This is a genomic window from Fibrella arboris, assembly GCF_041321095.1.
Classification (GTDB): domain Bacteria; phylum Bacteroidota; class Bacteroidia; order Cytophagales; family Spirosomataceae; genus Fibrella; species Fibrella arboris.
Genome location: NZ_JBGGWE010000010.1, coordinates 57,150 through 114,820 on the forward strand (window position 1 = coordinate 57,150; position 57,671 = coordinate 114,820).

A 57,671-nucleotide genomic window follows, 5' to 3' on the forward strand; every position below is an offset into this window, starting at 1 on the left:
CTTGATAGGCGTTCACCACTGCTACCGGACTTAATGCCGGTGCTGTAAAAACGGTATAGCTACGGAGCGACGTAGTCTAACCTGTGCCACTATGGCTGTGCGGACGAGTACAGTCCGATTTTTAAAAACCTGATTCACGGGCTGGCCCCCTTTTTGCAATTCCCTATGTTGGGCGCCAGACTCACGAATCAGGTTTTTTGTTTGTAATAGGCGTTGATTTGTGGATATTGAGCGTTGGAATCAGTAGCACCGAAGCTCCAGCTTCGGTAGTTTGTGCGTACTTATATTACCGAAGCTGGAGCTTCGGTGCTACAGGCTTTGGCAAATTCACTCAACTTATCGCAGGTACGTTCGTTCGGGAACGTCGAATTCCTCGCTCGCCAACTGGTTGAGGGGTTTATTACCGGGTTGCATAAATCGCCTTTCCACGGGTTTTCCGTTGAATTTGCCGAGCATCGCCTCTATAATCCCGGCGAGAGCACCCGCTATATCGACTGGAAGGTGTACGGCAAAACCGACAAACTCTTCGTGAAGCGCTATGAAGAGGAGACGAACCTTCGTTGCCACCTGCTGATCGATACATCGTCGTCAATGTATTACCCGGAGAAGGATTTCGGCAAGGTAACCTTCAGCGCCATGGGCGCCGCCAGCCTGGCGTACATGCTGCAACGACAACGCGATGCGGTGAGCCTGTGTACATTCTCGGGTGAGATAGAGATACAGACGCCTGTGAAGTCAACACCAGGGCACGTGCACAAGATTTTTACGCTGCTCGATCAGGTATTACAATCGCCAAAACCTAATCGGAAGACAAGTACCGCCGAAGTCATTCACGAGATTGCCGAGAAGATCAACAAGCGGTCGCTGGTGGTGCTGTTCAGTGATATGTTCGATACGGCGGGCGCTGACCCCGGCCGGCAGGACGCGCTGTTTTCGGCCCTGCAACATTTACGGCATAACCTGCACGAGGTACTCATCTTCCACGTGACCGACCGGAAAACCGAGCAGGCATTTGCCTTTGAGGACCGCCCCTATGAGTTTATCGATCTGGAGACAGACGCCCGGGTGAAACTGCAACCCAACCAGGTACGTGACGCCTATAAACAGGCAGTTGGTGATTACCTGCAAGGCCTGAAAATGCGCTGCGCTCAATACCGCATCGACTTTATCGAGGCCGACATTGCCGAAGGGTTCGAGCCTATTTTAAGTGCCTATCTGGTAAAGCGTACCAAGATGAAATAGATAATGACAACGTCGGGGTGACGCCTTACCAAGCGAAGTTGGGGGCGTGTAAAAATTGCTGACGCCTGGCCCTTCGACTAGGCGTCAGCAATTTCGCCCCCTTGCCCTAATTAGTATACATTACTTCCCAGCGTCTGCCTTCTGGTCGTCGCGCAGGGTGGGGTATTTAATGCCGAGCTGTTCCAGGTACGTCCTGTACTTCGACGGATCGTAATAGAACGCCTGGAGCTTCGGTTTAAAATCAGTCATGATCTTCTGGTTCAGGTACACCGCCGGGTTTTCTTTGGCCGTGATCAGCGGCGTGTACTTGATATCTTTCGTTTGCTCCTTAACGTAGTAGTCTTTTGCCTGCTGAATCAGTTCGGGTTTTAAAAGCAGGTCTAACAGCGTCATAGCCTCGGCTTTGGCACCCGCTACAATGCCTTTGTGGGCAATGGGCGTGGCCATCGAAATGGCATTGCTCCAGTGGTGGCCGGGCAGATCGGGAATGTTGCTGGGGTAACGCAGCACGATCGTGGGCACTGACCAGGCAATGTCGGCAATATCATCGGAGCCACCGGTTAGGGGCACAAACGACTGGCCACCCATCATCATGGTTGGAGCCGTATTGGCAGGTAAGCCCATGCTGTCGAGCTTCACGGCCAGCCCCTCCACCTTACGGGCAGTCATCTCTTTCTGCGTTGCCTTAGCCAACATCTGATCCTCGGCCGACCAGGTGGGCAGCCCTACTTTCCTGATATTCTCCGACATGGCCTGCGCAATCGGTTTGTTGAAGTGTCCGGGCCAGGCCGATCCCAGAATTTCGTAGGTGTATTTGGTATCGGTCATCTTAGCGGCCCCTTCAGCCATCGCTATGCCTGTTTCAAACAGCTTGCGAATCTTCGGAAAGCTGCGTTCGCGGAAGTAGTACCAGACCGATGCTTTCGACGGCACGACGTTGGGCTGGTCGCCTCCGTCGGAAATAACGTAGTGGGAACGTTGGGTCAGTTCGAGGTGTTCGCGGCGGTAGTTCCAGCCAATGTTCATCAGCTCCACCGCATCGAGTGCTGACCGGCCCCGCCAGGGGGCTCCGGCTGCGTGGGCGGCTGAACCTTCAAACGTGAAGCGTACCGAAATCAGGCCGTTGTTGCCCGCATCGCCGTAGGAGGTCACCAGGTTGTCGCCGACGTGGGTGAAAATACAGGCGTCGACATCCTTGAAATAGCCGTCCCGGATATAGAAAGCTTTAGCGCCAACGAGTTCTTCGGCAACACCCGGCCAGAGCATCAATGTACCTGGAATCTTATCGCGCTCCATCAGCTTTTTCACCGACAGCGCCGCTACGATGTTTAGCGCCTGCCCCGAATTGTGCCCTTCGCCGTGACCAGGAGCGCCGTCAACGATGGGATCGCGGTAGGCCACGCCGGGCTTCTGGCTGGCTTTGGGAATGCAGTCGACATCGGAGCCGATGGCGATAACGGGTTTGCCGCTGCCCCAGGTGGCGATCCAGGCGGTGGGCATTCCCGAAATGTTCTTCTGGATGGTGAACCCCTCTTTTTCGAGAAGGGTAGTCAGGTACGTGAAGGTTTCGGTTTCCTGAAAGCCAAGTTCCGAAAAGCTGAAGAGCATGTCGTTGATCTGCTGCGCCTGATCCTTGCGGGCGTCGACGGCCGACACGGCTTCGGCCTTCAGCTTATCGAGTGGGGTAAGGGCGGGCTGCTTCTTGGGCTTTTGGGCCATCAGACAGGCAGGGAGAAAAAACAGGAGAAGCAGGTAGGCTTGTTTCATGGAATATAATTTAGGTTGTGATTGTAAGCTAACACCGGATTGCATCCGGTGCAAGGGATGCGCTGCCGGGGCTGAGGCTTTGTAGGGGGCTTGGGTTATGGCAAGTTGATATCGGATTTTAAAATCCTTTAACTTTCATGCCAACCACCAACTGCGAATAGTCAATGAGTTATATCAAGGTATGGATTCATCTTGTCTGGAGTACCAAACACCGGGAACCCTATTTTCGGACGCCAGCCTTACGCAACATTGTGTTTTCGCATATACACTCCTTCGGCCGTGAGAATGACATTTATGTCGATTTTGCCAATGGTTATACCGATCATGTGCACGTACTTATAGCGCTCAAACCAACACAATGCATTGCTGATGTAGCAAAGCTGCTAACAAGTGGATCGTCTCGTTGGCTAAAGGAACAACGGTTTGTTCCACCTGATTTTGCTTGGCAAACAGACTATTATGCAGCGTCTGTTAGTCCATCGTTAGTGAGCAGGACTCGTCAGTATATAAAAAATCAGGAGGTACACCATCAGCGCCGTTCTTTTGCCGACGAACACGAGGAGCTCCTGACAAAATGGGGTGTTGTTAAACATGAGAACTCTTGACTTGATAAAGACGTCCCTGCAACAAGCCTGCCCCCCTACAAAGCCTCAGCCCCAGCAGCGCATCCCTTGCACCGGATGCAATCCGGTGTGACCTTTTTGCCTACCTTTGCGCCCGATTTGTATCGATTATTCTCGCATCTAACCGCAGTACAATGGAAAAAATTAAAGTGGCTAATCCGGTAGTTGAACTGGATGGCGACGAAATGACCCGCATTATCTGGAAGTTTATTAAAGACAAGCTGATTCTTCCTTACGTTGATGTCGATATCAAATACTTTGACCTCGGGATCGAGTACCGTGATGAAACTAACGATCAGGTAACCATCGATGCCGCCAACGCCATTAAAGAATACGGTGTGGGTATCAAATGCGCCACCATCACCCCCGATGAGCAGCGTGTAAAGGAATTCAACCTGAAGCAGATGTGGAAGTCGCCGAATGGCACCATCCGCAACATCCTGGATGGTACCGTATTCCGCGAGCCTATTGTGATGAGCAACGTACCCCGCCTGGTGACTAACTGGACGGCCCCCATCATCATTGGTCGCCATGCGTTCGGCGATCAGTACCGCGCTACCGATTTCGTGGTGCCTGGCCCTGGTAAACTGACGATGAAGTTTGAAGGTGAAGACGGAACTGTACAGGAGTACGACGTATTCAATTTCAAAGCCGCTGGCGTGGCTATGGGTATGTACAACCTCGATGAGTCGATTCGTGGTTTTGCCCGCGCCTGTATGAACGTGGCCTTGCAAAAAGGCTGGCCCCTGTACCTGTCGACGAAGAATACGATCCTGAAAAAATACGACGGTCGCTTCAAAGATATCTTCCAGGAGATTTACGATGCCGAGTTTGCCGGTAAAATCGAATACGAACACCGCCTGATCGACGATATGGTGGCTTCTGCTCTAAAATGGAACGGTAATTTCGTGTGGGCCTGTAAAAACTATGACGGCGACGTTCAGTCTGATACCGTAGCGCAGGGTTTTGGCTCATTGGGCCTGATGACCTCGGTGCTGCTCACGCCCGATGGCGAAACGATGGAGGCTGAAGCGGCACACGGTACCGTGACGCGCCACTACCGCGAATACCAGAAAGGAAACAAAACCAGTACTAACCCGATCGCCTCGATCTACGCCTGGACGCGTGGGCTGGCTTTCCGCGGAAAACTGGATGGCAACCAACCCCTGATCGACTTCGCCAATGCGCTGGAAGCGGTATGTGTGGAGGTGGTTGAAAGCGGTAAAATGACCAAAGACCTGGCCTTGTCGGCGTATCCGGCGGGTACAAAACTGGTTGCCAACGAGCATTACCTGAATACTGAAGACTTCCTCGACGCGCTGGATCAGGCGTTACAGGCGAAGTTATCGTAGTGGTAAAAAACGGATAACGAATGCTTTCCAGACCTATAAGGCGTAGCCCTTATGGGTCTTTTTTTTACCAAACCTGACAATGACTAAATCAATCTCAACTCTCTGTGCCGCGCTACTGGTCTCAGTAGCTTCGTTTGCCACGGCTACGAACGAATCAACGGTTAAGCCACCCAAAAAACAAACGGCGACACGCGTCGCTGCCAAAGCTATGGTTCAACACATCGTCCTGTTTAAATTCAAGCCGGAGGCAACACCGGAAAAAGTCGCCGAGATCGTAGCGGCATTTGAAGCGCTTCCATCAAAGATCAAGGAGATCAAAGGCTTTCAGTGGGGCACCAACAACAGCCCCGAGAAGCTCGACAAAGGCCTGACTCACGCGTTTATTCTGACGTTCGACAACGAGAAAGATCGCGACACGTACCTGCCACATCCGGCCCACAAAGCCTTCGGTGGCGTAGTTGGTCCCTGGCTAGCCGACGTGACAGTGGTCGACTTTACGAACAAGGGGAAATAGGGGAAGGAGCAAAGGGAGGAACGGGAGAAAAGGAGGAACGGAGGAAGGGGAGAACGGAGGAAAGGGATTGCTGACGCAAAAGCAAAATACACTGGCGTCAGCAATCCCTTTCCTCCGTTCTCCCCTTCCTCCGTTCCTCCTTTTTCTCCCTTATTTTTCGTGGTATTGCTGAATGATCTTATACAAGGCCTTCTGCTTTTCCAGCTCAGGGAAGAATTCAAAGAGTTGCACGTGCGTGTCGTAGTCGAGCGTAAGGGCCGTTTCCAGGCTTAATAAGGCCTCGCGGTAGTTGCCGGCATAAATCTGGTATACCACCGCCCGGTAATACAGATCAGCTTCCTGCGGTAGTTCTGATAAGCCGATCTGGATGATGCCAAACGCTTTGTCGTAGTCGCCCTGGTCAAACGGAATCAGTGACCACATCAGGTACACATCGGCATTGGCCGGGTCTACTTCTGATGCCTTCTCGAACGCTTCGATGCTGGACACAACATTACCAATCTTGTACTCGGTTTCAGCCAGAATAACATAATAATCGGCGTTGTTATCGTTCAGTTTGATCGCTTTCTGCAAAAATGGAATGGCTTCGTACCATTTACCGAGTTCGCTCAGGCATACACCAATGCCATACCAGGCTTCGTCCCAGAGGGCATCTAACTTGGTGGCTTCGCGATACTCCTTAATGGCTTCGGGCAACCGGTCCTGACGTTCAAGGCTGGCTCCCAGATGCGTATACGTATCGGCGGTTGGTTCTTCGTATTTGAGCGTTAGCCGGTAAGCGGCTTCCGCCCGGTCGAACTGCCCCAGGTTCATGTACGTATTGCCCAGGTTGAAATGCGCCGAGGCAAAATCTTCCTTGATAACGATCGCGTAATCGTAAGCTTCGGCTGCTTCGGCAAATCGGCTTAGTTTGCTGTAGGCGATGCCCAGATTATACCACGCATTATACGAATAAGGGTCTTTGTCGATCAACCCTTCGTAATACGGCAAATTGGCTTCCAGCTCACCATTGATATCGAGGCAAAAAGAGAGCTCGTACAGGGCGCTCTCATTGTTCGGATTCAGGTCGATCGCCTTCTTATAATGCGCCACAGCCTCCTCGAATTTCCCCCAGTTCTGATAGCTCTGGGCCATCTGGAAGAACACGTCATCCTGATCGTCGGTACGGTCGAGCATATCGGTCAGCACTTCGATCGATTCTTCGAACCGACCGGCCATGTTCAGCACGGTGCCGCGCATATACTGCACGTCGAGGTCGCCGGGGTTAAACAAACCAGCCCGATCGAGCTGGTCAATGCTTTCGTCAAAACGTTGAAAATTAGCCAGGATCTGAGCCCGGTCGAGCATTAATTCCAGGGCATATGGAAAATTATCGAGTCCGGCTTCGGCGGCTTTAAAAGCCCGTTCAAGATCGGCCTCGTTGAGGTAATGTTCAACCAGACGCTCATAGACGTCGAGATCGAAATAAAAATTTTCTTCGCTGGCGAGCATCTGCTCAAAGCGCTGAATGCTCTCTTTGATGTCGCCAGCCCGTTCGTCAAACTCTTGCTCCATGTAGCTGTGTCGATTCACGAACCACCACCTACGATTTGCCGAAAAGCGGAATGCGTAAGCCGAAAGTCGTACCGCACGGGATAGGGGACGCACCACGGGTGCGATTTATCCGATGTTGTTATGAAATATATAGAGAAAAACACAAACTTCAATAGCCCGGTTCAAATACTTTCCCTACGCTTTACTTGACTGGCAATTCGATGCAAGGTCACGTCTAGCGGCCGGTACTGGAAATCAATTGAGTGGGTGACTGGACTGCCCGGATAGTAGTATTTATGACTAGCACCCGTAGCTGTCTCGCGGGTGATCAGGGGTGACCTACCTGTAAGCATGGAACGAACGGCTTCGATCGACGCCAGGATTTGGGACAGCCCCGGCGGAACCCGTATACTGGGTGGCCGCTTGCCCATTGCCTGCGCCAGTCTGGTCAGAAAGTCGTGGTAAGGAATAGCGCCGGCATTGAGGATGAAGCGTTGCTCGGTAAGGGGGCTATGCAGCAGTTTAACGATAGCTTCGGCCACATCGAGCACGTCGACGTAATTGATATCACCATCGGTATAAAAGCGATTCTCCTCGTAAACGTACTTGATCAGTTTCGTGCTGCTACGGGTCCAGTCGCCTTCACCCAGCACAATGGTTGGGTTGACCATCACCACCGGTAGTCCTTCGGCGCTGCCTCGCCAGACCTCCAGTTCGGCGCGGTATTTTGTTTTGGCGTAGGCTGAGTTCAGGGGCGATTCTTCCCACTTCTGCTCTTCGGTGATGACGGTAGGTTGTTGAGAAGCGCCAGGTACGTTCCGTTTCTGTTCAGGGCGCCCTAAAGCTGCTACAGAACTCAGGTAGGCCAGTTTCCGCACGCCCGCCAGCAGGCATACGTTCACGATGTTGGCCGTACCTTCCACGTTGACCTGCTCCATCCGGGCGCGGTCTTTAGCGATGAAAGAGACAATGGCCGCACAATGAACAACGTCGCAGCCGGGCGTGATGGCATCTTCAAGCGACGGAATATCGAGCACATCGCCTTCTAGCCAGGTGATCTGATCGGCTATGTCAGTCAACAAGCCGTACCCATTTCCAGCGCGGTACAACGCTGACACCGGCCGCCCCAGCGAGAGCAAGTAGCGTACCACATGTGAGCCAATCAGGCCGGTGGCCCCGGTAACGAGTGTATTAGTAGGTAACGATGAGGTCATTCAGAAATTGGTGTAGTGTCACAAAACCCGGTGCCTGTCGGGCGTGTAAATCAGCTAGAAGGCGAAGGTAATCGGAGTCGGTTTCGATCGACGGACTTTTGAATTGATCGCCCAGCCTTTTCGGATCAGTAGCGAATCCATACTCAAGCAAATCGATACCAACTTGACTGGCATTCCACAGTATAAACGATTCAATCGCTTTGTCGATGATAATGATTGATTAGTGGCTTTGTTTCTTTTCAGAATGAGTTTGTCTTTCTCCTGAGTTACCTCGAAAAAGCTAAAAAAGCCTTTGCAGTGAATAGGTGATTTTTTGTCGTTATCAACGATGTCAATCAACTTGTAGTTGCTAGCCCTGGGTGATAACATAGGTTTAGCTACTTCGGGGCAACCGGTCTCATGAATGGATAATTTCGGGTCTGGGAAGAAATGCCGGATTAAGGCCGTATCAGCATGACATTCTGATAAAAATAAAACAGGGCGCTTAGGCATTGGGCTCGTAACGACTAAGGTTATAAAAGAGGTCGATACTTAAATCCTGTGCCTCCTGCAATTCGTCCGGGGTCAATAAGCGCACATGGGTTTGGTAATCCTTGTAATAGGTGATATACACCCCCAAATCGGCCTCGTCCACTTCGCTAATCAGCGTTTGCAGCAAATAAGGACTATGCGTGGAGATAAAATACTGATTCTCATCATGCGAGGCAATCCGGTGTGCAAGTGCCTTCGTATAAGGCGGAAACGAATGTACCTCAGGCTCTTCTAGAACAAGAACTGAATTCTTGTTTGATTCGACCGCTGCGATGTAAAACATGAATCGACGGAAAGTATCTGCAATCGTGTAATAATCATACTTGTAGATATAATAACCGTCTTTCCTTTGAATGTTGAATGATTGAGTCTCTCTGTCTAAAACAAAATCTAAACCTTGTTCTGAAAAGAGTTTGCCAAATTCATTTTTCAAATCACTACTTCTATCGATTATTTCAAATAAGTTTTTTCCGTCTGGAAGAAGAAATGTTTTATTTGAGTAAGAGAAAGTTGTGATATTTGAGAAATCGTATTTTATAACAGGTATTGGCCCTTGGTATTCTACTTGGTTTAGCTCCAAACTTTTCCGTGAAATGTCTCCATTGTTAGATAGTATACAGTAGTGATGCTCTTTAGTTTTAGTTGTAAGATCTTCCTCTTTATAATTAATTTCAAAATTATTGCCTTTTATAATCCTATCTAAAGAATATGAGTATTCTTCTCCCGAATCTGCCTCTATGCTTATTACAACTAGAAATTTATTAGTGGTTAAAGATAGCCAGCTATCAGGGAGGTTTTGATAAAAAAGATTTCTGATATTCCTATAGCGTATGGCACCGTTCATAAACCTACCTTCAAATAAGTCCTCTCCAGCTAAACCCAACGCTTCCAGAATATTCGATTTGCCGACGTTGGGTTTACCGATGAAAATGTTGACCCGCTTGCAGTCGAGGCGGAGGTCTTTGATGGATTTAAAATTTTTGATCTCAACCCAGTCCAGGAAATTGCTGGTATCGGGAGCGGCATTGTCTTCCATGACGGTCGGGGAGTAGCTACAGGTACGTTGCTACGGCTGGTAATTGCGTAAACATAACAACTCTTGCTCTTGAATGGCTAATTTTGCAGGAGAACACAGTGTGTCAAGTTTCAGGTTTCAGGTGTCAAGTGCTCCGCTTATCAACCATAAGGTGGCCAAGCGGAGCACTTGACACCTGACACCTGAAACTTGACACTTCCTTCAAATGCTCGAAAATCCACAACGCTATACGGTTACGGCGGCGCTTATCTATGCCAACGGTCCTATTCATATTGGTCACCTGGCCGGTTGCTACCTGCCCGCTGATATTTATGTACGTCTCCTGCGTGCCACAGGCCGCGATGTAGCCTTTATTTCCGGTACCGACGAGCACGGTGTACCCATTACCATTAAAGCAAAGAAAGAAGGGATCACGCCGCAACAAGTCGTTGATAAGTATTACACCCAGATCAAAGATTCGTTTGAGCAGTTCGGTATCTCATTCGATATTTATTCGCGTACCTCTAATCAGGTGCATCACGAAACGTCGCAACAGTTTTTTACGACGCTCTACGACAAAGGGTATTTCGATGAAGAAGTGACTGAGCAATACTTCGACGAGGTGGCCAATCAGTTTCTGGCCGATCGCTACATTGTGGGTACGTGCCCGGTTTGCGGCAACCCGAACGCCTACGGCGATCAGTGCGAACGGTGCGGTACGGCCCTTAGCCCCAACGAGTTGATCGAGCCGCATTCGACGCTGTCGGGATCAAAGCCAGTGAAACGCCAGACAAAGAACTGGAACCTGCCGCTCGACCGGATGCAACCCGAAATTGAGCAGTACGTAAACAGCCATACCGAGTGGAAAACCAACGTGTTTGGCCAATGCCAGTCATGGCTGAAAGAAGGGCTGCGTCCACGGGCCATGACCCGCGACCTGGAATGGGGTATCAAAGTGCCGCTGGCCGATGCGGAGGGCAAGGTGCTGTACGTTTGGTTCGATGCCCCGATCGGTTATATCTCGATGACCAAAGAATGGGCCGAGCAGCAGGGACGTGACTGGAAATTGTACTGGAAAGACGACAAGACCAAACTGGTGCATTTCATCGGGAAGGACAATATCGTGTTCCATTGCATCATTTTCCCCGCCATGCTGATGGCCGAAGGGAGTCTGATTCTGGCCGACAACGTACCGGCCAACGAGTTTATGAACCTGGAAGGCGACAAGATCAGTACGTCGCGCAACTGGGCGGTGTGGCTGCACGAATACCTCGACGAACTGCCCGGCAAACAGGATGTGCTCAGGTACGTATTAGCCGCCAACGCACCCGAAACCAAAGATTCGGAGTTCACCTGGAAAGATTTCCAGACCCGGAACAACTCCGAACTGGTAGGCATTTTCGGGAACTTCGTCAACCGGGCCGTAGTGCTGACGCATAAGTTCAACGAAGGGCACGTACCTGCCTTTTCGGTACCGGCCGATGAAAGCCAGCTGGCTATCGATCAGGCACTGATGGACGAACTGGCGCAGTATCCCGACCGGATCAGTCAGGCGATTGAGCAGTATCGGTTCCGCGAGGCACTGGGCTTACTAATGGATGTAGCCCGCCTCGGCAATAAATATTTTGCCGAAACCGAGCCCTGGAAAGTTGTCAAGACCGATCCGCAACGCGCGAATACTATTCTGAATCTGGCGCTTCAAGTGGCGGCTAATCTGGCTATTCTGTGCGAGCCATTCCTGCCTTTCACCGCTGAAAAATTACATGCGCAACTTGGGCTGGCCGAAAAGCTCGATTGGACCAATGCCGGCCGTGTTGACCTGCTGGTTGAAGGGGCACAACTGGCTCCGGCTGAGTTACTGTTCGCCAAGCTGGAAGACGATTTTATTCAAGTACAGATCGACAAACTGAACAAGACAAAAGAAATGAACGCAGCAGAAACAGCAGGTGCCCCGGTAACCGGTAACGTACCTACCGACGGCACACCAGAAGCGATTGAAGAGGCCGCGCTGAAGAACGTACCTGAGCTGAAAGCCGAAATCACCTACGATGATTTTGCCAAACTGGATATTCGTATCGGGACAATTACCGAAGCGGAACGCGTTCCCAAAAGTGATAAGCTGCTGAAACTTCAGGTGGAAGATGGCATGGGCGGTCGGCAGATTCTGAGCGGCATTGCCAAGCACTTCACGCCCGAAGAGCTGATCGGCAAACAGGTGACATTCCTGGCCAATCTGGCCCCGCGCAAGATGATGGGGCACGTGTCGCAGGGAATGATCCTGATGGCCGAAGACGCCGACGGGGCCCTGGCCATGTTGCCGCCCCATAAGGCCGTCTGGAATGGAGGAACGGTTTCTTAAAAACAGTTTACTGTTTACCGTTTACTGTCTTCTGTTGCGCTGCTAATCTGCGAAGCAACAGAAGACAGAAAACTGTTTTATGCCATCATCAACAACGTTAATTCCACAAATTCGGCGACGCTGAGCTGTTCGGCGCGTTTGTCCATGAAGGGGCTGGCAGCGGCAGCTTCGGTAATGCCCAACGGTTTTAAGGCGTTTCGCAGCGTTTTACGGCGTTGGTTGAAGCCGTGTTTTACTACCTGCGTGAATTTACGTTCGTCGCAACCCAGATCACTTTTCCCGTTTCGACGGCAGCGGATCACTCCTGAATGCACTTTCGGTGGCGGGTTAAACACTTCCGGGCCAACCTTGAATTCGTAGGTGACATCGTACCAGGCCTGTAGAAAAACGCTCAGGATGCCGTAGTCTTTATTGCCGGGACCAGAAGCCAGCCGCATGGCTACCTCGTGCTGAAGCATTCCAACTATTTCGGGCACCCGATCGCGCATTTCGAGCACTTTGAAAAAAATCTGACTGGAGATGTTATACGGAAAATTGCCGATAACGGCGAAGGGCTCCAGGGTAGTCCCATAAAAATCAGTGGGCTTCATCTGTAAGAAATCGCCCTCGATGATATGCCCTTTCAGTTCAGGTACGTTCCGCTTCAGGTACGTTACCGACTCGGTATCAATCTCCACCACGTCGAGCTCGAATCGGCTGTCTTTTAGCAGAAACTGCGTCAGCACGCCGGTTCCGGGGCCAATTTCCATTACTTTCCTGTACGGTACCCCATCCAGACCGGCGTGGCCACTGAGTAGTTCGGCGATCCGCATGGATACGCTCATGTCAGTCAGGAAATGCTGGCCGAGGTGTTTCTTTGGCTTTACATAATTGGCATCGCCAGCGCGGTGTACTTTCATTCGACAAAGGTACAAAGAACCCCCGCAACGGCAGGGTCAGCCAACGAGTGTTTACCGCCGCCAACTGAGCGCGTTGATGTTTTGCCCAATCTTTTTGCCTTCAGCCAGTCCGGTCTCATTGTCTTGTTTTGTATGAATGCCGCCATAAAAACGAGAGAGAGCAGCTTCTTCAGCTGTTGCCCAAAAGGAACTGAATGAACGGGGAACATAATCGATTTTTCGTAACTGATCACGCGCGCGGCCTTCGTGGGTGTTGTCGATAAACCGGAATCGGGTACCATACAACTCAGTCAACACCGTAGCTGTAGCTGCCGACTGAACAGAATGACCGGAATAAAAAGCGGGGAAAGGCGGTTCGGGCCAGAACTGTGTCCAGTTGGGGTCGATGTTAGCGCGAACGTAGGTAGACGGGCGTTCGCAGTGGTAGGTGTATTTCGCTTTCCAGCAGTTAACAAAGCCGTCGGCTACGGCCATGCCCACCCGTGCGTAGGTTTCCGCTGCTTTAACCAGATCGGGAGCAGCCGTTTTGATGACAATATTGGCCAGGTTGTAGGAGTGGCCCGGCGGCGAAAACGTTTCGGAGGGGTCGTCGCCCCACCAGGCCGCAATCGCTTTTTCTTCGGCTGTCAGCGACTTATTCTTTTGGTAGACTGCGGCATATTGTTGATAATAGGCGCTCTTCGGGTTTGTTGAATAAGGCGTCATGTCTGGCACTGGTAGGGTGCTGTTGACGGGCGCGAAGGTGCGATTACTGCCCCATCCCGGATGCAGCGGAAATAGTGAAACGATCTGCCCATTTACCGGCGCGATCCAATACCCCGCCCCTTTGGGAAAGATGTAGGCAGGGTCGAAATTTCGTTTATATCCTTCGAACCCCCCATCTAGTTTCGACCACGCAAAAATGGCGGTAGCTACGGCTTTTCCATAAGCGACCGATCGATTGGCCACATCGGGCTGGGTGCCGGCCATGAGCTCGTCGTTCACTGCCGCTTCGAGCGAGTCGACCCGGCGCAGGCGATCGCTGGCAGCAAAAGCAAACAGGCTTTTCAGCATGGTAGCTTGCCCTGCGTTCAGCACCAGCGCATAATTATAGACTTGTCCCGGTTCGGGTGTTGGTAAGGTGGCGAGTCCGCTCAACTGCCCTGCCAGTGACCGGTGTGTGTTCCGGCTGTTCACCACACATTCATACATGGTCAATCCAGCATAGCCCAGTGACCGCGACCCGTAGGTGGGCGTATTCAGGGGCAACTGCTTCATGACGGTCAGCGTCATTTGACCCCAGCGTAAGGCCACGCGTGTAGCTGGCTCCAGCACTGGTTCGGGCTCGGGCTGTTGTTGCTGGCAGGCTGCCAGGCCGAGCAAGAGGAAGAGCGTAAAGACTTTTTTCATCGTGCACAAACGCAGGGCTGGTGGTCGGCAAGAAAGTATCCTTTTGGCTGTGTAAAATACTTGAACCAGATTACGTCTACTGACTGGGTACAGCCGAAAAAAGTGGAGTAAGCTAAGCCAAAGGCTCAGTTGCCAACCCTGTTTTATAAATTTCGGATATACTTCTGGCCGCCCAGGGCGCGCATCTGGCGGGCAATCTGGCGGGTACGGCGCTGAATGTAGCTCGATGGTTTTCTGATTGAAAACTGGTTCGGATTGGGCAACACGGCGGCAATCCGGGCCGATTCATCGCGGCTGAGGCTATTGGCCGAGTGGCCATAGAAGCGTTCGGCGGCGGCTTCTACCCCAAAGGTCATGGGTCCGGTTTCGGCCACGTTCAGGTACACTTCCAGGATGCGCTTCTTGCCCCAGATCAATTCGATCATAACGGTGAAATACACTTCCAGCCCCTTACGGATGTAGCTGCGGCCGTTCCATAGAAATACATTTTTGGCCACCTGCTGCGAAATCGTGCTGGCACCACGCGCCCGTTTGCGGTACTGGTTTTCTTTGATGGCATCCTGAATTTCATCAAAATCGAAGCCCCAGTGATAGGGAAACTGCTGATCTTCCGAGGCGATCACCGCCAGCGCTGCCTCGCGGTTGATTTCTTCGTAGGGTCGCCAGGTCTTAAAAATCTTACTTGATTTGTTGGTGCCAATGGTGTCTAGCTTCCGGCTGATCGTCAGCGGCGTGAACCAGACCGGTACGTATTTCAGCATAACAACCCAGGCAACGGAAAGCAGAAAAAGGATTACTATCCCTCTGGAGATCAATGTGTACGCTACACTCAGCCAGGGGTGCTGCCGTATGTAGCCACGCGCCTGCCGAAAGCCTTTCCGAAGGGCATAGCCAGCACCCTCCCGCGACGTCTGCTTTTTTTGAACAGGGCGGGGCGGCCCGGATGCAGGCCGGTTCGACGTTGGCCGGTTTGGTGGAGGCATCGGCGGAGGTTGCCGGTTGTCCGGCGGAATAGTTGGCGTTCGTAGGCGATTAACGCGCTTTTCGGGCTGCATAGTGTTGCAAATTACTCTACAAACAAATCGCTCGCCACGCGATCGGCGAAGAGTTTGCCCGATTCGGTGAGTGTCAGCCTAGTGTCGCCTGTCTGAAGCCAGCCCTTTTTTACCAGCTTTGCCAACTCAATTGCCTGTTCAACCAGGAATGATCGGCCCAGTAGTGCGTCTAACTCACTAATCTGGCACCCCCAGATCGTTCGCAGGCCCGTTAGCAGATATTCATTGACCTGATCGGCCCTGGTCAACTCCTCCCGTTCGGCCGGAATCTGTCCGTCGGTGATCGCTTTAACGTAGCGTGCGTTGTTGGGTACGTTATGCTGGCGACTAGGCCCGTTGTATGAATGAGCCGAAGGGCCAATGCCCAGATACGGTTTTCGTTGCCAGTAGGCTGTGTTATGGCGGGCGAGGTGCCCCGGTTTGGCAAAATTTGAAATCTCGTAATGAACGTACCCGGCCGTGTTAAGGGCAGCGTCTAACTCGGTGAACTGATGAGCTGATAAGGTTTCGTCAACGGGCGTTAACTGCCCTTTAGCCGCCCACCGGCCAAAGGGCGTATTGGGTTCAATCGTTAGGCTATAGGCCGACAGATGAGGTACATCAAGGGCAATGGCTTTGCCCAGGTCGGTGGCCCAGGTACGTTCCGAGATGCCGTAGATCAGGTCGATACTGAGGTTGTCGAAACCGGCTTCTCGAGCGCGATGGACGCAGTTTTCGGCTTCAGTAGCTGTATGGGCGCGATTCATCCAGCGAAGCGTTTCTTCGTCGAACGTCTGAATACCAATACTCAATCGGTTAACATACCTGCGAAACATGGCCAACCGGGCCGGATCGGTCAGATCGTCGGGGTTGGCTTCGAGCGTGATCTCGGCAGCAGGCAGTACCGTAAAATGCCGATGAATGGCGTCGAACAGGTAGTCTAGTTCGGCTTCTGTCAACAGCGAAGGCGTTCCGCCACCAAAATAGATTGTTTCCAGCGGAGCAGCGGGCAGGTACGTATGCCGCAGGTGAACCTCATGCGCCATCGCCTCAACCAGCTGCCGTTTGCCACGCAGGTTCGTACTGAAATGAAAATCGCAGTAGTGGCAGGCCTGTTTGCAGAAGGGAACGTGGAGGTAGAGATGCATACTACCTGAATGACGCATGTTCCGTGGATGAAGTTCCTGACCTGGCAACCCGGCCATATTCCGTTGCCCGGGCCACAAAGGCAAATTCCCGTCACCAAGATTGGCAACGGGAATCTAATAAAACCTGATGAGTGACTACCAGGATAGCTTGAGTGACTAGGAGGCTGTAGTTGATGCTATAAGGCGGAATAATCCATATCAGCGGTGTTTGCCAGAACCACGACGGGTGTCTTTACCTGCTGATCAGTAAGTGAGGTGTGTTGTACAGAAGCCGGAAAGTGAGGTTTTGACTGGAAATTTGGGCGTTTGCGCCCAGGGGTTGGAAATAATTGTGGTAAACTTGGTAGTTGCGGCGCGTGTGGTTCTGCCAAATCCGTGCAATGAAGCACAGGTAATGACTGCCTTTCGTGCTCGTTTTAGCCGCCCTGTCTTGCTAGTTGACCACGCCAAAACAAGCCTGTTATCGGGATAAGGCAAACTTATTTCGACCAACGCGCTCATCCCTCCGACCAATGAAAGCGCTTTATAGACCAATCATTAATTGTTTACTCAATGAGTGAGCCCATCCGCTGTTATTTGCTGGACGACGACCAACCTGCCCATGTCGTTTTGTCGAAATTCATCAGTCGCCTTCCCTATCTGCAACTGATCGGCCAAAATGTAGACCCTTTCGAGGGGCTCGAAGAGGTGCAGACTCTTGCACCCGATGTTTTGTTCCTGGATGTGGATATGCCCGATCTGGGCGGTATAGCCTTTTTGAAATCATTACCACAGCCCCATCCGGTTGTAGTCATGGTAACAGCGTTGCCGCAGTATGCGGCTGAAACGTACAATTTTGAGTCCGTAGCGCATTACTTGCTGAAGCCGGTGGGGTATGACAAATTCCTGGAGGCGATCAGCCGCGTGACAAAACGACTTGGGTATATGCCCGACGGAAGCAAGTCAACCGCTGTGGCCCCGCGAGAAGAAAAGCCTTATTTTCTGGTCAAAGAAGACAAAAGACTGATCCGGGTGACGCCCGAGGATATCGTTTTCGTGGAGGGAATGAAAGACTATTTAAAACTGCACCTCAGAAGCCGGACATTGATTGCCCACATGACCATGAACAAGCTGGAAAGTAGGCTGCCTGCGTCGCAGTTTCTGCGTGTAAATCGGTCGTATATCGTTCGGCGGCAGGCTATTGACGAAATCGATGGCAATCAGATCACAACCATCGGTGGGGGTAAAATTCCTATTGGTGTTACGTACCGTGAGGCTGTAATGAATGAGTTAAAGAAAAACATGATCTGAGGTAACCATGCCCTATTCACAGGTTTTGCTCCGCCTCCGATCGGCCTTCACCAGACTAAACACGCCATCGACCCGTGGCTGGATACGGCGGGTCTGGCTATGGGGTATCATCGGGTGTGCGATCCGATACGTTTATTTCGGCACCTTTTATAAGGCCAGCCCTTTTGCTCAGTCGGCAACAGCCCTATTGCTCTTTGTGCAGACCATTGTCCTGTATTATGTGTTTGCCTATACGGTTTTTCCGCGCACAATCTACAAGCGTAAGATCGGGCTGTTCCTCCTGTGGCTCTTCGTCGTGTATCTTATTGTTTACCAGACCAACTACTGGATTTTTTACTGGTTGCATGCCATTGGCGAAACAGGGCGCGTAGACCGTGAATCGAAGCTATTGGCAGATTGGGGCATCTGGGGGTTCATGACCAATGGAGCCGCATTTTTCTGGACCGTTTTCTGGAGCTTCCCGTTTGTGGTGTTTCCGCTCACCTGGCGGGTGGTACAGGATGTGATCAGTCTGCGTATCCGCACCATCCAGCTCGAAAAAGATAAGCTTGTTCTGGAGCTGGATTACCTGAAATCGCAGGTAAACCCCCATTTCCTCTTCAACACGCTCAACAGTGTCTATGCCCGGGTATTCGCTATCGATGAGCAGGCGGGGGAGCTGATCCTGCAACTGTCGGAATTGATGCGGTATAATTTGTATGAAACCAATCAGCCCCGTGTGGATCTTGCTAAAGAACTGGGCTCTATTCAGAGCTACCTTGACCTGGAACGGAACAGACTGGAAGGGAAAGAGGTAGTTATCGACTATGAACAGGTGGGCGAAGTGGCAACCCACCAAATTGCTCCGCTGCTACTGATGGCGTTCGTTGAAAATGCTTTCAAGCATGGCGTAAAGGGTGGGCGCAAAAGTGCCTTCGTCCGCATTAAAGCCGAAGTCGTGGCGCAAACGCTACTGTTTACCGTTGAAAACAGCGTAGCGCCTCAACGGCAGCTTCCGGCTAATCTGATCAAAAAATCGGGTGGGGTGGGACTTCAGAACGTGCGCAGACGGCTGGGTACGTTATACCCGAATCAGCATGCGTTGCACATTAGCCCCGGAGATACATCTTACGCAGTCAGCGTCACTATTCACCTATAGGTGCATGTACCGGTCAGTAAGTGCTGTTGTTTGCCAACAGATCAGCCGCCGGTTATTTATAAGAGACGGGGCTAATCTCACTTTTTCGGGCAGCTTTTGCAGCGTTTGCCCTTCTTGTATTTTTTGCAGCAACTTTTCAGCAGGCAGTCGGGCGCCGAGCGCAGGGTACTGTCGAAGAGAGGAAGCGGACGGAACGCAGCCTGAGCCTGATCAACCTCACTATCTGAAAACGGATTCATATCTGTTGTTTATAAAACTGAAACGAAGATACTTGTTGTTTAGATTCTTTCCAAACAAGTGCCGGGCGTTCGTATTAGAATCTTATGAAAAGGCTTTCATGCCTGCAACGTACAATGCCGATTAACGGTAATTAGCGTGTAGATTTGTTTACCTAACGAATTCTCTTCATTGAACAACGTATGCCCATTTTTTACCGACTTGTCGGGCTGTCCCTTTTATTGACTGGAACTGCACTGGCTCAACCACTTCCTCAATACAGCCTGGCGCAGAAGAACCAGCTTCAGGTACTCCAGAAAACAGTAGCGCTCGAACAGTCGGCCAATTTCCAGAAGGCGGTGCTGATTGCTCAAAAGCAAGGTCGGGGCGTGGAAGAGCCTGCTGGTGAGGGCCTTATTCGTCGGTTGCGCGGCGTTGATGAACAGACGGGCAATCTGCTGTACGATATGGTTTATTTCAATGCCCGTTCGGCCAATACAACCAGGACCAATAGCCTGTATGCAGGCGGTAGTCTTGGCGTTACTCTGAACGGGAGTAGTGAGGCAGTACGAAATCGGTTAGGCGTATGGGATGGCGGTCAGGTATATGCCAGCCACCCCGAGCTGGTGAACCGCATCATTCAACAGGATAACCCATCGAATACCAACCGCGAGAACGACGACGTCTATCACGCTACCCACGTGTCGGGAACGATGATTGCCGCTGGCATCAATCCGCTGGCGAGGGGAATGGCGTACGGCGCCAGTCTACGGGCGTGGGACTTCAGTAACGATGTAAGCGAGATGACCACGGCTGCGGAAGGGCTACTGGTCTCGAACCATTCCTACGGTAGTATTGCAGGCTGGCGATTCAATAGTAGCCGTACTACCACCAACAAATGGGAATGGTGGGGTGATACAACGGTGAATGCTACGCAGGATTATAAATTTGGTTTGTACGATGACAATGCCCGATCGTGGGACCGTATTGCCAACGCATCGCCTTATTACCTGATCGTGAAGTCGGCAGGTAACGACCATGCGGCTGGCGGGCCTACTGCCGGGCAGGGCTATTACCTGGTTCAGCACAACAACCGGCTGAGTACGACACCCCGCGACGTGCAAAACGGATATGATCAGATCACTACCTACGGCACGGCCAAAAATATTCTGTCGGTAGGGGCTATCGCAAACATTACGAATGGTTACCTGCGTCCGTCAGATGTTAGTCTGGCATCGTTCAGTAGTTGGGGACCAACCGACGATGGCCGGATCAAACCGGATATCTCGGGGGTTGGTGTGAACGTGATCTCAACGGCCTCATCGACCTCATTTGCCTATGGGGCGTTAAGTGGAACGTCCATGTCGTCGCCAAACGTGTCGGGATCGGTGCTGCTGCTACAGGAGTATTACGGACAACTAAATCCGGGAAAACTGATGCGGGCGGCCACGTTGAAAGGGCTGGTGATTCATACGGCCAACGAAGCAGGTACGACTGCTGGTCCCGACTATCAAAATGGGTGGGGGCTGTTGAACATAGAACGGGCAGCCCGCGTGATTCAAAATGCCGATAAAAGCAATATCCTCGAAGAACGAACACTAACGCAGGGAGATGCCTATTCCGTCACTATGGTTGCTTCGGGGCGTGGTCCGCTGGTAGCTACTATCTGCTGGAGTGACCCCGAAGCCGCTGCCACAACCGGTACCGGTGCGGCCCGGTTCAATAATCGAACCCCTAAGCTGGTCAATGACCTGGACGCCCGGATAAATGACGGACAAACAACAGCACTTCCGTGGACGCTTGACCCTGAAAATCCCGCTCAGGCGGCCAGGCCCGGCGACAATATTCGGGATAACGTTGAGCAGGTATACATAGCGAATCCTGTTCCGGGACGTACCTACACGCTGACCATCAGCCACAAAGGAACGCTTACCGGCGCTGGGGGGCAGGCCTACGCGTTGCTCGTCAGTGGGGCCGGTGGAACGGCCTATTGTGCGTCGGCGGCCAGCTCGTCGGCAGATAGTAAAATTGCCCGCGTTCAGTTTGCCGGTATCAATCAGGCCGGTTCTGAAGGATGCACAACTTACAGCGACTTCATGAGCACTACGGCCGTTACGGAGGTACAGCCAAGTCAGCCCGTGCCCATCACGGTGACTACCGGTACGTGCGGGGCGGCCAAAGCGGTTGTTGTTAAGGCCTATGCCGATTGGAATGCCAACGGAACGTTTACTGATGCCGGTGAACTGCTGGCTACCTCGTCGGTATTGAACGGGCCAGGTACGTTTATCTCAACCCTAACAGCTCCGTCCAGCGTCACGGCAGGTACGTTGGTTCGTCTGCGGATTATAGCTGTTGAAACCACAGACGCCAATGCAGTACAACCCTGTGGCAGTTACGGGAACGGGGAAACGCAGGAATATCTGCTGCGCGTTGTGCCGCCACAAACAGATGTGTCGGTGGCATCGTTTGTGGAAAGTACGTCAACCTTCTGCGTTACTACCCAGGCCGTTTCGGTTCGGGTACGTAACACCGGTGGGAGTGACCAGCGTAACCTGCCGGTTGCTCTGCAAATCACCAGCGCTGCCAGCCAGCCAGTGGCGTCGCTGACCAGCACGGTAGGGGTGTTACGCGCTTATCATGATGCGCTCGTTTCGTTCGATCTGCCGGCTTCTGTGTCGCTGGCTGTAGGGCAAACCTATCAGCTTGTAGCTACGATCGGTCTTGCGGGTGATCAGGACACGACCAACAACCGGCTGGCTACCAGCCGAACGATCAGCGCCGGTACCCTGGCGGGTACGTTTTCGGCCGCCGCCTGCGGCAGCGACCCAACGGTAACCCTGCGGAGTACCGGCACCAATACCATACCGTTGTGGTACGACACGCCTGTTTCAGGTACGTTGCTGGCGGTGGGCACGCAGACATCGGCTCCCGCCCGATCGGTCTACTATGTGACCACCAACGAGTTTGGGGGGCGCCTTGGCCCGGCCGCAAAAACTGATTTCCAGGGCGGCAGCTACTACGGCAACTTCGGCCCACAACCGCTGATCTCGACACGCGTCCCGTTGCGCATCGACCGGGCCAGAATTTATACCGGAGCTGCTGGGCGCCTGACTTTCCAGGTACGTAAGTTTGACGAAACGGTGGTGTCGAGTGCCACTATCGATGTGCAGGCTACGCGTACATTGCCTGCCTCGCAAACCAACGCCAGTGGCCAACAACTCGATGACCCGAACGATGCGGGGGCCGTTTATCCGGTAAACCTCTCGATTCCCACGCCGGGCGATTACAAGATTTCGATTGAATACGAAGAAGGCGTTACCATCTTTCGAAGCAACTCCGTAACGGCTGGCTCTGGCTCGAGCTTTGCATTTCCGTATACGCTACGCGCGCAGAACGGTGATATCCTGGCCACCAGCAAAGGCTCCCTGTTTGATTCGGGTACCGGCCAGGATACCTTAAAAACGGCCTGGTATTACCTGTATGACATGCAGTTGCGCCCGTTGGACTGTCCGGTAGCCCAGCGTACTGTTGTAAACGTGTCGACCCGCCCGTCGCCAACGGCTTCTATCGCGACCCTCAGCAGTACAACAGCATGCCAGGGGGGAGCCATAACGCTCCGGTCAACGTCAACGACGGCCACGGCGGGCGAGACGTTGACTTACCAGTGGCTGCTGAACGGACAGGCAATTGCCGGCGCGACCAGCCAGACGTATGCAGCGGGTACCAGCGGTCAGTATGCCGTGCAGGTCGGGAGTAGTTGTGCGCCCGTTTCGTCATCGACGGTGAGCGTATCGATTGTTCAGCCACAATTGCCTACGATCGTTCAGTCCGGCCTTTTGCTGACGTCGAGTTCAGCAGGGGGAAATCAGTGGTTGCAGAATGGGGTACCCGTGCAGGGAGCCACCGGACAAACATTCGCGGTGCCTCAGACCGGGCGTTATTCGGTGCGGGCGAATGTGAACGGTTGTGGTGACGGTATTTCTGAAGAATTGTACGTGGCTATATTGGCCGTTGAACCGCCATTCCAGGCCAGCCTGAAGGTTTATCCGAACCCAACGCAGGGCCAGCTGACGGTTGAGGTAGCGGCACCTGATTCCGGGCCTGACCCAACGGTTCGGCTGTTCGATGCCCGGGGCGTGTTGCAGCAGCAAGTGCCCATGAGCCGTATACTAACCCGGTGTTCGGCCACGCTCGACCTGACGGGCTTGCCAACCGGTACGTTTTTTGTACAAGTATTGACCGATACCACCCAGGCAGCGGCGGTAAAAGCAGTGCTTAAGTACTAAACGTCTCTCTTTCTCTTGATTGCTATCAGTAGTACATGGTCTGAACCGAAAAAACGTACCCATGTCCTGATCAGGAGTTTGGTTAATGTATTTATAGTGAGCAGTTTAAGTGCAGGGTTCGTGCACGCACAGCCTGCCTCTCCTGCTCCTGTAAAGCGCATTATGCCTCACCGGCGGCCTGCTTTGCCAACGATACCCGCTGGCGGAAGCAGGCCGCTGGCAGATCGGGTCAGCAAAACGTATGCCAGCCATCGAGCTACTCTTGATCTGGGCACGGATAATACCGGTCATCCGATTGTTTACGGCCTACACAACACCGAGGCAGCGCAAGGCACACGTACCCAGTCGTTGTATGGGCAGAACGTCACGGGTTTATTTCTGAATGGTGGCACTCAGTTTGTTTCGGGCAAACTAGGGCTCTGGGACGGTGGACGCGTACTGGCCGAACATCGTGAGTTTGGCGGCCGGATAAGTTTCCGCAACGCCGGAACGGCGCTAAGCAATCATGCCACACACATGGCAGGGACACTCATTGCCGCAGGTATTACGCCAGAGGCACGGGGCATGGCCTATGGGGCATCACTGTCGGTCTGGGACTACGCCAATGATATAGCTGAGCTGACGACCGCTGCGCCTAACCTGTTAATTTCGGTACATGCCTATGGCCCACTGTCGGGCTGGGTGCAAAACCTGGAACGACCCGGCGTAGACCCCAATCTGAAATGGGAATGGTGGGGAAACACCACGGTCAGCACCACCGAAGATTACCTGTTTGGTTTCTACAGCACCAAAGCGCGTGATATTGATAAGCTGCTCTATGCGAATCCTTCGTTGCTGATGGTTCGGTCGGCCGATAATAAACGGGCCGAAACCGGGCCTTCGGCCAATACGCCTTACTTTTTAAATAATACGGATCAGAAGAGTACGCTCCCCCGCAGCCGCAACGACAGTTATGACGTGATTCCGGGCGAAGCCACGGCTAAAAACGTGCTGACAGTAGGAGCGGCAGAAGTATCGCTCGATAGTGACAATGATCCAACCCGACTGCTCGTGTCTCCTTATAGCGGCTGGGGACCTACCGATGATGGCCGGATAAAGCCAGATCTGTTAGGCGTTGGAACGGGCGTTTTTTCAACACTGGCCGATGGCGTAACTGCCTACGGGACCAATACAGGTACGTCGATGGCCGCTGCCAATGTGGCCGGGTCATTGTTGCTCATTCAGGAATTATACGCCCGACAGACAAACGGAAAATTTCTCCGGTCTGCTACCGTGAAAGGACTGGCCATTCACACGGCCGACCGGCTAAACCCCGATACCGGGCCCGATTATCGCCAGGGTTGGGGGTTATTGAATACCGAAGCCGCCGCCGATGTACTACAAAACGCGAATCAGGCGCACTTGATCAGTGAGGCGGCATTAACCCAAAACCAGACCTGGACAACATCTGTGGTTGCGCAGGGGAACGAGCCGCTGATTGTTACGCTCTGCTGGACAGACCCCGAAGGCACGGTGAGTCCATTGCTGCCGTCGTCGCTCAATAACCGGACACCCAAGCTGGTCCATGATCTGGATCTGCGTGTGATTGCCGGGAGCCAGACCGTATTGCCCTTTGTGCTGAACCCGGCGCAGCCAGCCAGTGCAGCCACGCGGGCCGATAATAGCCGGGACAATGTGGAACAGATTTACATTGCCAAGCCAGTGGCTGGTCAGACGTATACCATCCGTGTTGGTCATAAGGCCAGTTTACAGACCGTTAATCAACCGTTTACGGTGATCGTCAGCGGCAGACGGCACACAAAGTGCACGCTGCCAACCGTGGGGTTACTAGCTAGGTCAGATACAACTATTTGTGCTGGTAGTGTGCTCACGCTGAAGTCAGATGATTTGCCAGGGGTGCGGTATGAATGGCTGCGCGATGGTATACTGATCCTGGAAGCGAACACGCCGGAATGCCCGATTCAGGAGGCCGGGGCGTATACACTTCGGTACACAGACCGCAACGGGTGTACCGGCTTGTCTACACCGGTTAAAGTCAGGCTGTTCAGCCCAAACGTGCAATTGACGCCCAGCTCACCTAACCAGTTTATCTGCCCAGACCAGGTAGCGGTTAAGTTAGCGGCGACCGTGAGCTACGGAGCAACGCTTAGCTGGCTGCGCGACGGCCTTACCGTACCGGGAGTAGCTGGCTCTATCTTCCAGGCGAATCAGCCAGGTACGTATCAGGCGCAGGCCATTCAGAACGGCTGCGTGGGGCGTTCACCGGCGGTAAACGTTCAGGCGAGTACGGTGAACACTATCATGGTAGTACCCGCAGACGAGGTCATTCAGCTGCCTGTAGGAGCAAGCCTGAGCCTGCAAGCGCCTGCTGAGACAGACTACAAGTACCAGTGGTACAGAGATAAACAATTGCTCGACAATGCTACCAGTTCCAGCCTGCTGGTCAGAGAGCCAGGTACGTATCAGCTGCGGGTCAATCAGCAGCAGTGTATAGGCTGGTCCGCTGATAAGATCATACGCCGCTCAACCTGGGTAGGTACGAGCGTTGCCGATTCGCTGCTCACCTTTGGTATAGACGACAGCACGTTTGTAGCGTATCCCAACCCGGTGCTAACGACGCTGCTCATTCGTTATTTACAGCCGGGGGCCACTCAGGTGAGCGTCGACATATACAGTGCCGCCGGCCATATGGAGAAGACCGGATTCAGGCTGAACCGGTTGTCGAACGGTCTATTTTCGCTTGACCTGCCCGTTGGCGATCTGCCTGTTGGCCTGTACATTCTTCGACTCACCGACGGGCCTCGTCAGCGCAGCCTGCGGTTTATGCGACGATGATGAAGTGACGTTAGCTGCCGCGAAAATTCGGGGAAACAGTAAGGTAATACTGCCTGCTGATTATTTTTTGTTTGGTATGTAAACTATTGACTGATAGATAGTTGATCTGTTGGATTGTTATCAAATTATGAACACGGCCCACGTGTTTAATTTGGTTTTAACCTTTGTATCAACGTCTACCTTAATCAACGTTTCATGCAACAGTCCCGTTACTTTTTAGCCGGTGGGATCGCCTTACTACTAATGGCTTCCTGCGATCACCGCGAAGGTGGCCTTGCGCCATTAGCTGAAAATGTTAGTTTGTTTCGTGAGATAGCCTCACAGGATTTCGGCGGTACAGCCGCCTCCGAGATTTCAACGTATGATCCGCTGAGTCAGCGCATCTTTACGGTCAATAATGAAGCGGCGCCTAAAGTGGAGGTGCTGGAATATTCAACGGCAAACGGACTGGTAAAGCGCACGGCTATTGATGTATCTGCCCTGGGTGGTGTAGCCAATAGCGTCGCGGTTAGCAACGGTAAGCTGGCTATCGCCCTGGAGGCAACCAATAAGCAGGCCAATGGCAGCGTCGTGGTCGTTGATACCCGTACACTGGCCGTTGTGAAAACGGTTCCTGTCGGCGCTCTGCCCGACATGGTCACGTATAGCCCTGACGGTAAATACATCGTAACGGCTGATGAAGGAGAGCCGAACGACGCCTACACCGTTGATCCGGTTGGGTCGGTGTCGATCATCGATGTGACCAACAACTATAGCGTAAAGACGTTGACGTTTGAGGCGTTCGATGCGCAGAAAACGACACTGCTGGCCGGTGGTTTCCGTCTGTTTGGGCCTAAAGCGACCCTGGCACAGGATGTGGAACCCGAATACGTGGCGATCTCGCCCGATTCGCGAAAAGCGTGGGTGACCTTGCAGGAAAGCAACGCCATTGCCGAGGTTGATCTGGTATCAGGAAGCATAGTGCGTCTCTGGCCCCTGGGTATCAAAGACGTCAGCCTGACCATTAATGCCATTGATCCCAGCGATCGGGACAACAAAATTGCACTGGCCAGCTGGCCCATCAAAACGTTTTATCTGCCCGATGCCATTGCCCATTTCGAGGCAAACGGAGGCAGTTACTTACTCACTGCCGACGAGGGCGATACACGCGCCTATGGTGGGTACAACGAGGAGGCACGAATCAGCACCCTCGCGCTCGACCCGGTTGCCTTCCCAAACGGAGCGGCTCTGAAAGAGGCAGCGAACCTGGGGCGGATGGTCGTGACCAAAAGCCTGGGTGACACAGACAACGACGGTGATTATGATGTGCTGTACGGCTTTGGTGGGCGCGGCTTTAGCATTTTTAATAGTGTAACAGGGCAGCGCATTTATTTTTCTGGTAAAACGCTCGAAGAAAAAGTTATTGCCGCTGGCCTGTATGATGATACTCGTTCAGACGACAAGGGAATAGAACCTGAAGGCGTGACCATCGGCACGATCAATGGTCGTCCAATTGCGTTTTTAGCTCTGGAACGGGCCGATGCCATTGCTATTTATGACTTGAGTGATCCGGCCAATCCACAGTTTAAGCAGTTATTGCCTACTGGTGATGCGCCCGAGGGTGTCCACTTTGTTGCTGCTGCCAATAGCCCAACCAGGCGTAGTCTGCTGATTGTGAGTAGCGAGGGCGACGGAACCGTAAAAGTATATCAGCCAGATCTACTGTAGTGCTGGCTGGCGGCTTATAAGTACAGACCGTACCGGAAGGTGCGGTTTTTTTATGGTGTACGCCTCCAGTCGCCGCTTTCCGGGCGCGAACAGAGGGCACATCCCTACTTGAGGGATAACGGGAGCAAATTGGTCGTTTTATGGAAAAAGCGGTTTGATAACCTTTAATTCATGGTTAGATGGCTTTAAATCTGAAAATGCGGGTAATTTTGCGTGGTTCTGTTGCGAGCCTGATCCCTACCAGTTGTTGTTGACGAAAAAATTGATTGACGAATGAAACGTATTGCTGTGTTTACCTCCGGGGGTGATGCGCCGGGTATGAACGCCTGTATTCGGGCGGTTGTACGCGGGGCGGTCTACCACGGTCTTGAAGTATTTGGCATCCGCCGGGGGTATAATGGAATGATCAATGGTGACATATTTCAGATGACGTCACATTCGGTGAGCAACATTGTTCAGCGGGGTGGCACTATTCTGAAATCGGCACGCAGCAAGGAGTTCATGACCCCCGAAGGTCGGAAGAAAGCCTATGACCAGTTGCAGAAGTTTGGTATCGAAGGCCTCGTCGCCATTGGCGGCAACGGTACGTTTACTGGCGCTACCCTCTTCTTCGATGAATTTGGCATTCCAACGGTGGGTGCGCCAGGCACCATCGACAATGATCTTTACGGCACTGACCATACAATCGGTTTCGATACGGCCGTAAATACAGCCCTCGAAGCTATTGATAAGATACGCGACACGGCCGACTCGCACGACCGGATCTTCCTCATCGAAGTGATGGGCCGCGATTCTGGCTACATCGCGATCCAGTCAGGTATTGCTGGTGGCGCCGAGTTGGTTATGGTACCCGAGGTGCTAACACCGATATCCGAAGTGGTGAATATTCTCCAGCAGGGCTTCAACCGCAGTAAGTCATCCTCGATTCTGGTTGTGGCTGAAGGCGAAGAAGAAGGCAGCGCCAAGGAGGTGGCCGAAAAAATCAGTAAGATGATGGCGGGCCAGGATCTGGATATGCGTGTAACTACTTTAGGCCATATTCAGCGTGGCGGTATTCCAACGGCCTATGACCGGATCCTTGCCAGCCGATTGGGACTGGGAGCGCTCGAGGGCCTCATGAACGGGGAAAAGAACGTGATGGCGGGCGTGATCAACAATGAACTCGTTTACACCCCTTTCCGCGATACTATCCGGCTACCCAAGCCAATTAATGAGGACCTGCTCAGAATGGTGAAAATACTGTCGGTGTAAAAGAGCCGAAGCATTCTTAAAAAGAAGGCCCGAAGTCTAGTAGACTTCGGGCCTTCTTTTTAAGAATGCTTCGGGATTAAAACTTACTCTGCCGCTTTGTCTTCTTCAGCCGCTGTCGATTCGTTAGTCGCTGTTTCGGCAACGGGTTCTTCCGCCGATTGTTCAAAGGCATCGGGGGCATACTGACGGAGAATTGTATACCAGCTAACGAGTTTACGGATATCAGTGTCGCGGACCCGCTCACGATCATAATCAGGCAGAACCTGGTCCATGAAATCGGCAAGTTCAGCGCCGTCTGATTTAGACGTTACCGGCAACTCGTCGCCAAACGTGTCAGCCACCATCATCAGGATGTCGCCTAGCGGTACCGACTGCTCATTCTGGGGAGAATCTGGCCGGTCAACATACATAGAAATGTCGTTGAGTACAGATACGCGAGCCTGAGGGCCCATCATTGTTTTGGTTTTTTTGGCGTCGATGGTTTCGACGATCACACCCGAACGACCGGGCTTTACAATCCGGTACAGGCCGGGATAACCCGAGATATTGGCAATGGTTTTTAGTGCTTCCATATGTAGCGGCAAAGGTAAGGCTTTATCTGTTCAGGCAGATGCCAGAGGCCTCACTTTGGTTGTCCAGTTCAGCATCAGGCTTTCTTTGTGGTTGGGTTTACTAGCCACTCACCATTCAGCTCGTCAATGTAATTGAGGACGTCTTCGCGGCCTTCGCCCGTAACGGCCGAGGTTATGTAGTAGTGGGGAAAGGTATCGAAAATAGCGGCCATCGCCTCCCGGTAAGCGTCCAGGGCCAGTTGCCGCCCACCCGACTTAAGCTTTTCTGTTTTGGTGAAAACGATCACAAACGGAAGTTCCTCTTCCCCCAGGCGGGTCATAAAATCAAGGTCGATTTTCTGCGGGGGAATCCGCATATCAATCAACACGAAAATGCACTGAAGATTGGAGCGGCTGGTTAGGTAACCCGTGATGATGGAAGCGAACTGGTCACGAATCGATTTTGGCACTTTAGCAAAACCGTAGCCAGGTAGATCGACTAAAAACCAGGACGTTTCTCCTTTTATATCATTTATTTTAAAATGATTGATCAACTGGGTTTTGCCTGGTTTTCCTGAGGTCTTAGCCAGGTCGGGCCGTTGCACGAGGCGGTTGATCAGCGACGATTTACCCACGTTGGACCGCCCAATAAAGGCGTATTCCGGCCGGTCTGGTTTAGGGCATTTTGCTGGATCTGTATTACTGATAACGAACTCGGCCTGATGAATTTTCATAGAGATGGCGACTACTAAAGCGTACAAAGGTACGTTATGCTGCGCTGTCATTATGCCTGGCGTCATTACCTGGCCATCAATGACAGCGCAGGATGTCTAATACGTGGCCATTTCGGGTTCTATCTGCTGCGCCCAGGCGTTGATACCCCCATCCAGGTTATACAGGTTGGTGTAGCCACTCTGCGTATACAGGTAATTCGCCACGTTGGCCGATCGAATGCCGTGGTGGCAGTAAATAATCACCGGTATGTCGGTTGGAATCCGCTTCCGATCTGCCGCTGCCGTAGCGGCAATCATCCCCACCGGAATCAGTACGGCCCCGTCGAGGTGGCACAGGTCATACTCTTCGCGCTCGCGCACATCGAGCAGGAATAGATTCTCGCCCTGTTCAAGCCGGTCGGCCAGGGCACGGGCAGTTATTTTCTTGGGGGCCTCGTTCACTGACTGCGCCGATTTCTGACGATCGGCAATACCCTGCCGGGCCATTTCAGCGGCCTCTGCCCGACGGCGAATCCGTATTGTCCGGCTGGTATGCGAAAGCAGGTCGGTCATCAACAACTTGTCGGTAAGCGGCTCGCCTATTCCGGTCAGCAGTTTCAATACCTCAGTAGCCTGATAGGTGCCAATGACCCCCGGTAGCACACCCAGGACGCCCGTTTCGGCACAATTGGGGATCTCCATCTGGCTGGGATTTTCCGGAAACACACAACGGTAAGTTGGTCCACGCTGACCATCGGGCAATTCAGCGTTAAAAATGGCAACCTGCCCCTCGAAGCGGTGAATAGCGCCGTAAACGAAGGGTTTATTCAGGGTTACACACCAGTCGTTGACCAGGTAACGCACCCCGAAATTGTCTGTGCAGTCGACCACCACGTCGTAGGCGTCGATTAAGGCGCGGGCGTTGGTTGAGTCGAGCGCCTGTGCGTGCGTATCGAAGCGCAGGTCAGGATTGAGCCGCTGTAGGTGAGCCACCGCTGCTTTGGCCTTCGGCTGCCCGATATCGCTGGTTGTATAAAGCACCTGCCGCTGCAAATTGCTCAGGTCAACTACGTCGGGATCGACCACGCCGATCCTGCCAACACCGGCGGCGGTTAAGTAGAGTAAAACAGGGCAACCAAGGCCCCCGGCACCCACGACAAGAACGCGGGATTTTTTGATGATCAGCTGGCCGTTTAGTCCCCATTCGGAGAGGTTCAGGTGTTTTTGATAACGGGTTTGTTCAGATGGGGTTAACATGGGGTCGGCGCGGTAATATAGGCTGATTAAGGAACGTAATATGGACCCGGTTTTTGTCAGTTCTGGCGATAAAATCAACAGATTTTTTTTTGGCTGAAAGCACGCAGGCACCTAACCGGTGTAGTCAAAACAAATGCCCTCTTAATCTACTGATCATCTATGTATTTACGGAAAATAGTTACTCAACGTTGCCTGGCAGCCGAGAGTAGTTAATCTTTTAGCAGGCAAATTCGTACAGGACGCCTTCGTAGCTGGCAAATGGTCATCACCGCACGCGGCTCAGGCCTTTGGCAATACGTTTGGCCAACTGATCGCGGAAAGAGGGGTCAATAATAAGCGCCTCATCGAGGGCATTGCTTAAAAACGGACCTTCTACCAGCACATTGGGGTAATCGGTGGGGCTACTGAAAAAGAAATTGAAGTGCCCCACGTTCCCAAATTCAGACACCGGCAGCCGAGCCAGTAACTCGGCCAGGACGGATTGGCTCCAGGGCCGAAAACCGACGTGTTTGTAGTACGTGCTTACGCCCCGTACCGCGGCACTACCCGACGAGTTAAAATGAACGCTGACAAGCAGGTTTGGCATCAATTTACGCAGGGCCATGATCCGGTCTGTGGTGCCAAGTGTCGTGTCTGTGGTGCGTACCATAACCACGCGTGCCCCGGCGCGTTCCAGGTACGTTGCCAGCCGCTGGGCAACATCGAGCGTCAGGTTTTTTTCCAGTTGCCCCGACTTTTCGCCTTTGGCGCCTGTGTTGCTGCCGCCATGTCCCGCGTCGACGGCAATGACCAATCCACGCAAGCGTCGCCCTGAGGGAGGCCTCCGAAGCCGAAGCAGGAGTGTCGATTTCTGGTAATACAGCGAATATCCCCAATGAGCCGGACCGCGTTTGGGAGCACGTAAGGCCACAAATACGCGAATGTGCTCGTCGGCTACCTGCTCAAACCACACTCGCTCAATGGTTTGCACCGACCGGAGCTGGGTGATCCAGTTGGTGTTGATCGTTGCGCCAAAAATATCGAGTACAACCCGGTCAGGCGCTACTTCCTGCCGGCTTTGATAAGGTAATCGTTCGGGCAGGCGAATGGCGACATAATCGTACAGACTATCACCCGAAACGGTCCAGTTGCCGGTCAACAGGCTGGGACCGGGAAGCAATTTCCTGGGTACGTTGCTCGTGTCGATTATCGGAAAGACTGAGTCGGCACGTACCTGTTCGGTGGGTACGTAGGCGGTTTGGTTGGGGGCAAGCTGCACCCGGTAGAGCTTATCGGTGAGGCCGGTGATGTGCAGTACCACACCCGAATCGAGCGTTTCGCGTTTGGCGCCGCCAAGTCGGTCGGTCCCGGTGCCATAATACAGGTTGGTGAGCGCAGTTCGGGTGCGGGCCGTCAGCAGTGTATCCCGCACGGGCGATACCTGGGCAAAAGCAGTAAAAGGAAATAAGAAAAGGAGAAGTTGCTTCATAAACGAATATAAACACAGAGCCACAGAGAACGCAGAGAAAGACCCTCTGTGCACGCTGTGGCTCTGTGTATTGCTCTTACTTGTTTAGTTAACGCTGAACTCTGAATCCGCCAGCCCTTTGTTGACCTCCACCTTATCAACCGACAGGGTCAGGGTCATCGGGCCCATTGGCATTTTGGTCGTGTAAGGCACCTTCACTCCATTCACGTCTTTGTAGTTGTCATAACTGACTGTCTGAACTACGTCGCCCTGAGGCGCTTTCACGGTCGAGACGGTCTGGAGTTTCAGGCCTGTAGCTGCATCGTAAAAATCAGTCCAGTCGAGGCCGTTGACAGTCGTGTTTTTGATCTTGAAGGCGTCTTTCCCATCAACTTTTTCAGTGCCGTCCAGCGTGCTGACGACCTTGTTCTGCGTGTAGCGTAGTTCGGGGAACAGGCCACCCTGAATCAACGCCTGATCGGCGTCTTTACCTTCTACTTTCGAGGTGGTACCGCGCATGGTTCGTGCTACCGACTGACCGTCGGTAACTGTTTTGAAGAGTTCCATCCCCATTGCCGAGGCAGACATGACTGATTTGTTTGGTGCTTTCGATTTACGGATCATGGTCATGGCATTGCCCTGGATTTCCGTACTCATCTGCATCGTCATGTCCTGAATTTTGAGCAGCGCCTCTTTACCGCCAATGGCCGCAATGTACTTGTCGATAACCTGCTGGGCGGTCATACCGACAGGCACTGCTTTGGCTGCTTGCGGCGCCGCCACAGGATTGCCTTTGCTATCGAAATACTCAATGTCGCCAAACCGTTTCAGCTTATCGGCAATCTCGCTGGCTTTGCCAACCACGACGATAATCGCGTTATCGGGCCGGATAAATTGCTTACCTGCCGAGGCCACATCCGCTTCGGTGATGGCATCTACGTATTTCAGGTAATTGGGGAAAAAATCGGTTGGCAGGTTGTAGCGGGCCGTATTGATGGCAAAGTTGGCCACGGTTTGCGGGTCTTCGAGCGTGAAAATGAAGTTACCGCCAAACGCGTTTTTGGTCTGTTTCAGCTCGGCCGCCGAAACGGGCATGGTGCTGATCGACTTCAGTTCGTTCATGATCTCGGCCACTGAACTGTCGGTTACAGCGTTGCGAACACTGGCACTGGCGCGGAACCGTCCAATCAGGCGGTCGCCCGAGAGGTTCGAATAGGCCCCATAAGTGTAACCATGTTTTTCGCGCAGGTTATTGAACAGCCGGGCTTCTGAACCACCCAGAATGTCGTTCATTACACTGGCCAGAATCGTTTCCTGCGAATACGGCTTCAGTACGACCGGATACACCACGCTGATCACAGACTGTACCGATGAGGGGCGGTCGACCAGCGCGATTTTGGTTTTGCCAATGGCGGCGGGGGCCGGGTACGTTGGCGTAGGTACGGTACCACGCTGCCAGCTGGCGAACGCCTTGGTGACCAGCGCCTTCGCCTGGGCCGCCGTGATGTCGCCCACTACGGCCAGATAGCCAATATTGGGGCGGAAATACGTGTTGTAATACGATTGCACATCGGCAATTGTCACCTTATCGACCGTTTCTTCGGTCTGCTGCTCGCCGTAGGGGTGATTCTTCCCGAACATGACCATGTTGGCAACCTTAGTGGCTATGGCATTCGGGTTGTCTTTCTGCGACGCCAGATTTGATTTGGTCTGCTTTTTCAACTTATCCAGTTCAGCCTGCGGAAACGCCGGGTTCAGTACCACGTCTGAAAGGAGTTCGAACAGCTTGCCTGCATTTTTGCTCAGCGAGCGGCCCGACACGTTGTTGGGCGACGTGCTGATATCGGCACCAATGAAGTCGATCTCTTCATCGAGCTGCTCTTTCGTGCGGGTTTTGGTGCCGTTACGCAATAGCTGACCCGCAAAACCACTAACGCCGGCTTTGTCGCCTTCCAGCAGCGGTTCGGTATCGAGTACCAGGTTTACCGCCACACGGGGCAGTTTGTGGTTCTCGACGACAAATACCTTCAGCCCATTGGGGAGCGTAAAGGTTTCGGGTTTGCCAATTTTTATCTGTGGCGCAGGGGCATCGGCTGGTAGTTTGCTCCGGTCGAGCGTCTGGGCGACGCCGCTGACCGACAGGCCAAACAGGGAAAGACCCAGGAATGTATGTTTGAGTGTCATTGTAGTAAGTGTCAGGTGTCAGGATTCAGGTGTCAAGTGCTTCGCTGCTTAATGAATGAATTGATCAGCGAAGCACTTGACACCTGAATCCTGGCACTATTTATTTTCCTTTTCCTGTGTCTTTACCTTCCGCCGGTTTGGGCAGGTAATACAGTACGACACGATTTTCGGGGCGGAGGTACTGGTTGGCTACCCGACGCAGGTCTTCCTTGGTTACTTTGTTATAACGGTCAATTTCGGTGTTGATCAGGTTCGCGTCGCCGTAATACATTTTGTAGTTGGCCAGGTTTTCGGCAATACCGAAAATGCGGGCGTTCTGGCTCACGAAATTGGTTTCGATCTGATTCTTGACTTTCGTTAGTTCAGCATCGGTCACCAGGTCTTTTTTCACCCGGTCGATCTCGGCGTTCACCGACGTTTCCAGATCGTTGGGCTTAACGCCCTGGTTGGCAACGGCATATGTTAGAAAAAGACCGGCGTCTTCATTCGCCACCGGGAAAGCAGCGGAAAAAACCGCTTTTTGCTGCTTATCCACAATCTCTTTGTTCATGCGCGAACTTTCGCCACCGGCCAGAATCGTCTGCAAAACTTCAACGGCATACGAATCGGGCGTGCCCTGGCCGGGAATGTGATAGGCCTGCACAACAGCCGGTAGCGTAATGTTATCGAAGATCGTATCGCGTACTTCTTTGGTCTGGGCCGGTTCCTTGATCGCTGGCCGATAGATTGGCTTTGTCCCCTTCGGGATTTCGGCGAAATATTTCGTCACCAACGCTTTAGCCTGGCCAGGCTCAATGTCGCCTGCAATAGACAGAATGGCGTTGTTGGGTACATAGAAGTCTTTATAAAACTGCCGGAACTCGTCGATCGTTGCGGCGTTCAGGTGCTCGAGCGAACCGATGGGTGCCCATTGGTAAGGACTGACCGTGTAGGCGTGTTTCAGCACCTCGGTGAAGATGGAGCCATAGGGCTGATTGTCGATCCGCTGGCGTTTTTCTTCTTTCACTACCTCGCGTTGCGTTTCTACCCCTTTCTCGTCGATACGGGCGTGCAACAGGCGTTCCGATTCCAGGTAGAGGCCCAGCTCAAGTTTGTTCGAAGGCATCACCTCGTAATAGAACGTACGGTCCTGGCTGGTGTTGGCATTCAACTGGCCGCCGTTTCCCTTGACGATCTTCATGTATTCGCCCCGCTTGATATTGTCTGACCCTTCAAACAGCAGATGTTCAAAGAAGTGGGCAAAGCCGGTGCGGGTTGTCTGCTCATTTTTAGAGCCAACGTGATACATCATGGTTACGGCCACCAGGGGCGTGCTATTGTCCTGGTGCAGGATCACGTGCAGGCCATTGGGCAGGTCGAATTCCGTGAATTTAATACGGGCCGTAGTTGCCGGAGCCGTAGCCGCACTGGCTGCGCCCGCCTTCACAACGGCCTGAGCAGGTGATAGCTTTGCCGCTTTTTTCGACTGGGCAGGCGCCTGAACAACCAGGCACGTACCTGCGGCCAGCAGCCATAAGGTTCGTTTCATGTGCATTGATTTTCTTGTCATTACTGTGGGTTGCCAACTGGCAGGAGATAAAAATAGCACCTGCGCGTTACATCTGGTAACGACATACCAAACCGATTACACGAAAGGAAAAGAGACGTGGATGAACGGCTATGGGCCGATAGGCGGGAGTCTGATCAAGGCGCACAGTAAACGAGTGAAGAATAGCCTAAAAAAGGCTTTACAGAAGGAAAATGTAAACCGGTCCCGTCGCTAAATGGCGTGAGAACTGTATCTTGACCGGGTATACTAAACCAGACGACAATGAAAAAAGTAACGGGCCTCGGTGGCATATTCTTTAAGTGTAATGACCCACAAGGCATGAATGATTGGTATGCCAACAACCTGGGCCTGACAACCAGTGAATACGGGACGACGTTCGAGTGGCGGCAGGCTGATGACCCGTCGAAAAAAGGATCGACGTCCTGGTGTGCTTTTCCAAACGACACGGCCTATTTCAATCCGTCGGCAAAGCCTTTTATGATCAATTACCGGGTGGAAAATATAGCTGCACTGGTTGACGAATTAAGAAAGGCGAACGTGACTATCATTGATGAAATTGCGGCGTATGACTATGGCAAGTTCGTGCATGTGCTCGACCCGGAAGGCAACATCATCGAGCTCTGGGAACCGAACGATGAATAAGCTGGATCAGCGTTTACCCGAGTAGGGCCAACAGCCCCAGGTACGTGGCTGCGCCAGCCAGATAGCCCAGCAGGGCCAGCCAGCTGATATGGCGGAGATACCAGCCGAACTCGAGTTTTTCCATACCCATAACAGCCACCCCCGCCGCCGAACCGATGAGCAAAATGCTCCCGCCGGTGCCCGAACAATAGGCCAGAAACTCCCATAGTCTGTGATCGGCCGGGTACGTTGCCAGGTCATACATGCCCATGGTAGCGGCCACAATCGGCACGTTATCGACCACTGCCGATACGAGGCCAATGAGCAGCACGATCACGTCCAGATTCCCTACGGTCTCGTTCAGGTACGTTGCCATGGCGCGCAAACCACCGGTAGCCTCCAGCGAACCAACGGCGAGCAAAATGCCGAGGAAAAACAGGATGCTGGGCGAGTCGATGTTTTGCAGGGCATAGGCCGGGGTCAAGGGCTCACGGTGAGCTTCATCTTTGTCGCTGTGGATCATTTCGGAGGCTACCCAGATAGCACCTAATACGAGCATCATGCCCATGTAGGGCGGCAGGCCGGTTACGGTTTTGAAAATGGGGACAAACAACATGCCACCCAGCCCGATGGAAAGCATCAGGCGCCGGTCGCGCCGGGCGATTTTTGTTACATAGGGTCGACTAACCCCTTCCTCGTCGGTCGAGACCACGAAAGCGGTGCTGGCTTCGGGGTATCGGAACGTTAGCACCAGGAGGGGCGTCAATACGGCGACTAAGCTGGGTAGCAGCAGCGTCCTGATGATGTTGGCGGTGGTAATTTGCCCGCCAATCCAGAGCATTGTAGTGGTTACATCGCCAATGGGCGACCAGGCGCCGCCAGCGTTGCAGGCTATGATGGTCATGCCCGCCATGAGCTTTCGCTGGGCTGGATCTCGCACCAGTTTGCGTAGGACCGATACCATCACGATGGCGGTAGTGAGGTTGTCGAGCAGGGCCGATAAAAAGAACGAAAGGCCGCAGGTTATCCAGAGCAACGTGCGGGTATTCCGGCTGGCAATGCGGTCAGTGATCAGCGTGAAGCCTTCGTGGGCGTCGATCAACTCAACAATGGTCATGGCCCCCAGCAGGAAAAACAGGATCTCGGCGATCTCGACCAGGTGATGGCCCAGTTGCTCCCCGACAGCCTGATGATCGGGGCCACCCAGGGCATAAATCGTCCAGCAGAGAACGCCGGTGATCAGTGCTGTGGCTGTTTTATTTACCCGAATCAGGTCTTCCAGCGTGATGAGCAGGTAACCAGCCAGAAACAGGATAAGTAGTGTTGTGAGCATGACGAATAGCCTTTTGAACCGGCCGTGACTGGAAACTGAATGCCCCGAAAATGAATTTTACAGCCCGGTTACTTTGTTAAATGTGGGTCAGACAAAGAAGGCGCTAGCCCAGCGGTACTGCGTAAAAACTAATTGGTGGCCAGCAAAACTAACGCTGCGTGCTCAGTACCGCTATGCTACTGTTAAGCCTGTCGTTGCATTTATTGTTCACTATTGCCGGTTCACCACTAACTGATCACTGTACATTGATACTCGTCACGCCCTGGTTGTGGGTCAACGGAATGACCATCTGGCCGTTTGTGCTGGTGAAACGGCCCAACCCGTCGGCGCAGTTGCTGAACCATGAGCGCATCCACCTGCGTCAGCAGCTCGAACTGGGCATTGTGCCTTTCTATTTGTGGTATTTTGCTGAATATGGCTATTGGCGTGCCAGAGGGCTGGCGCACTATGACGCCTACCGGGCCATTTGTTTTGAGCGCGAAGCCTTTGCCAATGAAGGAAATCTGATGTATCTCAACAAAAGACGGTTCTGGGCGTTTTTGCTATAGTTCGTTACCCTCTCACTATACGCTCAACGCTTTGAAACGATCTGTCAAAATTCTTATCGCCCTGTTGGTAGTGGTGGTGGTGGCCCGGCTCCTGCTGCCCTACTTCGTGCTCCGGTATGTAAACAAAACCCTGGCCCACATGGGCGACTATACCGGTTTTGTCGAAGACATCGATATCGCTTTGCTGCGGGGAGCTTACCAGATTAAGGCGCTGACGATCAAAAAGATAAATGGAAAAGTTAAAGAGCCATTCGTAGAAATTCCCCGTTCAGATCTCTCTGTTGAATGGAAGTCGCTTTGGAAAGGTCGCCTGGTTGGGGAGGTGGAATGCTACGAGCCCGAACTGAATTTTTCGTTCAGTAGTAACGAAAGTACACGCCAGACCGGTGAAGGAGCCGACTGGACACAGGTTGTAAAAGACCTGCTGCCCATCCAGATTAACCGGTTTGCCGTTATCAACGGGCGTATCGACCTGCTCAAATTATTCGCGGCGGCCAATGCTGACCTTTCCCTGCAACACGTTAACGGTGAATTACGCAACATCCGAAATGTGGAAGAAAAGGCGGGTAGTCTGCCGTCGCCGGTCTGGCTCACAGGCGACGTACCTGGCTACGGGGGCACCATGCGGTTCGACGCCAACACGTACCTGCTGAAAGACATTCCTGATTTCAACTACAACATGAAATTCACCGATTTGCAGTTGGTGAAGCTCAATCCGATTGCCCGGCCCTACGCCAATGTCGATTTCGATAAAGGCACCATGAGCGTCTTCTCTGAAATGGCAATGAATGATGGCAAACTGAATGGCTATCTGAAACCGCTCACAAAAGACATGACCATCTTTCGGTTGAAAGAACCCGGTGAACATCGTACGGTTGGCCGTTTCTTTACCGAACTGCTGGCACAGGGGGGCGCCGAAATACTGGAGAACCACAAGCGCGATCAGGTGGCTACCCGTGTACCACTAACCGGCACAGTCGACAACGTTAAGACGCCTATTTGGCCAACCATTTTCGGCGTTTTACGAAATGCCTACGTAGAGGCGTTTGAGCAGAAATTCGATAACGACATTACGTTCACCGATGCGCTTCAGAGCTTTAAAGATGATTTTAAAGAGAAACGGGCCCAACGGAAAGCCGAACGAAAGAAGAACAGAGCTGAACGAAAAGCCGAACGGAAAGAGAAACGTGCCGAACGCAAAGCCGCTCGCAAAGCGAAAGAAAAGGATTGATCGACTCGTAAGCTATTCCTGACGGCAGCGCCAGTGTGCCTGCGTTTCTTAGTCGGCAGGTCTGTAGCGGATGGTGCCAACAGCCATCAGGATAGCAGTTAGAATAACCACCAGCGTCAGAATGCCTTCGCGAAAACCAGTAAGCTTAAGCGCTTGGGGAATGTTGGTATACAGCAGGATCGTGATCAGGCCACGTGGCGCGATCCAGTCGATTGGTCGCCAGTCGCCCGGGTAGAGTACACGAAGCAACGGCCAGCGCACGGCATAGATGACAACGACGAAAAGGGTACTGACAATCAACGCATCGGTATCGATCAGGGAGGTCAGGTTGGTGGCGTAGCCGAAGAGCATGAAAAAGAACGTTCGCACGATGAAGGCCCCTTCGGCTGTCAGATTTTTAAATTGATCGAGTTCCTGCTCAAACAGCTCGCTTTTGAATGTTCGGGCCAGCGCACCCCGGATAAACAGTTCTGTATTATTCAGGAAGAGCCCAAAGATAAGCACCAGTAACAACGACGACAGTTCGTAGATGTTTGCGATAGCATAAACCAGCAGGAGCACCGAAATGATGGGCAGAAACTTAACCGGATGATTAATGCGCCCAATCAGATAAAGCAATGCGAAACAGCAGATCAACGACACAATGCCCATGGTCAGCGTATCGCGGATAAACCCAAATGTGGCCCCCAGTACCGATATGTCGCTTTCGATCAAGAAGTTATAGAGCATGATGCTGATGATCGCAGCAAACGACGACTCGTAGGTGATGAACTCCCGCTTTTCGACTGATAGCGGCCGTACTGCCTGACCAGCAATAGAGCTGCTGACAATGCTGAACGGTAGTGCGTTGATCAGGCATTTATAATACGATTCGTCGAGCAACAGATAGAGCATGGTAGCCAGCACCAGCGTGCTCAGCACAATGGAGGAGAGGGCCATCAGCCCCGTTCGACGAACCAGACTGAGCCGTTCAGGCTGAATGTCCAGGTCCAGTCCACCTTCCAGCACAACCAAGATCAGCGACAACGTACCCAGCGCCGAGAGCGTTGGCGCCACGAAGGGTACCTGGATGTTCAAGGAGTTGGTCAGTAACCGAAGCAGCGCACCCATCAGCAACAACAGTAGCAGTGGTGGTGTTCTGAACCGGCTGCTCAACAGGTCGAAGCCATAGGAGACCAACACAGCGGTGCTTAGGGCAATGATCAGGTAAGAGGTGTTCATCTACAACAGTTTACTGTTTTCTGGCTGCCGGTTTCAGTTTCTTCGCTATTGTGCGAGACCAGGGTCGGGCAGCGCAACAGCAGACAATAAACTTCTACATGTTGGCAAGTTAAGCGGGATTAGCCCGGATTGCGTAATTTGTCGGCATGGAATTGCTGCTACATCGCTTCGACCTACGTCTTCGCCATACCTTCACAATTGCTCATGATAGTCGTGACATACAAAAAACGTTGATCGTTGAACTGCGCGATGGCGAACTGAGTGGCTTTGGCGAAGCCACCGCAAACCCATATTATGGCATCACGATCGACCGGATGATTACGGATCTGGGGCAGCTCCGTCCGCAGATCGAGTCGGGTGAATGGGTGGCTGCTGAAGCGTTATGGGCGCAGGTGCACGACGCCCTGGCAACTAATCCGTTTGCACAGTGTGCCCTCGATGAAGCTGCTCATGATTTGGTCGCGAAACGGATGGGGAAGCCGCTTTATGCTCAGTGGGGGCTTGATCCATCGCCTATTCCGCTGACCAATTTCACGATTGGCCTGGATACGCCCGAGATCATGCTGAGCAAGATGCAGGAGATGCCCTGGCCGCTGTACAAAATCAAGCTGGGCCGTGGTGATGATGACCTGGCTTTGCTCCGGTTGCTCCGGCAACAGGCCAATACCGAACGCGGCCCCGTCCGGTTTCGGGTCGATGCCAACTGCGGGTGGACGGCCGAACAGACCCTGGCCTACGGACCAGAACTGATCGATCTTGGCGTTGAGTTTATTGAACAACCGCTGCCCGCCGACGATTGGGCGGGAATGGAACGGTTGCGAGCCGACAGTCTGCTGCCCATCATTGCCGACGAGAGCTGTATCACAGAAGCTGACGTAGCCCGTTGTGCCGACTATTTTCACGGTATCAATATCAAATTGACAAAATGCGGCGGCCTGACGCCCGCCCGTCGCATGATTGCCGAGGCGCGCCAGCGTGGGCTACGCGTGATGGTGGGCTGCATGACCGAATCGAGCGTGGGCATTTCGGCCATTGCGCACCTGCTGCCGCTACTCGATTATGTGGATATGGATGGCTCGTTGCTGATCACCAACGACCCGGCCACCGGGGTGACTTTTGATTTTGGTCAGGTACGTTATGCCAACGAAAATGGTACCGGAGCGGCGCTGATCCAGCGTTAAATCAGTTCATATCTACCCGCCCAATGGCTTCACCTGTGTCTACTCCGCCCGCTACGTTTCTGATCGATCACCTCCCCAATCGAACTATCTGTTACGAGGGGCAGACATACCTGTTCTTTTCGGGTACGTCGTATCTGGGCATGGCCCAGCACCCTGCTATGCAGGCATTGTTGGCAGAGGGCGTGTTGCGATATGGGTTGCAATTTGGTTCTTCACGGAACGGGAATTTGCAGTTACAGGTATTCGCCGAAGCCGAACGTAAACTGGCTCAGTCGGTTGGCGCACCGGCCGCACTGACTGTCTCGTCGGGTATGCTGGCTGGGCAGGTTGTTGTTGACTGGCTGGCAGCGCAGGTAGGACCAGCGGCTGTTGGCTACCAGGCTCCGGGTACGCACCCGGCCCTCTGGCATCCGCTGCTGAAAAAACACACAACCGCGTTGCCGTTGAGTAACGGGCCACTTCCTGCCTACGTGCTTACGAACTCCATCGATGCCATTCGATCAAAGCGATACCCGTTTGACTGGCTGGCCGACCTGCCCACCGATCAGACGATGTATCTGGTCGTCGATGATTCGCATGGGATTGGCGTGTTGAATAACGGACGCGGCATCTGGCCGGAGTTATCGGCCCAGGTAGCTACCCGTCCCAACATACGACTACTTGTCACTGCTTCACTGGCCAAGGCAATGGGTTTGCCTGGCGGTGTGATTTTCAGCGATCCAGGTACGTTAGCCGCTTTGCGCCAAACCGCCTATTTTGGAGCCTGTTCGCCTATGCCACCCGCCTACGCCCATGCGTACCTACAGGCAGATACGCTATACAGGGAAGGATACCAACGACTTGTCAATAACATCGCTCACGCTGAAAGGCTGCTCAGACCAACCGGCTTGTTCAGTCAGGCCGAAGGGTACCCGGTCTTTTACACGGATCATGACGAAATAGCGACCCGACTGCTCGATCAAGGCATTTTTGTTTACTCATTTGCCTATCCGACTGCCGCCGACAAGCCGAATACCCGCCTTGTGATCAGTGCTTTCCATCAGCCTGAAGACATTGAGAAGCTGGCAGCAGCCTTGCTGATGTAACAAAGACAGTGGGGCTACATGAATCGGTTCTGATGGTTGTTTACACTATTTTAAGGTATCGGATGTATGGAATTAGCCCTGTTTCGTTATCCATGCATAAATAGCCTAAAACCGTCAACCGTCATGAAAACAATTACACCAGCTCAGGCCGATCAGCTCCGTACCCATTTGTACAAATCAGGCGCCACTCCATCGCAGGCGTCGTCCTTGCTGCCTCTGTTTTGCCAGGAAATCGAGCACTTTATGTGGATCGGCCTACCATTTGACGTAGCCCTCGATAAGGTTCAACTCGAAGCTGACTACAATCCCGTACAATACCTGCGCGAAAAACACGCCACTAAGCTGGTTGCCTCAGACGACCAATTGCAGGAGCTTGATCTGGACGAAATTGTATTTGCCAATCGGAATCGTGCCTACGGCGCGTACGATTTGCGGAAAGCCTACAATAGAGCGGTGGTCAATGCACTGATGATGACATTGGGGCTCGTTTTTATGATTCTGGCGGCCATAGAAGCGTATCAGCAAGGTAAATGGGTCTATGCCAGTTGGGGCGGCGGTGCCTGGATCGCCGGTATATTCCTGGTTGCCTTTGCTAGTTTTCGGTTCTATGTAGAGCGTATTACGCTGGTTATGAACGAAGAGCAGCAATAAGGGGAGAAGCGACGCACTATTTTGGGCGAATGAGACGTTATGTCTATTCACCAAGTAGAGTATGTCTTGATTAAACGAGTTGGTTTCTCCTTGCTGATGGCGTTAGCCCGGCCTGCTGCCGTGGCAGCCACCAAAATTACGACTGCGCCCCTTGCGCCGAAAGAAAACACCTGGGAACAGCCTACCTTACTGGTCGTCAATAATCCCGCTCTCACGCTGACCAGCCCTGCCTGGCCCGATGGGCAAAGCCTGATTCCTGCCGAGACAGAATTTCCGTTGCTGGATGTCAATTTCTGTGGCGAGGCTATGCCACTTGATCAGGCCGATGTTGTTTCACGCTGGAAACACGTTTTTACGCTGTTCAGGCCGCAATCGCCAAAAATAGATGCGCTGCATAAACAAGCCGACGCGTTCTTCCCAATGGTCGATTCAACATTGGCAGCCTATGATATTCCCGCCGACTTTCGCTATATCCCGCTTGCCGAAAGCGGGCTGAAATCAAAGGCGGTATCGCCAAAGGGGGCGGGCGGCTATTGGCAATTGATGCCAGGCACCGCTCGCGAATTAGGTCTGAAAGTAGGGGGGAGGCATGATGAGCGCTTTAATGCCCAGAAAGCAACTGCCGCCGCCTGTAAATACTTACGAAAATTATACGACCAGTTTGGGTCGTGGTCGCTGGTAGCGGCGGCTTATAATGTTGGCCCCGGGTACGTTAAAGCGCAGCTGAAAAAACAGGCTGACTGTAGCTATTACCAGATGAAGCTGCCGCGCGAAACACGCTATTACCTGTTTCGCGTCTTGCTCTATAAAGAGATTCTATCACGCCCAACCGATTATACTGCTTTCCTGACGGGCGTCTAGAAACATCATCTGCTTCGCATTGTCAGGTAGGCATTGGTCGCAAAAACAACGAATGACTACCTGACAATGCGAAGCAGATGATGTTTTTTATTGTTTCGCCCTGACTGGAAGGTCTTCTAACTGAGCATAGCTGAGCTTCCAGCTTTCATCGGCGCCTTTTTTCCAGAGTAGCATGAAGTTCCCTTCGCCAAGTCCGCCGGGTTCGCCGGGGGCTTCCGGCATTACATCGACCGAGAACGTACCTGCTTCGTAGGCGATCTGTGTATCGGCCACGGTGCTGACTGTGCTTGTTTTTAAGTTGCTGATGGTTGGCAACGTAGCGCGCACCCATTTTTCAGCCACTTCTGATTTCCCGGTGAACCGGGTATCACCTTGCAAAAACTGCACATTATCGTCGAGTAGGGCTACTACTTTATCGGTCTCTTTGTTATTCCAGGCCTGAATAAACTGTTGGTTCAGGGCCGCTACGTTGGCAGGCTCGCTTTTTTTGCAGGAGGCAAACAACAGGGCCACCGCGAGGAATTGAATGATCGTCTTCATAGGAAATGGTGTTTTATGTGGAATTATGTTACAACAGGTGGCCAATCAACGCGCCAGACAGCGCGTTGATTAGTACCAGTACGAATACAGAACGCACAGATTACCAGCTTTTGCGGCGGTATTCAGAGGTGGCGTAAGCCGTGTTGGGGTCGCCGTATGATGTATTGAGCAGAAAGCCGTTACGTACCAGTGGGATAACTACCGGCGCTGGCGCTGCCAGCAGGGCGGTCTGTGCCGTAGCGGGCGCTGACACTTTGGTGATCGGGGCCGCTTTGTGTACGCTGGCAGATCGGCTACGATTCGACGTACCTGAACGCATCTCCCGATTTTCGGTCGCCGTCCGGGCGGCGTATTCACGGTCTTCAGCAGCCCGGGCCGCCGCCGCCGCTTTTTTGTGGCGGTTGTCGATTACTTTACCAATGCCATACCCAGCGGCGGCACCTACGGCAAGGCCCACACCGGCGCCAACTTTACGGTCGCGTTTATTGATGATAGCACCAGCTACACCGCCCACACCAGCACCGATCGCAGTGCCTTTGGCCTGAGGGTTCCACTTCTTTTGAGCTACGCTTTGCGTGGTTGCGAATAAACTGACAACAAATGCCAGCAGCAGAGCCAGGGAGATAGTTCGTTGAGTTTTCATCTCTACAGTTGTTTAAGCGTGAATAAATACTTGTTTGATTCTTGGACAGAGTGCTGTCGACAAGGTTTAAACAATTACCTATTTATGCCCATATTCAACGTAGGATAAGTCGTGATTGTTTGTAATCCGATTGTATGAATGGTCTGGAAAGCCGTTCTCCGTCACGCCAAAAGATTAAGTAACTCATTGAGTTTCAATAGGGCTTCGATAGGAGTGAGGCGATTAACGTCAATGGTGCGCAGTTTGTCTTTAATGGCTTCCGATTTTGGATCCCCGGCTTCAATAATACGAAGGGCCAACTCGCGTTCAGTACCAGCGCCAGCTTCGCGGATGGCTTCTTTGTTGCCTTCGCGCTGATGCGACGCCTCCAACTGCGTTAAGATATGACCCGCCCTTTTTACCACACTGCCCGGCATACCCGCCATTTGGGCTACATGAATACCAAATGAGTGTTCAGAGCCTCCTTCCTTTAATTTCCGCAGAAAGATAACCTTGTTGCCCACCTCCTTCACCGCCACGTTGTAATTACGAATGCGGGGCAGATCGGCGGCCAATTCATTCAGTTCGTGATAGTGTGTAGCAAACAGCGTCTTAGGGCGACAGTCCGTATTGTGCAGGTACTCCGTGATAGCCCAGGCAATTGACACCCCGTCGTAGGTGCTTGTGCCCCGGCCAATCTCATCCATCAATACCAGGCTGCGCTCACTCAGATTATTCAGGATACTGGCTGTCTCCGTCATCTCGACCATGAACGTACTCTCGCCCCGCGATAGGTTATCGCTGGCACCCACCCGCGTAAAAATTTTGTCGACAATGCCAAGCTGGGCCGACGAAGCAGGCACAAAACTACCCGCCTGTGCCATCAGCACTATCAGGGCTACCTGCCGCAGTAACGCCGATTTGCCCGCCATGTTGGGGCCAGTGATCACAATGATCTGCTGCGTTTCATCGTCGAGGTGAACGTCATTGGGTACATACGGTTCGCCTGGAGGCAATTGCTGCTCGATCACTGGGTGCCGACCGTCTTTGATCGTCAGTGCTTTGCTGTCGTTTAACTCTGGCCGAACGTACCTGTTTTTCACGGCCACTTTGGCGAACGAGGAAAGCACATCGAGCACGGATATGACGCGGGCGTTTTGCTGAATAGCCGCCACATAGTCGCCAGTAGCCGTTACCAGTTCGCTGAACATGCGCGACTCGATGCTGAAAATCTGATCTTCGGCATTCAGGATCTTCTCTTCGTATTCTTTCAGTTCAGGCGTAATGTACCGTTCTGCATTGACCAGGGTCTGCTTCCTGATCCAGTCGTCGGGTACGCGATTTTTATGGGCATTGGTCACCTCCAGATAATAGCCAAATACCTTGTTATAAGCGATCTTCAGGGAGCTGATGCCCGTGCGCTGAATTTCGCGATCCTGCAATTGCAGTAGGTACTCTTTACCAGAATAGGCCAGTTTGTGGAGCTGATCGAGCGCTTCGTTAATGCCCGTCCTGATCATATTGCCCTGCGTTGAGAGGACGGGCGGGTCATCACGCAGTTCGGCTTCGATCCGATCGACCAAAAAGGAGAGTGGATTAAGCTGATCGGCATATTTTTTCAACGAAGGTGCATCTGGTTGCTGGCTCAGGGCCGTGATCAGCATCTCTTTGATCGGGAGCACATGCTGTAGCGATCGTTTCAACTGCACCATCTCGCGGGGATTGATGCGGCGAACGGCCACTTTCGAAACCAACCGCTCCAGGTCACCAATCTGCCTGAGGTGCGTCAGCATGGCCTCCAGCAACTCGTCATCCTCATGAAGTAACGCCACCAGGTTGAGCCGTTCGTCGATCAGGGCGCGGTCTTTCAGGGGCAGCATCAACCATTTGCGCAGTAGTCGCGCACCCATTGGCGTAACTGTCTGGTCAAGGATTTGAATGAGCGGAATACCGCCTTCCTGTTGGGCCGCCACCAGTTCGAGATTACGAATCGTGAACCGGTCGAGCCAAACGTACCTGTCTTCTTCGAGCCGGGTAACCCGCTGAATGTGTTGCAGGTCTTTATGCTCGGTTTCGTTGAGGTAGTGCAAAATCACTCCGGCTGCAATGATACCGTCAGGGAGGCCATCAATGCCGAATCCCTTCAGCGAAGTAGTCTGAAAATGCTGCCGGAGGTAATTGTAGCCGAAATCGTACGTAAAGGCCCAGTCTTCGAGGGTGAAGGTGTGAAATTTGTCGCCGAATAAAGTGCCAAAGTCGGCCCGGTGCCGCTTGCAATACAGCACTTCCGACGGATTGAAGCTCTGCAACAACTTATCGATGTAAGCGGCATTCCCTTGCGAGGCCAGGAATTCGCCCGTCGAAATATCGAGAAACGAAATGCCGAACTCTTCTGCTCCCTTGCCAAAATGAACGGCGGCCAGGTAGTTGTTCCGGCGGGTGTCGAGCACGTTATCATTGAAGGAAACACCCGGTGTAACCAACTCCGTAACTCCCCGTTTCACGATCCCCTTGGCCATGGCCGGGTCTTCGAGCTGATCGCAGATGGCTACCCGTTCACCAGCCCGCACGAGCTTGGGCAGGTGCGTATCCAGGGAATGATGCGGAAAGCCTGCCAGCTCTTCATTTGATCCACCGTTATTTCGTTTGGTGAGCGTAATGCCCAGAATACGACTGGCCTTCACGGCATCTTCACCAAATGTTTCATAGAAGTCGCCGACCCGAAAGAGCAGAATGGCACCGGGGTATTTGGCTTTTACCTGATTGAACTGCTTGTTGAGCGGCGTTTCTTTAACGGGTTTTTGAGGCTTATTGGGGGCGAGGGTCTTCACTCGGCGTTGTTACGTAGTTTAGACAAATTTACCATTTTTTAGCCGTTCTTCGCGTGGTTTAGCCCCCAGCTTTTGCATGAATACACCTCGAAAACTCAGTCTCGACGAGTTGAACCGTCTATCGATCGACGATTTTAAATCAGTCGAAAAATTTCCTTATTGCCTGCTCCTCGACGATATCCGCAGTCTGAACAATGTAGGGTCGGTGTTTAGAACGGCCGATGCTTTCCGGGCCGAAAAGCTCTACCTCTGTGGCATTACTGGTACGCCACCTCATCGCGACATCACCAAAACGGCCATCGGGGCCACTGAATCGGTTGACTGGCAACACGCCCCCGATATTGACGGGCTGGTAAACAATTTGCAGGAAGCCGGGTATGTACTAATAGCGATTGAGCAGGCTGAAGGAAGCGTGCCGCTACCCAGGTTTAACCCTGACCCAGCCAAACGGTATGCGTTTGTGTTTGGAAATGAAGTAATGGGTGTGCGAGACAGCGTGGTTCAGAAAGCGGATCATGTAGTTGAGATTCCTCAATTTGGCACCAAACACTCCTTGAATATTGCTGTTACGGCCGGCGTGGTCTGTTATGATTTTGTCAATAAAATAACAAAAACTTAACATTAGCCTTGTAATTGTCGTAATTTATACCTATATATTTGTAGATTTTTTTCTAACATAGTCATGGCAAAAACCGACAAAAAACAAAGCCACACCAAGACGCTGGCGGCTGAAATCGTCACTGTAGTTGAAACGAAAGTAGCGGAAGCGGGCGAGGCAACTAAAAAAGTAAAAAAGGCAATTGAGAAATCGGCCGAAAAACTGGCAAAACGCTTAAGTAAGCTCGTCGAGAAGGAGAAGAAGCAGCTGGCTAAACTGACCGCCAAGACTGCCAGGAAAGAAGAAAAGAAAGCGCATAAAGACGCTAAAAAAGCAATTAAGAACGCGTCTAAAGCAGAAAAGAATGCAGCCCGTACAAAAAGCAAGAAGGCCAAAGAGGTTGCTAAAGCCAGTACGCCTGAACTGAAAGCAGTACCCATGCCGGTGGCTAAACCAGCTGCCCCCAAGGCTACTACACCCGCCGCGCCTAAACCCAGAACGACCCCGGCCCCTAAGGCCCCAACAGCTGCCCCGGCGCGTAAAGCGGATCCAGCAAGCCCCGCCTCAACGACTGAAAAAGCTACTTCAACCCAAGAAACACCAGTTTAATACCACAATACATTCCTTTTATATACTTATTGTAGCCCGCTTTGGCGGGCTTTTTTTATTAATAACATAATTTACTGACTGGTATGTGACGGATTAGTATAACTTTACGTCTATAGCCCCGGTCTGCTTTTAGCCCGGCTATAGATGAAATTGGATTATGACTCTGCTGCCTATGAACAATATAGCTACGTATGTTTTGCGTAACTGGTATTACGGCTTGCTCATTGTTGCAGTGTTTGTACTGTCAGCTTTTTTTGGAACTGATGCAAACCGGTTAGGTTGGCTGTTCTGGCTTTTAGCCATTATGAGCCTGTGTGTGGTTGGCTACTCCGTGTGGCGAAATGCCCGTGAACACCAGATGTCTTATGTGCACAAAGAGGTGCTCGATACCATTGTGCATGAATTTCAGACGCCCATTTCTGCTATAAAGATGGCCGCCGATATTCTGGCAACTCCGTTTGGCCGCTCATCGGAGGAGCGTACAGACAAATACATTCATATAATTCAGGAAGAAACGCAACGGCTCCAGCAACAAGTCGATGTGATGCTTAGTCTGGCACGGGCCGATCGGGACCGCCTGACCATTAATATCGACGCCGTAAATCTGCACCAGCTAATTCAATCAATTGCCGAACGGCACGGCAGTTACCTGAAACTCCGTTTGCAGGCAACACAACCCGTTTTGCTGGCCGACAGGCTGCATCTGACAAATGTGCTGCATAATCTCGTAGATAATGCCATCAAATACAGCCCGGGCGAGCCTGAATTAACGATCCAAACGGAAGGAAATCGGTCTAATCTCGTGATTACCGTGATGGATCGGGGGTTGGGTATTCCCAAGCACCTGCAACGAAAAATTTTCAAACCCTTCTATCGCATCAGCGAAAATAACCAGGGCAGCGTCAAGGGGTTTGGCCTGGGCCTGAGCTATGTTCAGCGCATTGTTGAAGCCCATGCCTGGCATATAGAGGTTACCAGTGAAGTTGGCAAAGGCAGCGAGTTCAGGATCTTGTGCCCCCAAAGTTCGTTAGCCCCGAGTATACACTTGTCTGAGAGCCGGATCTAGCAGAGAATCAATGGCATAAAGAGGGGTCGGGTACGTGCTACGCCTGGGTACGTTATTGTAACAAGCGTAGCACGTACCCGACCCCTCTTTATACCATTACTGACCTACTCAGTAAGTTACAGCTGAGGCTGACTGATTCTGAAAAGCTGCTTCCTGTACGAAGTTTAGCAGATCTTCATTCAGTTGATCTTTTGACGTAACGAAAAGGCCATGTGGCTCGCCATCATAAATCCGATAGTCGGCGTTGGGCAGTAACTCGTGCGATTTCTCACCCGACGATTCGATGGGCACCGTTTTATCGGCATCCCCATGAATAATCAGCGTCGGCACCGTGATCGAACTCATGTCGTCGCGGAAGTCGGTTGAGGAGAATGCTTTCGCGGATTCCAACGTAGCCTTTGGCGACGCTAAGGAGGCCAGCATAAAGTCGTGGTTCAGGTGCGCCTGACTGACCGGATGGCTCACCAGATTGACGCCGTAGAACTGTTTGGCGAACGTTTCCAGAAATGCGTACCGGTCTTTTTGCATGTCTTCAGCCATCGAATCGAAGGTATCCTGTGGTACACCGTCGGGGTTATCGTCGGTCTGAAGCATATATGGTGTTACGGCACTCACGAGCACAGCTTTGCTCACCTTGGCACCGCCATGACGGCTGAAATAACGGGCCACCTCGCCACCGCCCATTGAGAAACCGACCAGTACGACATTGTTCAGATTCAACTCATCGATAACGTCTTTCAGGTCGTCAGCGAAGGTGTCATAATCGTAACCACCCCAGGGTTTTGATGATTTACCAAAGCCACGGCGATCATACGCTACGCAACGGTAGCCACGATCGGCGAAGTAGGCGATCTGGTTTTCCCACATCTCGTGGCTCAGCGGCCAGCCGTGAATGAAGACAATAGTCGGCTGCGTTGCATCAGTTGATGATGACAGACCGGGTGTTGATGAGCTGTTATATGATGAACCCGTTACATCTTGAACGAAGAGGTTAACGGGCTCGCCGAAACGAGAATCCTTTGTTTGTATGTAAGGCATGACGTTAATGAGTAGGGGTTTGCTACTCGCCTATAGAACAAGTGTACCTACACACAGTTGGGTTATTTGAGTGAATGGCCAACCAATAGGAGTGAGTAGTAATAGAAACAGGCGCTGCTGATTGGTCCAGAGACCGCTCAGCAACACCTGTTTCTGTCTACTCGATCAGTTTCTCACTTCGCTGTGCTTGAAACAGCAGCTGCCGTTACGGTCATTACGCCATTCATGATACGCCAGTGGCCGGGGAACGTGCAGAGGTAAGGGTATTCGCCGGGCTGGTCGGGCGCTTTGAAACGCAGCCGCACCGTCTGGTTCGGATTCACCAGCGCAGTCGCCGCCAGAATATCCGATGACTCAGGTACGTAGTTTTTTTCAGCACCATCCTTGGCGGTAATCATAGCGTCGGCCAGTTTTCCAATCCGATCCGTCGATTTAGGCTTGCCGACAACCAGGTTATGTTGCATAGCGTCTGGGTTTTCGAGCACAATAATCACCGTTTTACCCGCCGGAACGCTAAATGCTTTTTTATCGAAACGCATTTCTTCACGTACCGTTTTCATCTGAATCACGATCGCGTTAGGGTCGATATCCGCGTTAGCATCGCGCAAACCCCAGGCTTCGAGCAGCCGATTCAGGCGAGGACGGGCATCTTCGGGCAGACTTGTGCCGATACTGGCCAGCAAACTCTGCTGGCTACTACCTACCAGCGGTTTTGGTGGCTGACCATCGGCAGGGCGCTGTCTGCGCACATATGGGTAGCCATCTGAAAGGCCTTTTACCAATGCAAGGGCTTCATCACTGTCGAGTTTAGTCGCTTTCTCCAGCATGGCCACTATCAGATCGGGCGTGGCCGTTGATGCATAGGCTCGGGCAGCCCGTTCCAGCGCTACAGTACGTAGTTGAGCTGGTGCCCGAAAGCTGATTTTAGCCGTGTGGTTGTTGTTCCTACGGTCAGCATCCGCGAAGGTAGCATCCTTGTCAATGCTGATCGAGAGCGTGTAATCACCTGCTTTTTCACCTGCCAGGGCCAGATCGCCAACCCAGGGGCCATTGTTTGTGCGGGTAATCGCTACAGTTTCACCAGGCGCAATGCCACCATCGAACGTCCGGCTGATGAAATCGATTTTAGGGCCGGCCGTGGCGGCGGTGCTGCCTTCAAAACGAATGTTCAGCGGTACCACTACGCCTTTCGGAAGCGCTTCGGTTCCCTGATTGGTGATGTAAATAGTCGTGCGGGCAGCCTCCCGAACAACAGGTCGGAGCGGTTCGGTCACTACTTTGCTGACCATCAGATCAACACCATTCACAGCCCGTTGGGGTGCCGCCGGTGCTGCCTGACCAGCGGGTTGCTCTGGCGCCATGCTGGCCATTGGGCCGTGCTGGCTGTGATCCATCGTCGCGTGTGCACTGGCTGTATTGCCTGTTGTACCAGATTTACTGATCGAGCCTAACCACTGATGCAGCAAACGGGCGTTGTTGCTGTTGAAAGCACAGGCGAACGCATCGGGCAACCAGCGATCATCATTACCTGATGTCTGGCGTAGGCGAGCCAGCACTGCATCGTCTGTTGCCGGGCTGGCTGGGGCTTCGCTCAGGGCCAGCAAGCTGTTCAGTACAACAAGCGGTTCGGCATCATACAAAGCACGCTGAGCCAGCAGCATGCTGACGCCTGCCTCGGTACGGGGCATCACCTGCACGGCCGTTTTACGCACACCAGCGCAGGGATGCTTCATCGCTTTCTCCAACTCGCTGGGCGTAATGGCGCCCAAACCATGGAGCGTCCATAACGCATGTACAGCCGGTGCATTAATGCCAATCTCATCAACTTTCGGATCGTTGGCGATGGCCCACAGTTGTGGAACTACGTCTTTGTTACCCCGCTCAACCAGCAAACGCTGGGCATGCATACGCCAGAACAGGTTGTCGTTTTTCAGGGCCGCTATCAGGCTGGCCGCCTCATTCCGGTTCAGTTTTGGGGCTGTATAGGCTGGCGCTTTACTATAACCAACGCGGTAAATGCGGCCGTGCGTAAAGTCGCGGAGGTTGGTTTCATAGGCGTTACCAGAACCATTTTTGAAGCCCTGCGGCACAGGATTATGCTGAATGATATAGCTATACCAGTCGGCTACCCATACGGCTCCGTCGGGGCCAACTTCGGCAAATACAGGAGCAAACCATTCGTCGGCGCCAGCCATCAGGTTGAAGCTGCCCGCACCGGTTTCGGCATCCGAGAAGTCAGACCCCTGTTTTACCATCCGGTTCTGGTGAACAATGTGCCCGGTTGGCTCGCTGACAAACGCTACCTGGTTCCAGTACGCTTTCGGGAAAGCCCGGGCTGTGTACAGGTTATGACCCGCCGCCGCCGTGAAACCGCCGAATACATCGACCTGACGTACCCGTTCGGTAATGGGCTTCATGTCTTTATGGGTATCAGTGCTGCGTCCGCCAATCATGGTACCCGGACGGGCGTTGAAGGCTTTGTTGGGGATAGCCATGTACCAGCCGTGGCTGTTATTGGCAGTCGACCCAAATACGTTTCCGGTTTCGTCGAAACCCAATCCCCAGGTGTTGTTCGAGGTATTGGTCATGTATTCCAGCTGCGAGCCATCGGGTTTGAACCGGAAGAAACCCTGACTGAATCGGAGTGTATCGGGGTTATTGCCCACCACGCCTTTGAAACCGGAGTAACCCACGCTGCCCCACACCCAGTTGTCGAATCCGTAGTGCAGATTGCTTGGACCAGCATGGGTATCAAACGTGCCGAAACCAGTAAACAGGATCTTTTTCTCGTCGGCTTTATCATCGCCGTTGGTATCGCGCAGATACAGCATATGCGGTGCCTGCGACACAACCAGCCCGCCATTGGCAAACGCCATACCGGTCGGGATGCTCAAGCCTTCAGCAAAGTTGGTAAACTTGTCGGCTTTGCCATCTCCGTCTGTGTCTTCGCAGATCACAATAGAATCGGAACCGCCTTCAGGTTTTCGTTCGTTCGGGTAATCCTTCGTGATCAGCACGTATAACCGGCCGCGATCATCCCAGGTCATAGCAATGGGGTGCATCACGTTGGGTTCGTGGGCAAAGAGGTTCATCGTGAAATCAACTGGCACCTGAATGTGCTTCATCGACTCTTCGGGCGAGAGCGGCAACTGCTCCATTTGCTCGCCAGGCCGTTTTTCGTAGTTTGGCAGGTTGGCCGATTTGTAGGCAAACGCCTGCGGGTTCAGGTCGTCGTGCTGTTTTTTAACCCCATCACCAACGGCCCATAGAATGCCTCGTTCCAGCAATTGCTGAAAAGCAGGCTGGCCCCAGGTACGTTCGTCGTGGCCATAGGCCGTGTAAAAGACGCGGCCTTTTCCGTAGGTACGTGTCCAGGTGTATGGCTCTTCGGCAGCGCCAGGTCGGTTGGCCGCTGCCATGTCTTTCGCCTGATCGGCTTTAATCGGACGTACAGCCAATACATTGTTGTCGGCCTGCAAATGCGTGTGCAGGTACGTTTCGTCGTAGGCTTTAAACGACGGTAACCCTGCCGTGATCGCATTGTCGGGCTGCGTAAACCGAGTCTGTATCGTGTCCATTCGGTGCCGCCAAAATTGACCACCCACCACTTTATCAACGTACTCGGGTGAGTTGCGGAAGCAATACGATGCGCAGTGCACCGGAATGACACCGTGGCCGGCGGCTACGTAGTCGAGTAGGGCGCGTTCCTGCGGTTTCGGGATGCTGTCCCAGTTGGCGTAGATCAGAAGGCCATCGTATTTCGACAGGTTATCGGCCGTGAGGTCTTCCAGCTTATCGGTATACGTAATGTTGATACCCCGGCTTCCCAGAGCGGCCATCAACTGTGGCACCCGGTCAATGGGTTTATGGTGCCCATTGTCGCCCAGAAAAAGAATTTCTGTACGACGAGGACCGCTTTTCCGGGCCGACGAAGTTTTCGTCGTGGTACCGTCCATCTCCTTGATGACCTTCGTAGGCGTACGGGTGCAATTCGCGAGGACCAGCGTCGTGAGAGCGGTTACCAGCAACGATCTGTTTAATGAGAAAGTCATGGGTTATACATCGTTTTTCGAGTTGAATGAATCAGGGGGTTGTCAGACGCTAACTGATGGCTTGCTACTAAGATCGACACGTGTTTCCAAAAGCCTGATGTCCAGCGTATAACGGCTAAATGTTACTGGTTAAAGTCGGGCAGTTTCATAATCTCTCCACCCTTCATCGCCGACTCATGCGCCAGAATACCAACACTTGTCCAGTTGGCCGATTGGGCTGCATTGGGGAAGGGGTCGCGGTCTTCGCTGAGGGCCGTCAGAAATTCGTTGACCATGTGTGGGTGCGAACCACCGTGGCCACCGCCCTGTGTGAACGACAGGTGCTGCGTTTCATCGGCATCATACACGCCTTTTGTCGTAAACCGCTGAATTTCGGCAGGCAACAGGTGTGCGTAATCGGGTACCGTCACTTTCTCGGGAATCTCGGGCTCGGGTTTTTTCGCCGTGTGAATCACCGGTTGTTCGTCTTCGATCAGTTGCCACTCGAATGATTTCTTGTCACCATATACTTCAAAGCTCTCCCGATACTGCCGGGCTAC

At 52.7% G+C, this 57,671-nt stretch carries 45 protein-coding genes (2 of these 45 cut by a window edge); 22 read left to right on the forward strand and 23 right to left on the reverse strand.

From position 1 onward, the window contains the following. Positions 1–48: the final stretch of a septal ring lytic transglycosylase RlpA family protein gene (locus ACAW75_RS17560; protein ID WP_370730053.1), read on the forward strand. It extends 399 nt beyond the left edge of the window; 48 of the gene's 447 nt are visible here — the last part of the coding sequence; its start codon lies off the left edge, out of view; its stop codon occupies positions 46–48. 270 nt (positions 49–318) lie between these two features. Next, the gene (locus ACAW75_RS17565) at positions 319–1,242 is read left to right on the forward strand and encodes a DUF58 domain-containing protein (RefSeq protein ID WP_370730215.1); all 924 of its coding nucleotides are present in this window, start codon (positions 319–321) and stop codon (positions 1,240–1,242) included. 120 nt (positions 1,243–1,362) lie between these two features. On the opposite strand, the gene ACAW75_RS17570 is transcribed toward ACAW75_RS17565, so the two are convergent. Beyond that, positions 1,363–3,009 carry a peptidase dimerization domain-containing protein gene (locus ACAW75_RS17570; RefSeq protein WP_370730054.1) on the reverse strand — a complete coding sequence of 549 codons (1,647 nt, stop codon included), beginning with the start codon at positions 3,007–3,009 and terminating at the stop codon, positions 1,363–1,365. 164 nt (positions 3,010–3,173) lie between these two features. Between ACAW75_RS17570 and ACAW75_RS17575 the strand changes: the two genes are divergently transcribed. The 3 genes from ACAW75_RS17575 (at position 3,174) to ACAW75_RS17585 (ending at position 5,498) form a co-directional block, all read left to right on the forward strand. Continuing rightward, positions 3,174–3,614: a transposase gene (locus ACAW75_RS17575; protein ID WP_370730055.1), complete on the forward strand. Its 441-nt coding sequence runs from the start codon at positions 3,174–3,176 to the stop codon at positions 3,612–3,614. Positions 3,615–3,766: 152 nt separating this feature from the next. Next, complete coding sequence (locus ACAW75_RS17580) at positions 3,767–4,984, forward strand: NADP-dependent isocitrate dehydrogenase (protein WP_370730056.1); 1,218 nt, start codon at positions 3,767–3,769, stop codon at positions 4,982–4,984. Positions 4,985–5,063: 79 nt separating this feature from the next. After that, entirely contained in the window at positions 5,064–5,498 is a 435-nt protein-coding gene (locus ACAW75_RS17585; protein WP_370730057.1) for a Dabb family protein, read from the forward strand. Positions 5,499–5,648: 150 nt separating this feature from the next. Here ACAW75_RS17585 and ACAW75_RS17590 read toward each other — a convergent pair whose 3' ends face one another. From ACAW75_RS17590 to ACAW75_RS17600, 3 genes are all read right to left on the reverse strand, one after another. Then, complete coding sequence (locus tag ACAW75_RS17590) at positions 5,649–7,052, reverse strand: tetratricopeptide repeat protein (RefSeq protein ID WP_370730058.1); 1,404 nt, start codon at positions 7,050–7,052, stop codon at positions 5,649–5,651. 161 nt (positions 7,053–7,213) lie between these two features. Continuing rightward, positions 7,214–8,245, reverse strand: coding sequence for an NAD-dependent epimerase/dehydratase family protein (locus ACAW75_RS17595; protein ID WP_370730059.1), 1,032 nt, complete (start codon positions 8,243–8,245; stop codon positions 7,214–7,216). A gap of 484 nt (positions 8,246–8,729) precedes the next feature. Then, positions 8,730–9,812 carry an AAA family ATPase gene (locus tag ACAW75_RS17600; protein ID WP_370730060.1) on the reverse strand — a complete coding sequence of 361 codons (1,083 nt, stop codon included), beginning with the start codon at positions 9,810–9,812 and terminating at the stop codon, positions 8,730–8,732. A 205-nt stretch (positions 9,813–10,017) separates the two neighbouring features. On the opposite strand from ACAW75_RS17600, the gene metG reads away from it, so the two are divergent. Continuing rightward, on the forward strand, positions 10,018–12,150 hold the full coding sequence (metG, locus tag ACAW75_RS17605; RefSeq protein WP_370730061.1) for a methionine--tRNA ligase: 2,133 nt from the start codon (positions 10,018–10,020) through the stop codon (positions 12,148–12,150). A gap of 77 nt (positions 12,151–12,227) precedes the next feature. Here the strand turns inward: metG and rsmA are convergent, their stop codons facing one another. From rsmA to hemW, 4 genes are all read right to left on the reverse strand, one after another. Then, positions 12,228–13,049, reverse strand: a complete 822-nt coding sequence (gene rsmA, locus ACAW75_RS17610; protein WP_370730062.1) for a 16S rRNA (adenine(1518)-N(6)/adenine(1519)-N(6))-dimethyltransferase RsmA — start codon at positions 13,047–13,049, stop codon at positions 12,228–12,230. Between the two features lie 51 nt (positions 13,050–13,100). Beyond that, entirely contained in the window at positions 13,101–14,438 is a 1,338-nt protein-coding gene (locus ACAW75_RS17615) for a vanadium-dependent haloperoxidase (RefSeq protein WP_370730063.1), read from the reverse strand. A gap of 143 nt (positions 14,439–14,581) precedes the next feature. Next, complete coding sequence (mtgA, locus tag ACAW75_RS17620) at positions 14,582–15,493, reverse strand: monofunctional biosynthetic peptidoglycan transglycosylase (RefSeq protein ID WP_370730064.1); 912 nt, start codon at positions 15,491–15,493, stop codon at positions 14,582–14,584. Between the two features lie 11 nt (positions 15,494–15,504). After that, on the reverse strand, positions 15,505–16,620 hold the full coding sequence (gene hemW, locus ACAW75_RS17625; RefSeq protein ID WP_370730065.1) for a radical SAM family heme chaperone HemW: 1,116 nt from the start codon (positions 16,618–16,620) through the stop codon (positions 15,505–15,507). Between the two features lie 552 nt (positions 16,621–17,172). Between hemW and ACAW75_RS17630 the strand changes: the two genes are divergently transcribed. Further along, entirely contained in the window at positions 17,173–17,910 is a 738-nt protein-coding gene (locus ACAW75_RS17630) for a LytR/AlgR family response regulator transcription factor (RefSeq protein WP_370730066.1), read from the forward strand. 7 nt (positions 17,911–17,917) lie between these two features. After that, a complete protein-coding gene (locus tag ACAW75_RS17635; protein ID WP_370730067.1) occupies positions 17,918–19,048 on the forward strand; it encodes a sensor histidine kinase in 1,131 nt (376 codons plus the stop codon). A gap of 77 nt (positions 19,049–19,125) precedes the next feature. Here ACAW75_RS17635 and ACAW75_RS17640 read toward each other — a convergent pair whose 3' ends face one another. Then, the gene (locus ACAW75_RS17640) at positions 19,126–19,287 is read right to left on the reverse strand and encodes a hypothetical protein (protein ID WP_370730068.1); all 162 of its coding nucleotides are present in this window, start codon (positions 19,285–19,287) and stop codon (positions 19,126–19,128) included. A gap of 180 nt (positions 19,288–19,467) precedes the next feature. Between ACAW75_RS17640 and ACAW75_RS17645 the strand changes: the two genes are divergently transcribed. The 4 genes from ACAW75_RS17645 (at position 19,468) to pfkA (ending at position 29,343) form a co-directional block, all read left to right on the forward strand. Beyond that, positions 19,468–23,550: a S8 family serine peptidase gene (locus ACAW75_RS17645; protein WP_370730069.1), complete on the forward strand. Its 4,083-nt coding sequence runs from the start codon at positions 19,468–19,470 to the stop codon at positions 23,548–23,550. A 183-nt stretch (positions 23,551–23,733) separates the two neighbouring features. Further along, the gene (locus ACAW75_RS17650; protein WP_370730070.1) at positions 23,734–26,385 is read left to right on the forward strand and encodes a S8 family peptidase; all 2,652 of its coding nucleotides are present in this window, start codon (positions 23,734–23,736) and stop codon (positions 26,383–26,385) included. 195 nt (positions 26,386–26,580) lie between these two features. Next, positions 26,581–28,092 (forward strand): choice-of-anchor I family protein, encoded by a 1,512-nt coding sequence (locus tag ACAW75_RS17655; RefSeq protein ID WP_370730071.1) that lies wholly within the window; start codon positions 26,581–26,583, stop codon positions 28,090–28,092. Between the two features lie 273 nt (positions 28,093–28,365). Beyond that, a complete protein-coding gene (pfkA, locus tag ACAW75_RS17660; protein ID WP_370730072.1) occupies positions 28,366–29,343 on the forward strand; it encodes a 6-phosphofructokinase in 978 nt (325 codons plus the stop codon). A gap of 83 nt (positions 29,344–29,426) precedes the next feature. On the opposite strand, the gene ACAW75_RS17665 is transcribed toward pfkA, so the two are convergent. From ACAW75_RS17665 to ACAW75_RS17690, 6 genes are all read right to left on the reverse strand, one after another. Beyond that, the gene (locus ACAW75_RS17665) at positions 29,427–29,915 is read right to left on the reverse strand and encodes a DUF5606 family protein (RefSeq protein ID WP_370730073.1); all 489 of its coding nucleotides are present in this window, start codon (positions 29,913–29,915) and stop codon (positions 29,427–29,429) included. 74 nt (positions 29,916–29,989) lie between these two features. Beyond that, complete coding sequence (gene yihA, locus ACAW75_RS17670) at positions 29,990–30,628, reverse strand: ribosome biogenesis GTP-binding protein YihA/YsxC (RefSeq protein ID WP_370730074.1); 639 nt, start codon at positions 30,626–30,628, stop codon at positions 29,990–29,992. A gap of 96 nt (positions 30,629–30,724) precedes the next feature. Then, positions 30,725–31,864 carry a molybdopterin-synthase adenylyltransferase MoeB gene (gene moeB, locus ACAW75_RS17675; protein WP_370730075.1) on the reverse strand — a complete coding sequence of 380 codons (1,140 nt, stop codon included), beginning with the start codon at positions 31,862–31,864 and terminating at the stop codon, positions 30,725–30,727. Between the two features lie 265 nt (positions 31,865–32,129). Further along, complete coding sequence (locus ACAW75_RS17680) at positions 32,130–33,332, reverse strand: N-acetylmuramoyl-L-alanine amidase family protein (RefSeq protein ID WP_370730076.1); 1,203 nt, start codon at positions 33,330–33,332, stop codon at positions 32,130–32,132. Positions 33,333–33,416: 84 nt separating this feature from the next. Then, positions 33,417–35,495 (reverse strand): insulinase family protein, encoded by a 2,079-nt coding sequence (locus tag ACAW75_RS17685; protein ID WP_370730077.1) that lies wholly within the window; start codon positions 35,493–35,495, stop codon positions 33,417–33,419. Between the two features lie 100 nt (positions 35,496–35,595). Then, positions 35,596–37,023, reverse strand: a complete 1,428-nt coding sequence (locus tag ACAW75_RS17690; RefSeq protein ID WP_370730078.1) for a M16 family metallopeptidase — start codon at positions 37,021–37,023, stop codon at positions 35,596–35,598. A gap of 282 nt (positions 37,024–37,305) precedes the next feature. Between ACAW75_RS17690 and ACAW75_RS17695 the strand changes: the two genes are divergently transcribed. Further along, positions 37,306–37,686 (forward strand): VOC family protein, encoded by a 381-nt coding sequence (locus ACAW75_RS17695; RefSeq protein WP_370730079.1) that lies wholly within the window; start codon positions 37,306–37,308, stop codon positions 37,684–37,686. A 13-nt stretch (positions 37,687–37,699) separates the two neighbouring features. On the opposite strand, the gene nhaD is transcribed toward ACAW75_RS17695, so the two are convergent. Next, entirely contained in the window at positions 37,700–38,998 is a 1,299-nt protein-coding gene (gene nhaD, locus ACAW75_RS17700) for a sodium:proton antiporter NhaD (protein ID WP_370730080.1), read from the reverse strand. Between the two features lie 173 nt (positions 38,999–39,171). Here nhaD and ACAW75_RS17705 point away from each other — a divergent pair, with 173 nt between their 5' ends. Further along, complete coding sequence (locus ACAW75_RS17705) at positions 39,172–39,546, forward strand: hypothetical protein (protein ID WP_370730081.1); 375 nt, start codon at positions 39,172–39,174, stop codon at positions 39,544–39,546. A 31-nt stretch (positions 39,547–39,577) separates the two neighbouring features. After that, complete coding sequence (locus ACAW75_RS17710; RefSeq protein ID WP_370730082.1) at positions 39,578–40,777, forward strand: DUF748 domain-containing protein; 1,200 nt, start codon at positions 39,578–39,580, stop codon at positions 40,775–40,777. 48 nt (positions 40,778–40,825) lie between these two features. Here ACAW75_RS17710 and ACAW75_RS17715 read toward each other — a convergent pair whose 3' ends face one another. Next, positions 40,826–41,998: a cation:proton antiporter gene (locus ACAW75_RS17715; protein ID WP_370730083.1), complete on the reverse strand. Its 1,173-nt coding sequence runs from the start codon at positions 41,996–41,998 to the stop codon at positions 40,826–40,828. 146 nt (positions 41,999–42,144) lie between these two features. Between ACAW75_RS17715 and ACAW75_RS17720 the strand changes: the two genes are divergently transcribed. The 4 genes from ACAW75_RS17720 (at position 42,145) to ACAW75_RS17735 (ending at position 45,776) form a co-directional block, all read left to right on the forward strand. Beyond that, positions 42,145–43,179, forward strand: coding sequence for a dipeptide epimerase (locus ACAW75_RS17720; RefSeq protein WP_370730084.1), 1,035 nt, complete (start codon positions 42,145–42,147; stop codon positions 43,177–43,179). Between the two features lie 23 nt (positions 43,180–43,202). Further along, the gene (locus tag ACAW75_RS17725; protein ID WP_370730085.1) at positions 43,203–44,264 is read left to right on the forward strand and encodes an aminotransferase class I/II-fold pyridoxal phosphate-dependent enzyme; all 1,062 of its coding nucleotides are present in this window, start codon (positions 43,203–43,205) and stop codon (positions 44,262–44,264) included. Between the two features lie 123 nt (positions 44,265–44,387). Beyond that, the gene (locus tag ACAW75_RS17730) at positions 44,388–44,915 is read left to right on the forward strand and encodes a hypothetical protein (RefSeq protein WP_370730086.1); all 528 of its coding nucleotides are present in this window, start codon (positions 44,388–44,390) and stop codon (positions 44,913–44,915) included. A gap of 39 nt (positions 44,916–44,954) precedes the next feature. After that, on the forward strand, positions 44,955–45,776 hold the full coding sequence (locus ACAW75_RS17735) for a lytic transglycosylase domain-containing protein (protein ID WP_370730087.1): 822 nt from the start codon (positions 44,955–44,957) through the stop codon (positions 45,774–45,776). Positions 45,777–45,863: 87 nt separating this feature from the next. Here ACAW75_RS17735 and ACAW75_RS17740 read toward each other — a convergent pair whose 3' ends face one another. The 3 genes from ACAW75_RS17740 to mutS form a co-directional block, all read right to left on the reverse strand. Next, complete coding sequence (locus ACAW75_RS17740) at positions 45,864–46,316, reverse strand: YybH family protein (RefSeq protein ID WP_370730088.1); 453 nt, start codon at positions 46,314–46,316, stop codon at positions 45,864–45,866. 100 nt (positions 46,317–46,416) lie between these two features. Then, the gene (locus tag ACAW75_RS17745; protein WP_370730089.1) at positions 46,417–46,959 is read right to left on the reverse strand and encodes a YMGG-like glycine zipper-containing protein; all 543 of its coding nucleotides are present in this window, start codon (positions 46,957–46,959) and stop codon (positions 46,417–46,419) included. A gap of 161 nt (positions 46,960–47,120) precedes the next feature. Continuing rightward, the gene (gene mutS / locus ACAW75_RS17750) at positions 47,121–49,769 is read right to left on the reverse strand and encodes a DNA mismatch repair protein MutS (protein WP_370730090.1); all 2,649 of its coding nucleotides are present in this window, start codon (positions 49,767–49,769) and stop codon (positions 47,121–47,123) included. A gap of 76 nt (positions 49,770–49,845) precedes the next feature. Between mutS and ACAW75_RS17755 the strand changes: the two genes are divergently transcribed. The 3 genes from ACAW75_RS17755 to ACAW75_RS17765 all read left to right on the forward strand — a co-directional run bounded on the left by ACAW75_RS17755 (position 49,846) and on the right by ACAW75_RS17765 (position 52,042). Then, the gene (locus ACAW75_RS17755) at positions 49,846–50,388 is read left to right on the forward strand and encodes an RNA methyltransferase (RefSeq protein ID WP_370730091.1); all 543 of its coding nucleotides are present in this window, start codon (positions 49,846–49,848) and stop codon (positions 50,386–50,388) included. Between the two features lie 63 nt (positions 50,389–50,451). Continuing rightward, complete coding sequence (locus tag ACAW75_RS17760; RefSeq protein ID WP_370730092.1) at positions 50,452–50,976, forward strand: hypothetical protein; 525 nt, start codon at positions 50,452–50,454, stop codon at positions 50,974–50,976. A gap of 172 nt (positions 50,977–51,148) precedes the next feature. Then, complete coding sequence (locus ACAW75_RS17765; RefSeq protein ID WP_370730093.1) at positions 51,149–52,042, forward strand: sensor histidine kinase; 894 nt, start codon at positions 51,149–51,151, stop codon at positions 52,040–52,042. 108 nt (positions 52,043–52,150) lie between these two features. On the opposite strand, the gene ACAW75_RS17770 is transcribed toward ACAW75_RS17765, so the two are convergent. The 3 genes from ACAW75_RS17770 to ACAW75_RS17780 form a co-directional block, all read right to left on the reverse strand. Then, positions 52,151–53,080 carry an alpha/beta fold hydrolase gene (locus ACAW75_RS17770; protein WP_370730094.1) on the reverse strand — a complete coding sequence of 310 codons (930 nt, stop codon included), beginning with the start codon at positions 53,078–53,080 and terminating at the stop codon, positions 52,151–52,153. 173 nt (positions 53,081–53,253) lie between these two features. Next, positions 53,254–57,132: a PVC-type heme-binding CxxCH protein gene (locus ACAW75_RS17775; protein ID WP_370730095.1), complete on the reverse strand. Its 3,879-nt coding sequence runs from the start codon at positions 57,130–57,132 to the stop codon at positions 53,254–53,256. 122 nt (positions 57,133–57,254) lie between these two features. After that, a protein-coding gene (locus ACAW75_RS17780; protein WP_370730096.1) for a Gfo/Idh/MocA family protein crosses the window boundary here: on the reverse strand, positions 57,255–57,671 show its end. The gene runs 696 nt beyond the window's last position; only the last 417 of its 1,113 coding nucleotides appear in the window; its start codon lies off the right edge, out of view; the stop codon is at positions 57,255–57,257.

What these genes read in the sequence shown, in the direction of transcription:
- ACAW75_RS17745 (WP_370730089.1), bottom strand. Translation starts at nt 46,959, where the DNA reads ATGAAAACTCAACGAACTATCTCCCTGGCTCTGCTGCTGGCATTTGTT.
- ACAW75_RS17680 (WP_370730076.1), bottom strand. Translation starts at nt 33,332, where the DNA reads ATGAAGCAACTTCTCCTTTTCTTATTTCCTTTTACTGCTTTTGCCCAG.
- rsmA (WP_370730062.1), bottom strand. Translation starts at nt 13,049, where the DNA reads ATGAAAGTACACCGCGCTGGCGATGCCAATTATGTAAAGCCAAAGAAA.
- ACAW75_RS17715 (WP_370730083.1), bottom strand. Translation starts at nt 41,998, where the DNA reads ATGAACACCTCTTACCTGATCATTGCCCTAAGCACCGCTGTGTTGGTC.
- ACAW75_RS17655 (WP_370730071.1), top strand. Translation starts at nt 26,581, where the DNA reads ATGCAACAGTCCCGTTACTTTTTAGCCGGTGGGATCGCCTTACTACTA.
- ACAW75_RS17645 (WP_370730069.1), top strand. Translation starts at nt 19,468, where the DNA reads ATGCCCATTTTTTACCGACTTGTCGGGCTGTCCCTTTTATTGACTGGA.
- mtgA (WP_370730064.1), bottom strand. Translation starts at nt 15,493, where the DNA reads ATGCAGCCCGAAAAGCGCGTTAATCGCCTACGAACGCCAACTATTCCG.
- ACAW75_RS17760 (WP_370730092.1), top strand. Translation starts at nt 50,452, where the DNA reads ATGGCAAAAACCGACAAAAAACAAAGCCACACCAAGACGCTGGCGGCT.
- ACAW75_RS17580 (WP_370730056.1), top strand. Translation starts at nt 3,767, where the DNA reads ATGGAAAAAATTAAAGTGGCTAATCCGGTAGTTGAACTGGATGGCGAC.
- ACAW75_RS17770 (WP_370730094.1), bottom strand. Translation starts at nt 53,080, where the DNA reads ATGCCTTACATACAAACAAAGGATTCTCGTTTCGGCGAGCCCGTTAAC.
- metG (WP_370730061.1), top strand. Translation starts at nt 10,018, where the DNA reads ATGCTCGAAAATCCACAACGCTATACGGTTACGGCGGCGCTTATCTAT.
- ACAW75_RS17705 (WP_370730081.1), top strand. Translation starts at nt 39,172, where the DNA reads ATGCTACTGTTAAGCCTGTCGTTGCATTTATTGTTCACTATTGCCGGT.
- ACAW75_RS17685 (WP_370730077.1), bottom strand. Translation starts at nt 35,495, where the DNA reads ATGACACTCAAACATACATTCCTGGGTCTTTCCCTGTTTGGCCTGTCG.
- ACAW75_RS17775 (WP_370730095.1), bottom strand. Translation starts at nt 57,132, where the DNA reads ATGACTTTCTCATTAAACAGATCGTTGCTGGTAACCGCTCTCACGACG.
- ACAW75_RS17695 (WP_370730079.1), top strand. Translation starts at nt 37,306, where the DNA reads ATGAAAAAAGTAACGGGCCTCGGTGGCATATTCTTTAAGTGTAATGAC.
- ACAW75_RS17730 (WP_370730086.1), top strand. Translation starts at nt 44,388, where the DNA reads ATGAAAACAATTACACCAGCTCAGGCCGATCAGCTCCGTACCCATTTG.
- ACAW75_RS17600 (WP_370730060.1), bottom strand. Translation starts at nt 9,812, where the DNA reads ATGGAAGACAATGCCGCTCCCGATACCAGCAATTTCCTGGACTGGGTT.
- ACAW75_RS17725 (WP_370730085.1), top strand. Translation starts at nt 43,203, where the DNA reads ATGGCTTCACCTGTGTCTACTCCGCCCGCTACGTTTCTGATCGATCAC.
- ACAW75_RS17630 (WP_370730066.1), top strand. Translation starts at nt 17,173, where the DNA reads ATGAGTGAGCCCATCCGCTGTTATTTGCTGGACGACGACCAACCTGCC.
- ACAW75_RS17690 (WP_370730078.1), bottom strand. Translation starts at nt 37,023, where the DNA reads ATGAAACGAACCTTATGGCTGCTGGCCGCAGGTACGTGCCTGGTTGTT.
- ACAW75_RS17735 (WP_370730087.1), top strand. Translation starts at nt 44,955, where the DNA reads ATGTCTATTCACCAAGTAGAGTATGTCTTGATTAAACGAGTTGGTTTC.
- moeB (WP_370730075.1), bottom strand. Translation starts at nt 31,864, where the DNA reads ATGTTAACCCCATCTGAACAAACCCGTTATCAAAAACACCTGAACCTC.
- ACAW75_RS17720 (WP_370730084.1), top strand. Translation starts at nt 42,145, where the DNA reads ATGGAATTGCTGCTACATCGCTTCGACCTACGTCTTCGCCATACCTTC.
- ACAW75_RS17590 (WP_370730058.1), bottom strand. Translation starts at nt 7,052, where the DNA reads ATGGAGCAAGAGTTTGACGAACGGGCTGGCGACATCAAAGAGAGCATT.
- ACAW75_RS17570 (WP_370730054.1), bottom strand. Translation starts at nt 3,009, where the DNA reads ATGAAACAAGCCTACCTGCTTCTCCTGTTTTTTCTCCCTGCCTGTCTG.
- ACAW75_RS17615 (WP_370730063.1), bottom strand. Translation starts at nt 14,438, where the DNA reads ATGAAAAAAGTCTTTACGCTCTTCCTCTTGCTCGGCCTGGCAGCCTGC.
- ACAW75_RS17740 (WP_370730088.1), bottom strand. Translation starts at nt 46,316, where the DNA reads ATGAAGACGATCATTCAATTCCTCGCGGTGGCCCTGTTGTTTGCCTCC.
- ACAW75_RS17575 (WP_370730055.1), top strand. Translation starts at nt 3,174, where the DNA reads ATGAGTTATATCAAGGTATGGATTCATCTTGTCTGGAGTACCAAACAC.
- hemW (WP_370730065.1), bottom strand. Translation starts at nt 16,620, where the DNA reads ATGCATCTCTACCTCCACGTTCCCTTCTGCAAACAGGCCTGCCACTAC.
- ACAW75_RS17635 (WP_370730067.1), top strand. Translation starts at nt 17,918, where the DNA reads ATGCCCTATTCACAGGTTTTGCTCCGCCTCCGATCGGCCTTCACCAGA.
- ACAW75_RS17755 (WP_370730091.1), top strand. Translation starts at nt 49,846, where the DNA reads ATGAATACACCTCGAAAACTCAGTCTCGACGAGTTGAACCGTCTATCG.
- pfkA (WP_370730072.1), top strand. Translation starts at nt 28,366, where the DNA reads ATGAAACGTATTGCTGTGTTTACCTCCGGGGGTGATGCGCCGGGTATG.
- ACAW75_RS17765 (WP_370730093.1), top strand. Translation starts at nt 51,149, where the DNA reads ATGAACAATATAGCTACGTATGTTTTGCGTAACTGGTATTACGGCTTG.
- ACAW75_RS17640 (WP_370730068.1), bottom strand. Translation starts at nt 19,287, where the DNA reads ATGAATCCGTTTTCAGATAGTGAGGTTGATCAGGCTCAGGCTGCGTTC.
- yihA (WP_370730074.1), bottom strand. Translation starts at nt 30,628, where the DNA reads ATGAAAATTCATCAGGCCGAGTTCGTTATCAGTAATACAGATCCAGCA.
- ACAW75_RS17585 (WP_370730057.1), top strand. Translation starts at nt 5,064, where the DNA reads ATGACTAAATCAATCTCAACTCTCTGTGCCGCGCTACTGGTCTCAGTA.
- ACAW75_RS17665 (WP_370730073.1), bottom strand. Translation starts at nt 29,915, where the DNA reads ATGGAAGCACTAAAAACCATTGCCAATATCTCGGGTTATCCCGGCCTG.
- ACAW75_RS17595 (WP_370730059.1), bottom strand. Translation starts at nt 8,245, where the DNA reads ATGACCTCATCGTTACCTACTAATACACTCGTTACCGGGGCCACCGGC.
- nhaD (WP_370730080.1), bottom strand. Translation starts at nt 38,998, where the DNA reads ATGCTCACAACACTACTTATCCTGTTTCTGGCTGGTTACCTGCTCATC.